This is a genomic window from Alishewanella sp. HL-SH06 (assembly GCF_052656265.1).
In genome coordinates this window covers 2,903,356-2,957,970 of the sequence record NZ_CP199752.1, presented here as the reverse complement: position 1 = coordinate 2,957,970, position 54,615 = coordinate 2,903,356, and the positions used below count along the sequence as shown (strand labels likewise).

At 46.2% G+C, this 54,615-nt stretch carries 67 protein-coding genes (2 of these 67 cut by a window edge); 39 read left to right on the top strand and 28 right to left on the bottom strand.

Annotated elements, in window-relative coordinates; translation table 11 throughout:
• Positions 1-410, top strand: partial view of an MBL fold metallo-hydrolase gene (locus tag ACUJFK_RS13720; RefSeq protein ID WP_445425233.1) — the final stretch only. Its footprint begins 466 nt before the window's first position; only the last 410 of its 876 coding nucleotides appear in the window; its start codon lies off the left edge, out of view; it ends in the stop codon at positions 408-410.
• 101 nt (positions 411-511) lie between these two features.
• On the opposite strand, the gene ACUJFK_RS13715 is transcribed toward ACUJFK_RS13720, so the two are convergent.
• From ACUJFK_RS13715 to tsaA, 3 genes are read right to left on the bottom strand one after another with little or no spacing between them, the layout of a single operon-like run.
• Positions 512-2,233, bottom strand: coding sequence for a proline--tRNA ligase (locus tag ACUJFK_RS13715; protein ID WP_306177971.1), 1,722 nt, complete (start codon positions 2,231-2,233; stop codon positions 512-514).
• A 53-nt stretch (positions 2,234-2,286) separates the two neighbouring features.
• Positions 2,287-3,342 carry a Kelch repeat-containing protein gene (locus ACUJFK_RS13710; RefSeq protein ID WP_445425232.1) on the bottom strand — a complete coding sequence of 352 codons (1,056 nt, stop codon included), beginning with the start codon at positions 3,340-3,342 and terminating at the stop codon, positions 2,287-2,289.
• Positions 3,314-4,021: a tRNA (N6-threonylcarbamoyladenosine(37)-N6)-methyltransferase TrmO gene (tsaA, locus tag ACUJFK_RS13705; protein ID WP_306177973.1), complete on the bottom strand. Its 708-nt coding sequence runs from the start codon at positions 4,019-4,021 to the stop codon at positions 3,314-3,316. The genes ACUJFK_RS13710 and tsaA overlap by 29 nt, the downstream gene beginning before the upstream one ends.
• Before the next feature lie 171 nt (positions 4,022-4,192).
• Between tsaA and purU the strand changes: the two genes are divergently transcribed.
• Positions 4,193-5,026, top strand: a complete 834-nt coding sequence (purU, locus tag ACUJFK_RS13700; protein ID WP_226752055.1) for a formyltetrahydrofolate deformylase — start codon at positions 4,193-4,195, stop codon at positions 5,024-5,026.
• A gap of 26 nt (positions 5,027-5,052) precedes the next feature.
• Here purU and can read toward each other — a convergent pair whose 3' ends face one another.
• The gene (can, locus tag ACUJFK_RS13695) at positions 5,053-5,709 is read right to left on the bottom strand and encodes a carbonate dehydratase (RefSeq protein WP_226752056.1); all 657 of its coding nucleotides are present in this window, start codon (positions 5,707-5,709) and stop codon (positions 5,053-5,055) included.
• A gap of 350 nt (positions 5,710-6,059) precedes the next feature.
• On the opposite strand from can, the gene ACUJFK_RS13690 reads away from it, so the two are divergent.
• Positions 6,060-6,587: an H-NS family histone-like protein gene (locus ACUJFK_RS13690; RefSeq protein WP_445425231.1), complete on the top strand. Its 528-nt coding sequence runs from the start codon at positions 6,060-6,062 to the stop codon at positions 6,585-6,587.
• Between the two features lie 54 nt (positions 6,588-6,641).
• Here the strand turns inward: ACUJFK_RS13690 and ACUJFK_RS13685 are convergent, their stop codons facing one another.
• The gene (locus ACUJFK_RS13685) at positions 6,642-7,394 is read right to left on the bottom strand and encodes a YciK family oxidoreductase (RefSeq protein ID WP_445425230.1); all 753 of its coding nucleotides are present in this window, start codon (positions 7,392-7,394) and stop codon (positions 6,642-6,644) included.
• 235 nt (positions 7,395-7,629) lie between these two features.
• Here ACUJFK_RS13685 and ACUJFK_RS13680 point away from each other — a divergent pair, with 235 nt between their 5' ends.
• The 3 genes from ACUJFK_RS13680 (at position 7,630) to ACUJFK_RS13670 (ending at position 11,769) form a co-directional block, all read left to right on the top strand.
• Positions 7,630-10,008 (top strand): VolA/Pla-1 family phospholipase, encoded by a 2,379-nt coding sequence (locus tag ACUJFK_RS13680; RefSeq protein WP_445425229.1) that lies wholly within the window; start codon positions 7,630-7,632, stop codon positions 10,006-10,008.
• A 99-nt stretch (positions 10,009-10,107) separates the two neighbouring features.
• Positions 10,108-11,097 (top strand): protease SohB, encoded by a 990-nt coding sequence (gene sohB, locus ACUJFK_RS13675; protein WP_445425228.1) that lies wholly within the window; start codon positions 10,108-10,110, stop codon positions 11,095-11,097.
• Positions 11,098-11,100: 3 nt separating this feature from the next.
• Positions 11,101-11,769: a thiopurine S-methyltransferase gene (locus ACUJFK_RS13670; protein WP_445425227.1), complete on the top strand. Its 669-nt coding sequence runs from the start codon at positions 11,101-11,103 to the stop codon at positions 11,767-11,769.
• Positions 11,770-11,816: 47 nt separating this feature from the next.
• Here the strand turns inward: ACUJFK_RS13670 and ACUJFK_RS13665 are convergent, their stop codons facing one another.
• A complete protein-coding gene (locus tag ACUJFK_RS13665; RefSeq protein WP_306177979.1) occupies positions 11,817-13,157 on the bottom strand; it encodes a dicarboxylate/amino acid:cation symporter in 1,341 nt (446 codons plus the stop codon).
• Between the two features lie 164 nt (positions 13,158-13,321).
• On the opposite strand from ACUJFK_RS13665, the gene ACUJFK_RS13660 reads away from it, so the two are divergent.
• Positions 13,322-15,544, top strand: a complete 2,223-nt coding sequence (locus ACUJFK_RS13660) for an Ig-like domain-containing protein (protein ID WP_445425226.1) — start codon at positions 13,322-13,324, stop codon at positions 15,542-15,544.
• A 155-nt stretch (positions 15,545-15,699) separates the two neighbouring features.
• Here ACUJFK_RS13660 and astB read toward each other — a convergent pair whose 3' ends face one another.
• On the bottom strand, positions 15,700-17,040 hold the full coding sequence (gene astB, locus ACUJFK_RS13655) for an N-succinylarginine dihydrolase (RefSeq protein WP_445425225.1): 1,341 nt from the start codon (positions 17,038-17,040) through the stop codon (positions 15,700-15,702).
• Positions 17,041-17,264: 224 nt separating this feature from the next.
• Here astB and topA point away from each other — a divergent pair, with 224 nt between their 5' ends.
• Positions 17,265-19,850 carry a type I DNA topoisomerase gene (gene topA, locus ACUJFK_RS13650; protein WP_445425224.1) on the top strand — a complete coding sequence of 862 codons (2,586 nt, stop codon included), beginning with the start codon at positions 17,265-17,267 and terminating at the stop codon, positions 19,848-19,850.
• A gap of 74 nt (positions 19,851-19,924) precedes the next feature.
• Here the strand turns inward: topA and ACUJFK_RS13645 are convergent, their stop codons facing one another.
• Positions 19,925-20,689, bottom strand: coding sequence for a hypothetical protein (locus tag ACUJFK_RS13645; RefSeq protein WP_445425223.1), 765 nt, complete (start codon positions 20,687-20,689; stop codon positions 19,925-19,927).
• A 260-nt stretch (positions 20,690-20,949) separates the two neighbouring features.
• On the opposite strand from ACUJFK_RS13645, the gene cysB reads away from it, so the two are divergent.
• Positions 20,950-21,927, top strand: coding sequence for an HTH-type transcriptional regulator CysB (gene cysB / locus ACUJFK_RS13640; RefSeq protein WP_445425222.1), 978 nt, complete (start codon positions 20,950-20,952; stop codon positions 21,925-21,927).
• On the opposite strand, the gene mutH is transcribed toward cysB, so the two are convergent.
• Positions 21,913-22,590 (bottom strand): DNA mismatch repair endonuclease MutH, encoded by a 678-nt coding sequence (gene mutH, locus ACUJFK_RS13635; protein WP_226752067.1) that lies wholly within the window; start codon positions 22,588-22,590, stop codon positions 21,913-21,915. The genes cysB and mutH overlap by 15 nt on opposite strands.
• Positions 22,591-22,970: 380 nt before the next feature.
• On the opposite strand from mutH, the gene rppH reads away from it, so the two are divergent.
• The 10 genes from rppH to tnpC all read left to right on the top strand — a co-directional run bounded on the left by rppH (position 22,971) and on the right by tnpC (position 32,333).
• Positions 22,971-23,477, top strand: a complete 507-nt coding sequence (gene rppH / locus ACUJFK_RS13630; RefSeq protein WP_226752078.1) for an RNA pyrophosphohydrolase — start codon at positions 22,971-22,973, stop codon at positions 23,475-23,477.
• Between the two features lie 30 nt (positions 23,478-23,507).
• A complete protein-coding gene (gene ptsP / locus ACUJFK_RS13625) occupies positions 23,508-25,766 on the top strand; it encodes a phosphoenolpyruvate--protein phosphotransferase (RefSeq protein WP_445425221.1) in 2,259 nt (752 codons plus the stop codon).
• 72 nt (positions 25,767-25,838) lie between these two features.
• The gene (gene lgt / locus ACUJFK_RS13620) at positions 25,839-26,651 is read left to right on the top strand and encodes a prolipoprotein diacylglyceryl transferase (RefSeq protein WP_306177984.1); all 813 of its coding nucleotides are present in this window, start codon (positions 25,839-25,841) and stop codon (positions 26,649-26,651) included.
• Entirely contained in the window at positions 26,648-27,496 is an 849-nt protein-coding gene (locus ACUJFK_RS13615; RefSeq protein ID WP_445425220.1) for a thymidylate synthase, read from the top strand. Before lgt ends, ACUJFK_RS13615 begins: the two co-directional genes overlap by 4 nt.
• Positions 27,497-27,835: 339 nt before the next feature.
• Complete coding sequence (locus ACUJFK_RS13610) at positions 27,836-28,456, top strand: FlgO family outer membrane protein (protein WP_445425219.1); 621 nt, start codon at positions 27,836-27,838, stop codon at positions 28,454-28,456.
• Complete coding sequence (locus tag ACUJFK_RS13605) at positions 28,453-29,115, top strand: FlgO family outer membrane protein (RefSeq protein WP_445425218.1); 663 nt, start codon at positions 28,453-28,455, stop codon at positions 29,113-29,115. Before ACUJFK_RS13610 ends, ACUJFK_RS13605 begins: the two co-directional genes overlap by 4 nt.
• Before the next feature lie 76 nt (positions 29,116-29,191).
• A complete protein-coding gene (locus ACUJFK_RS13600; protein ID WP_445425217.1) occupies positions 29,192-29,887 on the top strand; it encodes a FlgO family outer membrane protein in 696 nt (231 codons plus the stop codon).
• A gap of 148 nt (positions 29,888-30,035) precedes the next feature.
• Complete coding sequence (locus ACUJFK_RS13595; protein ID WP_445425216.1) at positions 30,036-30,410, top strand: transposase; 375 nt, start codon at positions 30,036-30,038, stop codon at positions 30,408-30,410.
• A complete protein-coding gene (gene tnpB / locus ACUJFK_RS13590; RefSeq protein WP_445425215.1) occupies positions 30,407-30,754 on the top strand; it encodes an IS66 family insertion sequence element accessory protein TnpB in 348 nt (115 codons plus the stop codon). The genes ACUJFK_RS13595 and tnpB overlap by 4 nt, the downstream gene beginning before the upstream one ends.
• 49 nt (positions 30,755-30,803) lie before the next feature.
• Positions 30,804-32,333: an IS66 family transposase gene (gene tnpC, locus ACUJFK_RS13585; RefSeq protein WP_445425214.1), complete on the top strand. Its 1,530-nt coding sequence runs from the start codon at positions 30,804-30,806 to the stop codon at positions 32,331-32,333.
• Between the two features lie 339 nt (positions 32,334-32,672).
• Here the strand turns inward: tnpC and ACUJFK_RS13580 are convergent, their stop codons facing one another.
• The 18 genes from ACUJFK_RS13580 to ACUJFK_RS13495 form a co-directional block, all read right to left on the bottom strand.
• Positions 32,673-33,020 (bottom strand): hypothetical protein, encoded by a 348-nt coding sequence (locus tag ACUJFK_RS13580; RefSeq protein ID WP_445425213.1) that lies wholly within the window; start codon positions 33,018-33,020, stop codon positions 32,673-32,675.
• 637 nt (positions 33,021-33,657) lie between these two features.
• Entirely contained in the window at positions 33,658-33,867 is a 210-nt protein-coding gene (locus ACUJFK_RS13575; protein WP_445425212.1) for a helix-turn-helix transcriptional regulator, read from the bottom strand.
• Positions 33,868-33,874: 7 nt separating this feature from the next.
• Entirely contained in the window at positions 33,875-34,378 is a 504-nt protein-coding gene (gene ssb / locus ACUJFK_RS13570) for a single-stranded DNA-binding protein (RefSeq protein WP_445425211.1), read from the bottom strand.
• 21 nt (positions 34,379-34,399) lie between these two features.
• Positions 34,400-34,657 carry a PapB/FocB family fimbrial expression transcriptional regulator gene (locus ACUJFK_RS13565; RefSeq protein ID WP_445425210.1) on the bottom strand — a complete coding sequence of 86 codons (258 nt, stop codon included), beginning with the start codon at positions 34,655-34,657 and terminating at the stop codon, positions 34,400-34,402.
• Between the two features lie 181 nt (positions 34,658-34,838).
• A complete protein-coding gene (locus tag ACUJFK_RS13560) occupies positions 34,839-35,147 on the bottom strand; it encodes a hypothetical protein (protein WP_445425209.1) in 309 nt (102 codons plus the stop codon).
• Positions 35,147-35,449 carry a hypothetical protein gene (locus tag ACUJFK_RS13555; RefSeq protein WP_445425208.1) on the bottom strand — a complete coding sequence of 101 codons (303 nt, stop codon included), beginning with the start codon at positions 35,447-35,449 and terminating at the stop codon, positions 35,147-35,149. The genes ACUJFK_RS13560 and ACUJFK_RS13555 overlap by 1 nt, the downstream gene beginning before the upstream one ends.
• 77 nt (positions 35,450-35,526) lie before the next feature.
• Positions 35,527-35,751 carry a hypothetical protein gene (locus ACUJFK_RS13550; protein ID WP_445425207.1) on the bottom strand — a complete coding sequence of 75 codons (225 nt, stop codon included), beginning with the start codon at positions 35,749-35,751 and terminating at the stop codon, positions 35,527-35,529.
• Positions 35,751-36,164 (bottom strand): hypothetical protein, encoded by a 414-nt coding sequence (locus ACUJFK_RS13545; protein WP_445425206.1) that lies wholly within the window; start codon positions 36,162-36,164, stop codon positions 35,751-35,753. Before ACUJFK_RS13545 ends, ACUJFK_RS13550 begins: the two co-directional genes overlap by 1 nt.
• 20 nt (positions 36,165-36,184) lie before the next feature.
• Positions 36,185-36,709 (bottom strand): hypothetical protein, encoded by a 525-nt coding sequence (locus ACUJFK_RS13540; protein WP_445425205.1) that lies wholly within the window; start codon positions 36,707-36,709, stop codon positions 36,185-36,187.
• Positions 36,706-38,313 carry a DNA cytosine methyltransferase gene (locus tag ACUJFK_RS13535; RefSeq protein WP_445425204.1) on the bottom strand — a complete coding sequence of 536 codons (1,608 nt, stop codon included), beginning with the start codon at positions 38,311-38,313 and terminating at the stop codon, positions 36,706-36,708. Before ACUJFK_RS13535 ends, ACUJFK_RS13540 begins: the two co-directional genes overlap by 4 nt.
• A complete protein-coding gene (locus ACUJFK_RS13530) occupies positions 38,301-39,368 on the bottom strand; it encodes an MT-A70 family methyltransferase (protein WP_445425203.1) in 1,068 nt (355 codons plus the stop codon). The genes ACUJFK_RS13535 and ACUJFK_RS13530 overlap by 13 nt, the downstream gene beginning before the upstream one ends.
• Positions 39,365-39,700 (bottom strand): hypothetical protein, encoded by a 336-nt coding sequence (locus tag ACUJFK_RS13525; protein ID WP_445425202.1) that lies wholly within the window; start codon positions 39,698-39,700, stop codon positions 39,365-39,367. The genes ACUJFK_RS13530 and ACUJFK_RS13525 overlap by 4 nt, the downstream gene beginning before the upstream one ends.
• The gene (locus tag ACUJFK_RS13520) at positions 39,693-40,280 is read right to left on the bottom strand and encodes a hypothetical protein (RefSeq protein WP_445425201.1); all 588 of its coding nucleotides are present in this window, start codon (positions 40,278-40,280) and stop codon (positions 39,693-39,695) included. Before ACUJFK_RS13520 ends, ACUJFK_RS13525 begins: the two co-directional genes overlap by 8 nt.
• 2 nt (positions 40,281-40,282) lie before the next feature.
• Positions 40,283-40,648 (bottom strand): hypothetical protein, encoded by a 366-nt coding sequence (locus tag ACUJFK_RS13515; RefSeq protein WP_226750317.1) that lies wholly within the window; start codon positions 40,646-40,648, stop codon positions 40,283-40,285.
• Positions 40,645-40,920: a hypothetical protein gene (locus ACUJFK_RS13510; protein ID WP_226750316.1), complete on the bottom strand. Its 276-nt coding sequence runs from the start codon at positions 40,918-40,920 to the stop codon at positions 40,645-40,647. Before ACUJFK_RS13510 ends, ACUJFK_RS13515 begins: the two co-directional genes overlap by 4 nt.
• The gene (locus ACUJFK_RS13505) at positions 40,917-41,060 is read right to left on the bottom strand and encodes a hypothetical protein (RefSeq protein WP_445425200.1); all 144 of its coding nucleotides are present in this window, start codon (positions 41,058-41,060) and stop codon (positions 40,917-40,919) included. The genes ACUJFK_RS13510 and ACUJFK_RS13505 overlap by 4 nt, the downstream gene beginning before the upstream one ends.
• Before the next feature lie 126 nt (positions 41,061-41,186).
• Positions 41,187-42,050, bottom strand: a complete 864-nt coding sequence (locus ACUJFK_RS13500; RefSeq protein ID WP_445425199.1) for a BRCT domain-containing protein — start codon at positions 42,048-42,050, stop codon at positions 41,187-41,189.
• A 14-nt stretch (positions 42,051-42,064) separates the two neighbouring features.
• On the bottom strand, positions 42,065-42,769 hold the full coding sequence (locus tag ACUJFK_RS13495) for an XRE family transcriptional regulator (RefSeq protein ID WP_445425198.1): 705 nt from the start codon (positions 42,767-42,769) through the stop codon (positions 42,065-42,067).
• A 111-nt stretch (positions 42,770-42,880) separates the two neighbouring features.
• Here ACUJFK_RS13495 and ACUJFK_RS13490 point away from each other — a divergent pair, with 111 nt between their 5' ends.
• From ACUJFK_RS13490 to ACUJFK_RS13445, 10 genes are all read left to right on the top strand, one after another.
• Positions 42,881-43,099, top strand: a complete 219-nt coding sequence (locus tag ACUJFK_RS13490) for a transcriptional regulator (protein ID WP_445425197.1) — start codon at positions 42,881-42,883, stop codon at positions 43,097-43,099.
• Between the two features lie 7 nt (positions 43,100-43,106).
• Positions 43,107-43,616, top strand: a complete 510-nt coding sequence (locus ACUJFK_RS13485; protein WP_445425196.1) for a phage regulatory CII family protein — start codon at positions 43,107-43,109, stop codon at positions 43,614-43,616.
• Entirely contained in the window at positions 43,617-43,805 is a 189-nt protein-coding gene (locus ACUJFK_RS13480) for a hypothetical protein (protein ID WP_445425195.1), read from the top strand. It begins immediately after the preceding gene.
• 625 nt (positions 43,806-44,430) lie between these two features.
• Complete coding sequence (locus ACUJFK_RS13475; protein WP_445425194.1) at positions 44,431-45,303, top strand: replication protein; 873 nt, start codon at positions 44,431-44,433, stop codon at positions 45,301-45,303.
• Positions 45,300-46,091 carry an ATP-binding protein gene (locus ACUJFK_RS13470; protein ID WP_445425193.1) on the top strand — a complete coding sequence of 264 codons (792 nt, stop codon included), beginning with the start codon at positions 45,300-45,302 and terminating at the stop codon, positions 46,089-46,091. The genes ACUJFK_RS13475 and ACUJFK_RS13470 overlap by 4 nt, the downstream gene beginning before the upstream one ends.
• Positions 46,091-46,309, top strand: a complete 219-nt coding sequence (locus ACUJFK_RS13465) for a hypothetical protein (RefSeq protein ID WP_445425192.1) — start codon at positions 46,091-46,093, stop codon at positions 46,307-46,309. The genes ACUJFK_RS13470 and ACUJFK_RS13465 overlap by 1 nt, the downstream gene beginning before the upstream one ends.
• The gene (locus ACUJFK_RS13460) at positions 46,309-47,496 is read left to right on the top strand and encodes a tyrosine-type recombinase/integrase (protein WP_445425191.1); all 1,188 of its coding nucleotides are present in this window, start codon (positions 46,309-46,311) and stop codon (positions 47,494-47,496) included. Before ACUJFK_RS13465 ends, ACUJFK_RS13460 begins: the two co-directional genes overlap by 1 nt.
• 228 nt (positions 47,497-47,724) lie before the next feature.
• Entirely contained in the window at positions 47,725-47,898 is a 174-nt protein-coding gene (locus ACUJFK_RS13455) for a hypothetical protein (protein WP_226750307.1), read from the top strand.
• A gap of 2 nt (positions 47,899-47,900) precedes the next feature.
• A complete protein-coding gene (locus ACUJFK_RS13450; protein ID WP_445425190.1) occupies positions 47,901-48,116 on the top strand; it encodes a hypothetical protein in 216 nt (71 codons plus the stop codon).
• Positions 48,092-48,565 carry a hypothetical protein gene (locus ACUJFK_RS13445; protein WP_445425189.1) on the top strand — a complete coding sequence of 158 codons (474 nt, stop codon included), beginning with the start codon at positions 48,092-48,094 and terminating at the stop codon, positions 48,563-48,565. The genes ACUJFK_RS13450 and ACUJFK_RS13445 overlap by 25 nt, the downstream gene beginning before the upstream one ends.
• A 48-nt stretch (positions 48,566-48,613) precedes the next feature.
• On the opposite strand, the gene ACUJFK_RS13440 is transcribed toward ACUJFK_RS13445, so the two are convergent.
• A complete protein-coding gene (locus tag ACUJFK_RS13440) occupies positions 48,614-48,811 on the bottom strand; it encodes a hypothetical protein (protein WP_445425188.1) in 198 nt (65 codons plus the stop codon).
• 41 nt (positions 48,812-48,852) lie between these two features.
• Between ACUJFK_RS13440 and ACUJFK_RS13435 the strand changes: the two genes are divergently transcribed.
• From ACUJFK_RS13435 to ACUJFK_RS13390, 10 genes are all read left to right on the top strand, one after another.
• On the top strand, positions 48,853-49,098 hold the full coding sequence (locus ACUJFK_RS13435; RefSeq protein ID WP_445425187.1) for a helix-turn-helix domain-containing protein: 246 nt from the start codon (positions 48,853-48,855) through the stop codon (positions 49,096-49,098).
• Positions 49,088-49,426: a hypothetical protein gene (locus ACUJFK_RS13430; protein WP_445425186.1), complete on the top strand. Its 339-nt coding sequence runs from the start codon at positions 49,088-49,090 to the stop codon at positions 49,424-49,426. Before ACUJFK_RS13435 ends, ACUJFK_RS13430 begins: the two co-directional genes overlap by 11 nt.
• Positions 49,427-49,613: 187 nt before the next feature.
• On the top strand, positions 49,614-50,102 hold the full coding sequence (locus ACUJFK_RS13425; protein WP_445425185.1) for a lysozyme: 489 nt from the start codon (positions 49,614-49,616) through the stop codon (positions 50,100-50,102).
• Positions 50,103-50,567 (top strand): hypothetical protein, encoded by a 465-nt coding sequence (locus ACUJFK_RS13420; protein WP_445426809.1) that lies wholly within the window; start codon positions 50,103-50,105, stop codon positions 50,565-50,567.
• The gene (gene lysC, locus ACUJFK_RS13415; protein WP_445426787.1) at positions 50,461-50,709 is read left to right on the top strand and encodes an Rz1-like lysis system protein LysC; all 249 of its coding nucleotides are present in this window, start codon (positions 50,461-50,463) and stop codon (positions 50,707-50,709) included. The genes ACUJFK_RS13420 and lysC overlap by 107 nt, the downstream gene beginning before the upstream one ends.
• A complete protein-coding gene (locus ACUJFK_RS13410; protein ID WP_445425184.1) occupies positions 50,696-51,037 on the top strand; it encodes an HP1 family phage holin in 342 nt (113 codons plus the stop codon). The genes lysC and ACUJFK_RS13410 overlap by 14 nt, the downstream gene beginning before the upstream one ends.
• Positions 51,038-51,168: 131 nt before the next feature.
• Positions 51,169-51,696: a DUF1441 family protein gene (locus ACUJFK_RS13405; RefSeq protein WP_306178027.1), complete on the top strand. Its 528-nt coding sequence runs from the start codon at positions 51,169-51,171 to the stop codon at positions 51,694-51,696.
• A complete protein-coding gene (locus ACUJFK_RS13400; RefSeq protein WP_445425183.1) occupies positions 51,686-53,788 on the top strand; it encodes a phage terminase large subunit family protein in 2,103 nt (700 codons plus the stop codon). Before ACUJFK_RS13405 ends, ACUJFK_RS13400 begins: the two co-directional genes overlap by 11 nt.
• Positions 53,789-53,992 (top strand): phage head-tail joining protein, encoded by a 204-nt coding sequence (locus tag ACUJFK_RS13395; protein ID WP_306178029.1) that lies wholly within the window; start codon positions 53,789-53,791, stop codon positions 53,990-53,992. It begins immediately after the preceding gene.
• Positions 53,992-54,615, top strand: partial view of a phage portal protein gene (locus ACUJFK_RS13390; protein ID WP_445425182.1) — the beginning only. The gene runs 831 nt beyond the window's last position; only the first 624 of its 1,455 coding nucleotides appear in the window; its start codon is at positions 53,992-53,994; its stop codon lies off the right edge, out of view. The genes ACUJFK_RS13395 and ACUJFK_RS13390 overlap by 1 nt, the downstream gene beginning before the upstream one ends.

Below are 54,615 nucleotides of genomic sequence, written 5' to 3'. Positions count from 1 at the left end.
GTTATTTAATTGCTGGCAATGTGTTTGTAGGTGATTCACTGTTTATGCCTGATGGCGGTACGGCACGTTGCGATTTTCCGGGTGGTGATGCCCATATCTTGTTCCGTTCTATCCAGCGTTTATATCAGTTGCCAGCAGAAACGGTTGTTTATGTTTGTCATGATTATCAACCGAATGGTCGTGAATTACGTTTTAAAACGACGGTGGCCGAACAAAAACAGCAAAATATTCATGTGAAAGCTGACACCGTTGAAGCAGATTTTGTGCAAAAACGTGAAACACGTGATAAAACCTTAGCTGTACCGCGACTGATTTATCCTTCGGTACAAGTGAATATTCGCGCTGGGCAACTGCCTCAAGCAGAAAGTAATGGTGTGAGTTACGTTAAAATACCTTTAAAACAAGTATAACAACCACGTGATGATGAGAGCTTAGAGTATTTTACACCCTAAGCTCGCCAAGCGATAATAAAACAGCAGCCCGCAATCAGTCGAAACTGCTGTTGTAGGTGCTATTTGAGCAAAGCCGTAAATTGACTTACTAATTGGTCTAAATCTAATAGCTGCTTTTCACCTGTGCGGCGATTTTTGTATTCAGCCTGACGGTTATCGAGGTTACGCTCGCCAATCACAATGCTGTGAGGCACACCAATCAATTCCATATCTGCGAACATCACACCCGGGCGCTCTTTACGATCATCAAAGAGTACGTCAATACCCGCAGCTTTAAGTTGTTGATACAACAGCTCAGTGGCTTCAGCTACACGCACTGACTTGTGCATATTCATTGGAATCAACACCACTTGGAAGGGCGCTATTGCGTCAGGCCAAATAATACCGTATTCGTCGTGGTTCTGTTCAATCGCGGCGGCAACAATGCGTGACACACCCACACCATAACAGCCCATGGTCATAATTTGGTGTTTACCTTCTTCATTCAATACACCGGCTTTAAGCGCTTGAGAGTATTTATCACCCAATTGGAAGATATGACCGACTTCAATACCACGCTTAATCACTAAGTGACCAAAACCACAAGGGCTGGGGTCGCCTTCAACGATATTACGAAGGTCGGCAACCTGGTAATCAGTGATATCGCGATCCCAATTGACGCCGGTTAAATGGTAACCGTCTTTATTGGCACCAACAATAAAATCAGCAAGGTGTGCGGCGCTGCGGTCAACAATCACCGGGATGGTTAAACCCACAGGTCCGACTGAGCCAGGTGCTGCGTTTACCAGTTGACGAATTTGCTGTTCGTTAGCAAATTGCAGTGGTACGGCAACTTGCGGTAATTTCTCCGCTTTAACTTCGTTAAGCTCATGGTCGCCGCGAACCACTAATGCAACTAGGGATGCTGGTGCATCATCTTTGGCAACGCCAACAACGAATAAGGTTTTCGCAATTTGCTGTTCGCTGATGTTTAATAATTCTGCTACAGCAGCAACAGTACCGACATTTGGCGTGGCAACTTCTTGCATGCTTTGCGTTGCTGCTGGGCGTTCGCCCGCCGGCGCTATTGCTTCGGCCATTTCGATATTCGCGGCATAATCGCTGGTATCAGAGAAGGCAATGGCATCTTCGCCGGAAGAGGCTAGCACATGAAACTCGTGCGAAACACTACCGCCAATCGCGCCGGTGTCGGCAAGCACAGGCCGATAATCTAAGCCAAGACGATTAAAGATATTGCAGTAAGCGCGATACATGGCATCGTAGGTTTGTTGTAATGAGTCTTGGCTTAAATGAAATGAATACGCATCTTTCATTAAAAACTCACGCGCGCGCATCACACCAAAACGAGGCCGACGCTCATCGCGGAATTTGTTTTGAATTTGATATAAGCTCAGTGGCAGCTGTTTATAGCTGGTGATTTCGCGACGTACCAGATCAGTAATCACTTCTTCATGTGTAGGGCCTAATACGAAATCGCGCAGATGACGGTCTTGAAAACGCAATAACTCGGCGTCCATTTTCTCCCAGCGCCCCGATTCCTGCCACAGTTCAGCCGGTTGTACCATGGGCATCAGTACTTCAATGGCACCGGCGTTGTTCATTTCTTCACGAACAATTTGCTCTACCTTACGCAACACTCTGACACCAGTAGGTAAATAAGTGTATAAACCAGAAGATAAACGGCGGATCATACCGGCGCGAAGCATTAATTTGTGACTAATAACTTCGGCATCTGCTGGCGTTTCTTTCATCGTAGATAATAAATACTGACTGGTGCGCATGAGGCTCTCTGTAAAAAAGACTTAAAAAAATTACCCTCATTCTAACAACGGATCTACTCTGGCAGAAGTTTAATCTGATGTTTAATGAGCTTATTTGTGACTTCTTGCTCTAAAAGCATGCCGCCAAGGCTGTATAAACCATCAGGTAACTCGATTAGACCTCTTAAATCCATTATCGCCGTTGTATTTTCAGCGGCTAACCAGCGTTGTTGTTTTGGAGAATATAACCAAACAGCAGCACTGGGGGTGGCAACGAGATTTTGATAATCACGACCATTCAGTTGATATGGCACATTACTACCGCCGATAAACACGGCCATTTCTTCGCCGTTGACGTTAACGGTGGCTGCGGCTAAACGGTAGCGAGCATGGCCAGTGGGGTGGGGAATGCTTTGCCAGGCGATGCTATTGGCATTGTTACCCAGCTTTCCAGCCCAACATTCAGCCACCGGTTGTTGCTGTGGGCTGCTGTGATGATAATCCAAGGTTACGCCATCACAGACAATTAATTGATCTGCGGCAACAGCCGCTGCTAAACCAAAGGCGGGTTTACCCGGAAATGGTGTTGCTTGCGACCAGCGCTGGGTGAAATTATCAAATAACTGCACCACATTAACGGCACCGTATTCACTAAAACCACTGATGAGATAAATGTAACGATTTTGATAAGCCACGGCGGCCGCATGATCGACCGGTACTGGCATATCATTTAAACGCGTATAGCGACGGGTGATGGGATCGAGCCGGTAGCTATCAGCTGCTGTCGTGGTTTTACCATCGCTTTGTACAAAAGCGCCGCCCAGAATGAAAAAATTATTGTTTAAGGCCACGGCACTGGCCCCAATGCGGCCTTGAAGCCGTTGTTGATTGGGTAAGATAGGTAGGGTTGTCCAGTTATATTCGCCAAGCGTATGTAACCACACTTTATCATGGATCTGTGCGCTGGTTTTTGCTGGGCCTATGCCGCTTGCAGAAAGCAGATAGGTTTTCCCTCGAACTGTGGTGGCTGCTACGGCATTATTACTGACAGGCTCAGGCAGCTCGGGCAGGGCGAAGCAAATAAAACTGGTGGCCAATAAGCTAAGGTAGCTGCATGATTTCAGTAACATGGTTGTGTTCTCCGTCGACGGTCCATTTAATATTAAATTCGTATAGGGTCATGCCATAATGTTGAATGTCAGCCCGTTGTTTTTTATAGGGTGGCCGTGGATCCTGTTTTAAAACCTTTTCAATAAAAGTGCGTAAATGCGGATAGTGCTTTTGTTGCTGGCAAAATTGTTCAGCATTTTCAGACATTGATACGGTCATCATGGTCTCTGGTGCGGCATCGGCAAAGCCACCATTTGCATCAGGTAGCGCATCAGAATAGGGCAGATAAGGTTTAATGTCCAAAATCGGCGTGCCATCTAATAAATCTAAGCCGCTGATCAAAATCTGTAATTTACCGTTTTTTCGAGTAACCCCATCTAGTTTTACGACCGATAAGCCAATTGGATTAGGTCGAAAGGTGGCGCGTGTGGCAAATACGCCTTTTCGGGTGTTGCCACCTAACCTTGGGGGACGGACTAACGGCGACCAACCCTTGTCTGCCGTTTCATGAAAAACAAAAACTAACCATAGGTGACTAAAGGCTTCGATACCTCGCACGATCCCTTCATCGGCATAGTCAGCTTCTAATTCAATACTGCCACAGGCTTCTGCGATTAAACCTGGTTGTCTTGGTATGGCAAACTTTTGTTTATAGGGTGATTTAATATAGCCGATGCTATTAAATTGATACTGAGCCATCTTCAGAAATATCTTGGTTAATAAGCAGAAAAACAATCAGCTATTATGCAAGCCCCCCGTTAAAACAACAAGTAAACTTGCCCTTTACTATCGGATGTCTAAATGGCTTTGACGCTAGACGTTTAAGTTGTCACAATACGTAGGTCTTTTTATTATTGAATTAGTGTCATTATGGAACAGCGTATTTTATTAACTGAGTGTCCCGATTCAAAAGGGCTGATCGCGCAGATCACCAATATTTGTTACAAGCACCAACTGAATATTATTCGTAATACTGAATTTGTTGATCCGGTAACCGGTCAATTTTTTATGCGTACCGAATTAGACGGCATTTTTAACGAGCACACCTTATTACAAGATTTGGATCGGGCTTTACCGCTAGGCAGTAGCCGCAGTTTGTTGTGCCGGCAGGCGAAAAAAGTCGTCGTGTTGGTCACAAAAGAAGCGCATTGTCTGGGTGATATTTTAATGAAAGTATATGATGGCTCGCTATCATTAAATATCGCGGCGGTTGTTGGTAATCATCCTGAATTAGCCGCATTGGCGCAGCGTTTTGATTTACCGTATCATTTTATTAGCCATCAAGGGCTGAGCCGAGCTGAGCATGAAGCCGCGTTGTTACAGGTGATCACACCTTATCAGCCTGACTATCTTATTCTCGCCAAGTTTATGCGGATTTTAACACCCCGCTTTGTCGCGCATTATCCGAATCGTATCGTGAATATCCATCATAGTTTTTTACCGGCTTTTATTGGCGCTAAGCCCTATCAACAAGCCTTTGAGCGTGGAGTGAAAATCATCGGAGCAACCGCGCATTTTGTGAATGAGCAACTCGACGAAGGGCCAATTATTCAGCAAAAAGTAGCTGCGGTAGATCACAGCTACAGCGCTTTGGATATGGAAAAAGCCGGCCGTGATGTGGAAAAGGCGGCATTAAGTGAGGCGCTACAATTTATTACAGAGGATAGGGTGTTTGTGCACGGTAATAAAACCGTGATTTTATAGGGCGCATGTCTGCGCCCCCACGGTGTTTAGTCTGCTAAACTGGGATCGTCATGTAAATCGAGCGCATAGATCTCATCAATTTGATCAATACTTGAGTGACTGACTCGTAAGTCTTTCACTCGACCGTTACGCAAACTATATACCCAACCATGCACGGTTAAAGCCTGATCGCGCTCCCATGCCTCTTGCACAAAGGTGGTGTGACACAGGTTACGCACCTGCTCCATCACATTAAGCTCAATCAGTCGATTGACACGTTGGTCTTCGTCCTCGATTAAATCTAGTTCGTTACGATGCATGGCATAGACATCTTTAACATTACGCAGCCAGTTATCGACGAAGCCAACACGCTGTTTCATCATGGCTGCCCGCACGCCGCCACACCCGTAATGGCCCACTACTAAAATATGTTTTACTTTTAATACTTCGATAGCGTATTGCAACACAGAAAGGCAATTCATATCCGAATGCACCACTAAGTTGGCAACATTGCGGTGTACAAACAATTCACCTGGCATCAAACCGACAATTTCATTCGCTGGTACACGACTATCCGAGCAACCAATCCACAAATATTCAGGGGCTTGTTGCTCTGATAATTGTTTAAAAAAGCCAGGTTGCTCGCGTTCAATCCGATCCGCCCATTGTCGATTGTTGATAAATAACTCTTTGAAATTTGACATTAAACAATCCAACTGAAGGCGTGATGCGCCACAATAACGATTTTTTTGCTGCTGACAAGCCCGACCAGCCGGCAATACGAGTGAGAACATGGTGATCCTACCTAACTGTTAGGGGCGTTGTCACGGAAATTAAAAAGGTTATTTATACGTTAAAGTAACAAAATGATAAGACTAACAGTTAAAACTTTTTTACTATTACATTATCTAGCTAGTTTTAATTATTTAAGATGACTTTTATTAACGCTAGCTGAATAATTATTTGGATTAATTTATTCAATACGCAAGAAATACTTTAATTATTTTACTTTATTCGATATTCTAGAGCTGTAATATTACTTGGGAGTATTAAAATGTCGTTATTACTTGATAAGCGTGAATTAAAGAAAGCCGCAAAAGAATTAACGCTGGCTAAATTAAATGATGTGCTAGACACATTAAATTTAGTATTGGTTGAACGCCAATCTGAAATTGACGCCATCAGTGAAATTGAACGTTTTGCCCGCGAAAAAGGATTTACGTTGGAACAGCTTGGCTATAAGCAAGTACAAGATGTGATGCCAGAAGAGAGCGTCAGTGTAGCCAAAGAATCAAAACGTCCGGTTAAACCAAAGTTTAAAACGTTAAACAAAGCCAGCCAGTATTTCTATGTTGAAGATGGCCAATTACAATTACTGCGTACTCACACCATGAAAAAAGGGTTACAAGCACGGGGTATTGAAGTTGTGCCGGTGAATAAAGTCGATAAAAAGTTCGCTAAAGATATTGAACGTTTATTAGATGAAGCGACAGAGCAAGCTACCGCCAACTTTAATAGCAAAGTGGTCGTTTGGAATGCTTGGGCTGCTGAAAACGGTGCTGAGATATTAGAGCCACGTTAATACGGCAACGATAAGATATAAAAAAACCGGCATTGCCGGTTTTTTTATATCTGTTTATTTAATCTGTGCATCTAACGATTGGCCATTAATACCGATACTATCGTCAGACATTAAATACAGATACAACCACATTAAATCTTCTGGTGTTTTTAACGTTGCCGCATCTTCACCCGGGTATGCACGCGCTCGCATACTGGTTCGGGTAGCACCAGGGTTAATACAATTACAACGTACGGTAGTGTCTTCATACTCGCTGGCAATAATTTGCATTAAACCTTCGGTAGCAAACTTTGATACCGCGTATGGCCCCCAAAACGCTCGACCTTGCCGACCCACCCCAGAAGAGGTAAACACGATAGACCCTTGCTGACTTAACTTTAAAACAGGCATTAACGCCTGTGTCATCAACATGGCGCCTGTGACATTGACTTGCATAATGTCTTGCCAGCTGGCTAAGTTAATATGCTCGAACGGCGACAACACGCCTAAAATTCCTGCATTGTGTAATACGCCATCGAGTTTACCGAACTCTGCTTTAATGGTAGCGGCCATGTCGTGATAATTTTTTGCGGTCGCGCCTTTTAAATCTAACGGGATGATGGCTGGCTCAGGATATCCCGCATTCACAATTTGATCGTATACGGCGGTTAGTTTATGGGTGGTTTTACCTAATAAAATAACTGTCGCCCCAAAACGGGCGTAAGTTAAAGCGGCAGTTTTGCCAATGCCATCACCGGCGCCAGTAACTAAAATAACTTTATTAAGCAGTGCGCCGGCGGGCGCAGAGTAGTGTTTTGGTGCTTGCATTAACGGAGCCCCTGACTGAAAAAAAACGGCAACAGGATACTTGGAAAAACCCGCTTTTGCACTCTTCTTGATGAAACTTCAGTTTATCTGTCTTTTTGCTCTAGCGATTTGCTAAAGTTTGAGTTAACTTTAACTGGTCGTAGCTGTTCGTTAGGGCAGTCACTCTAATTCAGAATAAGTGAAGCAAACTTATGCTTTGCAATAAAAAATACCAGTGATGGACAGGGGAGATAAAATGAAGAGATTGGCAATAAGCATTGCAGTAATCACCGCTTTAGGTTTAGTTGGCTGTGGTGATTCAATAGAAGATATCAAACAAGATGTAGCGGTTGAAGGTACGGTAACACCGAGTGCACGGGTTATATTTGACCCCACAGCAGGCAACGTTTCTGTACCAAACGATTTACTTTTTCAGGGTACTACTGATGGTACGCTCACGCTTGATAGCGGTGCTACCCCTGATTACACCAATCCACAAGTTGCATTGGGTGCTTTAGATGGTTGGTCTACGCAAAATCCGTTTACGATTGCCTTAAGCTTTCCTGCTGGTGTGACGTTAAATATGGACTCGGCGGCAGAACCTGGCTCTGTGCGTGTTTTTAAAGCCGTAATGGGTGATCCTGCGTCTCCTGAGACCGATTGTCGCGCTGTACCCCGTGGTGCCGCCTGTAAAATTGTTGCTGAATTACAATACGGTGTGGATTTCGTTTCTGCCGGCAGTGGCAACAGTGTTGCTGTAGTGCCATTAAAACCACTTGAATCTGCCACGACTTATCTTTTAGCGTTAACTAACGGTTTAAAAGACAGCACCGGTGCAGCCGTAAAACCTTCAACCACTTATGAATTAGTGAAACAAGACCTGAGCACTTTACCACTGGCCACCGATTCTCAGCGTGCCTTACAAGGTGTTATCAACAGCTTTGAAAACGTGATGGTGCGTGATCAAGGGCTACCCAAAACCAGCATTATTTATTCAGCGGCCATTACCACGCAATCTACAGGTGTTGTGTTAGCTAACTTAAAGCAGTTAATGGCATCGCCAACACCAACAGGTTATGCACCTACCGGTTTGGCTATGCAAAACACCGGTTTGACGGTATCGCAACTTAACCCTGCTTTTGCCAGTCAGCCGGCTTTTACTATTACCCGTTTGTATCAAGGTTCTTTAACGCTGCCGTACTTTTTAGGTAAACCTTCTGAAGCGAATATGACCGCGCCGTTAAATACGCGCTGGACTGCACGTTGTGACAGTGGTGCTATTATTGCAGCCTTACCTGCTAGTATGAAACCCGAAACGCCTGTTTCTGAAAATGACGGTTTTTGTCAGGCGGTAACTTCAGGTGCGCTACGCGATCTGGGTGTGGATAGTGCTCGTCATTTAACTAAGTTTAACGTGATACCTGCTATCCGCAGTTATGAAACCGTTGGTGTGCAGATGACCGTGCCTGATGGAAATGTTATTTCAATGCCTGAAGCCGGTTGGCCAGTGGTGATATTGCAACATGGTATTACTTCTAAAAAAGAAGATATGCTAGCTGTTACAGGTGCCTTAGCTTCGCAAGGTTTCGCCACTATTGCCATTGATCACCCGTTGCACGGCAGCCGTGGTTTTACTCAAGCAACTGAAACCGGCAACTTAACGTTTAATGCCTCCACTAACTCTGCAACCGATTATATGAATCTGAGCAATCTGTTGGTGACTCGGGATAATTTACGTCAAAGTATTGCGGATATGTTGGCGCTGCGTTTTGCTATAAATAACCTTACCGGTGTGACCATTGATAAAAGCCGCGTACAGTTTTTAGGGCATTCGTTAGGGGGCATTACAGGTACCAGCATGGTTGCGTTAGCGAATAGCACCACCGGCAATGCTGCTTTAGATGCCGCGTTTAAAGTTGAAAGCTCGGTATTAGCAATGCCAGGTGGTGGTATTGCTAACTTCTTATTAGACTCGCCACAATTTGGCCCACTGATTAAGGCCAGTGTGATGCTCGGTGCGGGTGGCCAATTAACCAGTGAGTTTGTCACTTATGTGGCTACCAATACTGATTGCGGTGCACCAACTGCGGCAACCGCAGCAACTTGGCCGACTTGTGCGGCGCCGGTGGTTAATCAGTATCTTGCTAGCTTAAGCGAAACAGGCAATACGGCACAGCAAGCGCGCATTACCGCGACCTTAAGCCAATTTGCCTTTGCTGCGCAAACCGTGACCGACAGTGGTGATCCAAACAACTACGCAAAAGCCTTAGTTAGCAGCGGTACACCCACTTTTATGATTGAGGTAGTGGGTAATGGTGCGGATAGATTGCCAGATCAAGTGATCCCGAATGGCTTCTTTAATCCATTAACGGCGTTAGCCAATGGCCGCATGGCATTAGCCGGTACAGAACCACTGGCACGCTTATTAAGTGCAGGCTCAGTGCCCGCTCAAGCGCCAGGTGTTGTGTTAACAGGCAATGCGATTACCCGTTTTAACGCGGGTGCGCACAGTTCAATTTTAAGCCCTGTAAGTAGTGCAGCTGCTACCGGTGAAATGCAATATCAAGCTGTGACGTTCTTTTTAAGTCGTGGTACACAGGTTGGTATTCAAGATACTTCGGTGATTGCAAACTAAGCTTTGCTTAGCGTTTAACCACAGCCCGGTTGCACTTGCACCGGGCTGTTGCTTTTAGGGTATGATGCACCTTTATTTTTCATTGTAAGGAGACAGGCTTTGGCATTTTTATATGAATACGGCATTTTTTTGGCGAAGGTTGCTACCTTGGTGGTGGCATTAGCGATTGTGGTGGCCATTATGGCAGGCGCTGCGATGAAAACGCGTCAACGTAAAGGTCAATTGTCTATTACGGATCTCAGTGAAGAGTATCAGCACAATCAGCAACTGTTACAACAGCAACTGATGGATAAAAAAGCCTTCAAGAAATGGCAAAAAGCCCAATCAGCTGTAAAGAAACAACAGCAGCCAACACTCTTTGTCATTGATTTTAATGGCAGTATGGATGCGAAAGAAACCGACGCGTTACGCGAAGAAATCAGCGCCATTTTGGCAGTAGCCACGTCAAAAGATGAAGTATTGTTAAAGCTCGAAAGTGGCGGTGGTGTAGTGCATGGTTATGGTTTAGCCGCCTCGCAGTTAGACAGGCTAAAACAACAAAAGATCCCACTCACAATAGCCGTGGATAAGGTAGCCGCCAGCGGTGGCTATATGATGGCCTGCGTTGCCGATAAACTATTGGCGGCACCTTTTGCGATTATTGGCTCTATTGGTGTTATTGCACAAATACCTAATTTCAATAAATTATTAAAGAAAAACGATGTTGATTTTGAACAGTTCACCGCGGGTGAATTCAAACGCACTGTAACCTTGTTTGGTGAAAACACCGCAAAAGGCCGTGAAAAATTTCAGCAAGAATTAGAAGAAACCCATGTGCTGTTTAAAGACTTTGTCAGCCAACAGCGGCCAGTGTTGGATATCGACAGAGTGGCTACGGGTGAACATTGGTTTGGCTATCAAGCCCTTGCTTTAGCATTGGTAGATCAATTGCAAACCAGTGATGATTACTTGTGTAGTATGTTTGCCGAGCGAAAAGTACTACAGGTGAAGTTTCAATTGAAAAAAGGCTTGGCAGATAAACTGGGTGCAGGTGGCGCAAGCTTTGCTAGTGGTATCTGGCAAAATCTGCAACAACGCCGTTGGTGGTAACACATGGACGCAGCATTTTGGCAGGCGTGTTGGCAACAAAATAAACTCGGCTTTCAATTAGCTCAACCGCATCCGCTGTTGCAGCGTTGGTTGCCGCAGATCTTGGCCGAGCAGCCAAGGCTGACTGAAATCGTGGTACCGTTGTGTGGTAAAAGCCCTGATTTGCTATTTTGTCAGGTTTTGCGGCCGGTTCTGGGTATTGAGTTATCGGACATCGCTTGTCATGCTTTTTTTGCTGAAAATCAGCTGGCGCATACTGTTACAACAGCACATCCATTAGCTGAGCAGGGCTTTATTCGTTTTCAAGCTGAGGCGTTACAACTGTTACAAGGTGATTTCTTTCAATTGCCTGATAGTCGCGTCAACGCCAATAACCTTATCTACGATCGCGCGGCATTGATTGCGCTGCCCTTGGAAATGCGACAACGTTATGTTGAAAAATTAGATAACTGGTTAGAGCAGGGCGCAGCATTGCTGCTGATCAGCCTAGAATACCCCGAGGATGAGAAAACGGGGCCACCTTTTAGTGTCACTAGCGCTGAGATAGAGCAGCATTTTGCAAAGCGACACATCCAATTGCTAGAACAAGTGGATATTACCGGGCAAGGCTTTGCACGGCGTCGTTTTGAAACATCACGTTTATGTGAAAAAGTGTATTTAGTTCAGGCATAAAGTAGGCTAAAAACGCTACCCGCAACATCGGCGGGTAGCCCTAAACGTTAATCTCTTAAATGATGGAAATCGATGGTTTCTTCTTTCTCACCGGCGTTTGGATTATTATAAATAGCCGCATTAAACTCTCCTTCGCTTTTAGCGACAATACAGGACACCATCGCATCACCAGTCACGTTTACTGCGGTGCGCGTCATATCCAGTAAGCGATCCACACCAATAATCAGCGCAATACCTTCAACCGGTAAGCCTACTTGCTGTAGCACCATCGCCAGCATGATTAATCCCACCCCCGGAACACCAGCCGTGCCGATTGAAGCCAAGGTTGCAGTTAAAATGACCATCAAGAAATCGCCAAGACTTAAATCGACGCCAAACACCTGAGCGATAAAGACAGTGGCAACACCCTGCATAATGGCAGTACCGTCCATATTAATTGTAGCGCCCAGTGGTACTGTGAATGAACTGATGCTGTTGTTGACACCGAGCTTTTTATTGACCGTTTCCATGGTCACTGGCAGCGTGGCATTACTGCTTGAAGTACTAAAGCCAAATAGCGCGGCATCGCGCATTTTCTTTAAAAAGATAATTGGGTTTAAACCCGTTAGTGACTTTAACAGCAAGGCGTAAACCACAAACCCATGAAACAGTAGAACAAAAAGCACTACGCCAAAGTATTTGACTAAACTGCCGATAGTTTCTAAACCCAGCGTGGTGAAAAGTTTCGCCATCAGGAAAAACACACCATAGGGGGCTAAGTTCATGAGTAAAGTGACCAGCTTCATAATCACTTCATTAAAATCATTAAACTGTGCGGCAATCCGCTCACCCGGCTTGCCTGACAAGGCCACGGCTAGGCCAAATAACACGGCAAAAACGATAATTTGCAGCATATTGCCTGAAGCCATTGACTCTATTGGGTTACTTGGGAAGATATTGATAAAGACCTGCGCTAACGTTGGGGCAGAGCTTACATCAAAGGTTTGATCACTTTGCATTTCTACACCCAAACCTGGGCCAGTTAACAAGGCTGCGCCGATCGCTAAGCTAATGGCGATAGCGGTGGTGATCATATATAAGCCGATGGCTTTACCACCTAAACGCCCAAGTTTAGAGGTGTCAGATAACGAGCAGGTCCCACAAACTAAAGACACAAATACCAAAGGCACCACCAGCATTTTTAAGCTGGCAATAAATATTTCGCCGCCAACATGAAAAATACCGTCAACAAAAAAAGCTTTTAAGGGTATATCTAGACCAAGCAAAGCCAAATTGCGCTCTTCGGCACCACCCAGTAAAAATTGAAAGAAGAAACCGACTGCAAGACCCGCTAACATACCAATCACAATACGTAAGGTAAGACTGAGTTTTTTATTATTTGACGTCATATATAGTGGTTTTTGTGTTGTAATAAAACACTAAGACTACCAGTTTGTGCCAGCTTTGGTCACTAGAGAGAGAAATTTTTTTAAATTAACCCTGCCAGCTGGATAATTAATGGTTTAAGATGCAAAATTAACAAAACTATAAAAGAAGTGCTAGGGAGAGTTTCATGTTAAACATCCGGCAATTGTGGGCGGTGTTCGTTATTTTCACGCTATCAGCTTGTGGCGGTGGTGGAACATTAGACGGTAGCAGTTCTGGCGGTACATCCGCAGTTCCTGTTTATAGTCTGAGCGTAACTTTAAAAAATAGCCAAGGCCAAAGTGCTAATCAGTTAGCCCTTGCGACTCCTTTGATTATTGAAGCAACTTTAACTGCAACCAATTCAGGCGTGGTATCAGGCCAATTGGTCAGTTTTGCTTTAGATAACTCGTCTTTAGCGACATTTGCTAATGGCACAGGTAGCGCGGTGACTAATGCAAATGGTGTTGCATCGCTCGGTGTTAATGTTGGCACCCTCTCTGGTGCGGGTAAAATAACTGCAACTTTTGGTGATATAAGTGCCGAGGTTGTGTTTAGTTCCGCGGGTGATGGTGATACGAATGTCGGTGAAACGATTGGTTCCGTATCATTAATTGCAGATAAATTACAATTAGGCTCAGCGAGTACGGACAAAGTAGAGTTGAGTGCTTTAATTCGTAACACTAACAACAATGTTGTTTCTGATATACCTGTAACCTTCAGTACAGATTCAGGTGAAATCCAAGTGGTTGACTCTGCATCCGCAGCAAACGGTATTGCGCGTGCCACACTAACAACGCTTTCTAACAAAAATAACCGTGATATCACAGTTACTGTTAGAGCACAGCAGCAAAGTTCACAACTGATTGTTAAGGTTGTGGGCACTGAAGTTAATATTACTGCACCGCAAGCTGTGGTTCTGAATGATAGCGCACAACTCGATATTTTTATTGTCGACTCTGAAGGTAATGGCCTTGAAAATGTGATGGTAAACATCGCATCGTCCTTAGGTAACACTTTAAGCGTGACTAATCCTGTAACCTCAGGTTCAACAGGTAAAGCGACCGTAACTTACACCGCTGTTAACAGTGGGATAGATACCATTCTAGTTACTGCGCTGGGAGCTCAACGCTCAGTGAGCTTAAATGTAAGCCCTGATTCATTTACATTTCTTCAAACTGTGACAAATGCGCCAGTTATTGAAGAAGTCAGTTTAAATAGCCCCAAAGAAATGCGAGTGCAATGGCTGGTAGATAATCTGCCTAATGCTGCTCAAAACATTAATTTTGCCACTAGTCGTGGTGTCATTGCGGCAGAATCTGCTGAGCTAATTCAAAAAAATGTTGCGGTAGCCAAAACAACAGATGCTAATGGCCAAGCAAATGTTTATGTTTCTTCTGAGTATGCAGGTTTAACGACCATTGCTGCTCAAGCAGGCTCTGGAAGCAGCACAGTGAACACGCAGAAAACGATTGAGTTTGTTGCAGTAACAGCATCAAAGCTAGAACTACAAGCATTCCCTGCTCAAGTTGGTCCAGGTGAGCAAAGTAATGTTCGCGCAATTTTGCGAGACGCTAAAAATAACCCTGTTAAAAACCGCAGTGTTATTTTTACTCTGGACAATTCTGCCGGTGGGCAATTAAGTACCGTAAGTGCAATAACTAATTCTGCAGGGGTAGCAACCACAATATTTACTGCTGATGTAAACACTGGAGCGGCAGTAGATGGTCTGAATTTGCAAGTTAAAGGTTCTTTAGTTAAAAACGCATCAGAAGCGAACGATATCTCTGGCATGACTGATATCGCAGTGGGCGAGAGAACATTGTTCTTCCGTTTCGGTACAGGTAATGTCATTTCTAAACCAAGCGATAGTCTGTATTCTAAAGAGTTTTCAGTCATTGTAACTGATAGCTCGGGTAATCCTGTTGCTAATCAACAGCTCAATGTGGCAGTTGTGCCAGTATCCTATGGTAAAGGTGTTTGGGTGAAATCAACGCCCGAAGAATTTAAGGTTTGGGTTTCTCAACGTAGTACAACGTGTCCTAATGAAGATGTTAATTTGGATGGTATTTTAGAAGTTTCTGAAGATACCAATAATGACAAACAAATTACACCTGGCAATGTTGCTACTGTGCCTCAAACTGTTACTGCAGATGAAAATGGTATTGCTGTGTTTAATGTTCGTTACCCACAGGATTATGCCACATGGTTAGATGTTAGGTTGCAAGTGTCAGGTTTTGCCGCCGGCACCGAGAACGTTGCCTTTAGAGAATATAATCTACCAGTAGCAGCTGATGATGTAACTACTGAGACATCAGCGCCACCACCTAATCCTTTAGGTAGCAGCGCGAACTGTACTGACATTTTATAGTTCTATTTGAAATAAAAAAGGAGCTTTTACGGCTCCTTTTTTATTTGTTATTTAAAATAGTTAAAAATTTAACTAAGCTAATCACAAATCACTAATCACTAATCACTAATCACTAATCACTAATCACTAATCACTAATCACTAATCACTAAACGCTTATCGCTGAAAACTATACACTGAGCCCAATTTAAGTAATTGCGTTAGTTCATCCAAGGCGGTACGAGACTCGATAACTAATTGTGGATCGGCTAGTTCAGCTTCTGATAACCGATCACGGTAATGTTTATCAACCCAGTTATTAAGGTTAGCAAATAAGGTATCGTTCATCATCACCGCAGGGTTAACCGCTTGACGCTCTTGCTCGTTCAATACCACTCTTAAACGCAAACAAGCCGGGCCACCGCCGTTTTGCATGCTTTGCTTTACATCAAAATAATGGACGTTTTTAATAGGAGTGTTTTGCTGACATAAGTCAGTAAGGTAACGATATACACCAGCATGCTCTTGGCATTCTGTTGGAGCGATAATCACCATTTCTCCTGACGGCAGATTAATCAATTGGGTGTTGAATAAATAAGTACGGATGGCATCTGCCACCGAGACGTGTTGATTTTTGACTTCGATAAAATGGAGCTGGGCGTCACCAGGAAACTTTTGTTTGATCTCTTGTAAGCTGGCGGCTGTATTCAAAAAAGCTTGCTCATGGAAAAAAAGCACGTTTCGGTTACCCACGGCGATAACATCATTATGAAATACGCCCTGATCAATCACCTCAGGGTTTTGTTGCATAAAGACGGTGTTAGCCTCGGTTAGCCCGTGTAAACGTGCTACAGCTTGACTGGCTTCGATTGTTTGCCTAGCTGGATAGCGCTGTGGTGCCGGTTTACTCTGATTAAAGGCATAACGGCCATATACAAAGAGTTCAAGACCGCTTTGCCCATAGTCACTGCACAGACGCGTATGATTAGCTGCGCCTTCATCGCCAAAGTGCTCATTATCAGGTAAATGCAGATGATGCGCGAAGTGCTTACTGTCACTGAACATCGCTTGCAGGATCCGACCGGTGGTCGTTGGTTCAAGTGAACGATGAAATTTGTTCGTCAGGTTTGCAGGAGTAAAGTGAATTTTTTTATCTGGCGTATCGCCGCTGGGTGAAACAGTTGCTGCGTTGGCGGTCCACATACTGGATGCAGAGCACACTGCGCGGTAAATTTCGGGTGCTTTTGCTGCGGCGTCTTGCATCACTTGTGCATCACTGCCACTAAAACCTAAGCGGCGTAGCATGCCCAAATCGGGACGTTCTTGCGGTGCAAGCACCCCTTGAACCATGCCAAGGTCATGTAATGCCTTCATTTTTTGTAAGCCCTGTTTAGCTGCTTGTTTCGGGCTAGAATGATTTTTGGCATTGTTTAAAGACGCCACATTACCGACTGATAAACCGGCATAATTGTGGGTAGGGCCCACGAGCCCATCGAAATTTGCTTCATAAGCTTGCATAGTTTTTCTTATCCTTTGTTAGTTGCGGTGCTGTTTTTGTTATTTTTACGACCGCGAGATGTTATGCTTCATTTTTTGCTGAGTGACAGGCCTTATCGCAGAATAATTGTGGCCTATTTGCATAATAATCAGTTTAGACACTTGTCACAACAGCGGTTTGCGGATATACGTTTAAAAAAGGGCACCACAAGATGGTGCTGTAATAGGGGATCTCTGGGTTTAAAATGGCGAAATCACTGGTAATAGTCGAATCACCGGCAAAAGCAAAAACCATTAATAAGTATCTGGGCAATGACTTTATCGTCAAGTCTAGCGTGGGTCATATTCGGGATCTACCTACGAGCAGTAGCAAAGATAAAGCTAAGGCTACCGATAAAACGCTTAGTAAAGACGAAAAGGCCTACCAAGCTCTGGTTGATCGAATGGGTATTGATCCCGAGCATGGCTGGAAAGCACGCTACGAAATTCTGCCTGGCAAAGAAAAAGTCGTGAAAGAGCTTAAAACGCTGGCTGATAAAGCCGATATCGTTTATCTCGCAACGGACTTAGACCGTGAGGGAGAGGCCATTGCATGGCATCTTCGTGAAATTATCGGTGGCGAAGAAAGTAAGTTTAAACGCGTGGTGTTTAATGAAATAACAAAAAATGCCATTACTCAAGCCTTTGAGCAGCCAGGTCGGCTTAATGTTGACCAAGTTGATGCCCAACAAGCTCGACGTTTTCTTGATCGCGTTGTTGGCTTTATGGTTTCACCGCTGTTATGGAAAAAGGTCGCCCGTGGTTTATCTGCTGGCCGTGTGCAGTCAGTGGCTGTGCGCTTGGTGGTTGAACGCGAGCGTGAAATCAAAGCCTTTGTTCCTGAAGAGTATTGGAGCATTGACGCTGACACCATGACGGCTTCTAAACATGCCTTACAATTAGCGGTCAGCAAATATCAGGGCAAAACGTTCTCGGCGGTAAACAAAGCGCAAGCTGATCAAGCCCTGTCGTTATTAAATAAAGCCCAGTATCAGGTTTTAGATCGAGAAGATAAGCCCAGTAGTAGCAAACCTCAAGCGCCGTTCATTACCTCTACATTGCAGCAGGCGGCCAGTACGCGGCTGGGTTATGGTGTGAAAAAAACCATGATGTTAGCGCAGCGGCTATACGAAGGCGGGCATATTACCTATATGCGTACCGATTCGACCAATTTAAGCACAGAAGCTGTGGCAAATTGTCGTGATTATATCGAGCAAAAATTTGGTAAAGCTTACCTACCTGCCGAACCTATCAGTTATGGCAGTAAAGCGAATGCTCAAGAAGCGCACGAAGCTGTTCGTCCTTCTGAAGTTACGGTGCTGGCGTCTGATCTTACTGATATGGAAGCCGATGCCAGAAAATTATATGAGCTGATCTGGCGGCAATTTGTTGCCTGCCAGATGCCTGCTGCACAATACGACGTAACCAACATTACCGTTGCAGCGGGAGATTTTGAATTAAAAGCCAAAGGTCGCGTGCTACGTTTTGATGGTTGGACTAAAGTTCAGCCAGCGATGAAACGCAAAGGCGATGAAGATAATGAGTTACCGGATGTGCGCACCGGTGAACAACTTACTTTAAAAGAGCTGCACGGTGCTCAGCACTTTACTAAGCCGCCAGCGCGTTTTAGCGAAGCCAGTTTAGTTAAAGAGTTAGAAAAACGCGGTATTGGCCGGCCATCGACGTATGCTGCGATTATTTCGACCATTCAAGATCGTGGCTATGTTCGGGTGGAGAATAAACGCTTTTATGCTGAAAAAATGGGGGAAATCGTTACCGATCGTTTAGTTGAAAACTTTGATGATCTGATGAATTACGATTTTACTGCCAACATGGAAGTGAAACTCGATGATATTGCCAAAGGGCAGTTAAGTTGGCGTAAAACGCTTGACCAGTTTTATCAGGGCTTTACCAGTAAACTGAAAACCGCTGAGCTTGACCCGGAAGAGGGCGGGATGCGGGTTAATCAGTTCGTGTTAACCGATATTGAATGCCCTACCTGTGGTCGTAAGATGGGTATTCGTACTGCATCTACAGGAGTGTTCTTAGGTTGCTCAGGCTATAATTTGCCACCAAAAGAGCGCTGCACCACCACGATGAATTTAGTCTCGGGTGAGGAAGCGGTTAATGTTACTGACGATGAACTTGAAACAGAAGTGCTTCGCCAGAAGAAACGTTGTAGCAAATGCGGCACAGCTATGGACAGCTACTTGATTGATGAGCAACGTAAATTGCATGTCTGTGGTAATAACCCTGAGTGTGATGGTTATCAGGTTGAGGCCGGGCAGTTTAAACTGAAAGGCTACGAAGGGCCTGAAATTGAATGTGATAAATGTGGCGCGCAAATGCAGCTGAAGTCGGGTCGTTTTGGTAAATATTTCGGTTGTACCAATGCAGACTGTAAAAACACCCGTAAATTGTTACGCAGCGGTGAAGCGGCGCCACCAAAAGAAGATCCTGTTCATTTAACTGAATTAAAGTGCGAAAAATCGGATACGTACTTTGTGTTGCGCGATGGTGCGGCCGGTTTATTTTTAGCCGCGGCAACCTTTCCAAAATCTCGCGAAACCCGAGCGCCGCTAGTGAGTGAGCTTAAAACATTCCGTGAGCGTATTTCACCGAAGTTTTATTATTTGGCTGATGCGCCTGCTAAAGATAAAGCTGGTAACCCTGCTATTGTTCGCTGGAGTCGAAAGACTAAACAACAATATGTAATGACAGAACATGAAGGCAAAGCCACAGGTTGGGCGGCATGGTATGAAAACGGTCGCTGGGTGGTCACAGAGAAATAAGCTTTAGATGCTTAGCGTGATAACATAGGCACTAAAACGTTCAATGGATAAGCACAAATGGTAAGGCCTTGGCCTTACCATTTCTTTTTGGGAGCAAAGAGCTCATCGAGATCTTTGTTATCTTTATCATTACGATCTGCGACGTCTTTGGCATTACCGGTTTTTAATGCTGCGGTTATTTCAGCTAACTGCTGCTGAACTTCGGCTTGACGCTGGCTAATATAGTCATTTTGTTGATTGGATGCTGCGAGTAGTTTTAATGCTTTTTCATAGTATTGCCGAGAAGAGCCAATCATATTATTGGTGAGAGCACTCTTACCGCGCTTAATTTGTGTTTCGACAGTGATACGTAATTGAAACAGATCAAGACGTGCATCCTCGTCTACCACCAGTTGAGTTTCCACTTTACCTCGAGCGTGCTCTGCTCTGAGCATGGTTCTTAGCTTTTTAATAGCTTTGAACATCGCGATACATTGCTGATCATCATCAGGTAGGCTGATATTGTCTGCAACAGCGCCCGTATTATTTTTCAATTCTTCGATACGGTTTTCAGTATCTTCTAAGCGCTGGCGTAATTCCCGCTGCTCGGGTTCGAGCTGTTTCATGGCTTTTAACAAATAGCTGACTCTGCGCATCAGCATTAAGGAAATACCGTTAGACATCGGCACATTCGTAGAATTAAACAAAATTTCTTCTGTTTCTTCTAGTGCGTGACGCAATTTAGTGAATTCAGCACGTTTTAATTTTTGAATTTTTTCTTTATGCTGCTGCACCACATTCACTGTAATGGCGATAATCACCAGTGCTAAGATTAGCGTGATGATTAGGGAAAATACCATCGATACCTCTGCCTTATAGTTTTCGGTGTATTAAGCCGCTGTTTTGCTTGCGTAGCCATAAGTCTACGCGTCATTATTCCGTTCGGCTTGACAAAATCTAGCTTAGACTAGCAAAAATCGCACCATAAGCCAGCTATTTTTAGCCAGCAAACGCAGCTATTTGCTAAAACAAAATGTTATAGATAGTGCTATTATACAAAATTATTGGAATATTTGGGCTATCCAGATTGTTGACCGTTACCGGGTAAGGAAGTCAATTAATGAAATTGCAGCAACTGCGTTATATTGTCGAAGTGATGAATCATAACCTTAATGTTTCTTCTACGGCAGAAAGTTTATTTACCTCACAGCCCGGTATCAGCAAACAAGTACGGATGCTAGAAGATGAGTTAGGCATTCAAGTATTTGGACGTAGTGGTAAACACTTGACGCACGTTACACCTGCGGGTCGCGAAGTGATCGAAATAGCCCAGCAAATATTGGCAAAAGTCGACAATATTAAAGCCATCGCCAAAGAGCACACCTTACCTGATCAAGGTAAACTCAATATTGCGACGACACATACACAAGCCCGCTATGCGTTGCCACCGGTAATTGGTAATTTTATGCAGAAGTTCCCTAGGGTTTCGTTGCATATGCACCAAGGAACACCCCAACAAATTTCGGAAGCCGCTTCACGCGGTGATGCCGACTTTGCCATTGCCACTGAAGCGCTGCACTTATACCACGATCTGGTTATGCTGCCTTGTTATCACTGGAATCGCAGTATTATTGTGGGAAAAGAGCATCCCCTTGCGCAACTGGACCACAAAGTACAAATCGAAGATGTAGCCCGTTTTCCTATCGTCACTTATGTTTTTGGTTTTACCGGGCGCTCAGAGCTCGATCGCGCTTTTGCTGCGAAAAATTTAGAGCCGCATATTGTTTTTACTGCTACCGATGCCGATGTCATTAAAACATACGTGCGTTTGGGTCTGGGCGTTGGCGTGATCGCTTCAATGGCGATTGATCCGAACTTAGACAAAGATTTAGTCGTGATCGAAGCAGGGCATTTATTTGAAGCGTCTACTACCAAAATTGGTTTTCGAAAAGGCGCATTTTTACGCACCTATATGTATGAATTTATTGAGCGCTTTGCGCCACACTTAACCCGTGATGTCGTGGAAAAAGCCAGTGCTTTGCGTACTCAAGAAGACATTGACCGGATGTTTAATAAGTTTGTGCTACCGATCCGCTAGTTGAAATTCTTGCTGCAAGATGGCCTGAGTAAAGTGACTCTTCAGATAAAAACCCCGCGGTAAAGTTTGGATCGGTTCGCCATGCGCACCGATCGCTTTTGTTAGCGCTTTGCTATCGGCTGCCTTAGGCCTTAATTGCAAAGCCTTACCGTGAGCCCCTCGAATATTAGCGATACCGCCTAGGCTAATTAATTCCATTAACTCTTCCCAATCCTGTTGCAAAATAGCAGCCTGTTCAGCATTGGGTTGCCATAAAAAACCTTGGCCTATAATTCGCTGATGCAGGGGAAGTTGTCGCTCAGCCAGGATGGGCAACCATAATACTCGCTGTAATTTCTGACAAACCCAAGAGTCCGCCCAATGTTGGCCAATGTTACCCGTTAATGGCGCCACACAAACATAGGTACTCTCCAGTGGTTTGCCGCTGTGATCAATGGGCAGTGTTTTTAATTCAATGCCTAACTCTGGAAAATCAGGTAAAGCCTGTGAACCTGCGCTCGCCCCTAAGGCTAATTCCATGAGTTGACCGACCCAGCCTTTATCTTTACGGAGATCTTTGGGGACCGGTTGCGATAATTCTGCTGCTAATTGCCCCAGCGTTAAACCGGCGATACGTTGGCAGTTAGTCAGTAGTTCGGCAGTAGATTGTGGTTTTGCAGACATGTTGCGCTATTTTGAACATTACTGCTTTTACCCTAGCATTATTTGAGGCTTTTGGCTGTTTAAAAAGGCAGCAAACCGACTTATGCACAAAAGCATTTGGTATTTCAAAAGCGCCAAATATAATTAATTGCATGAAATATAAAGAGAAAATAACAAGGTTTTGTTTGAAGTTATTTGCGTGTTTCGAGTTATTAAGTGGCTAACTGGGGCTTAGTCACAGCTTTATGCACAGCATCTGTGAAAAAGCTCACATTCGCGCACTGCTTGTTGCGTTATCTGTGGATAACTTATGGGGTGTGATTGAAAAATACCGTTTGCCGCCAAGACGACTTTGTGAAAGAATCCTCTACATAGCAGATTTAACATCGCTTGAGGTTTGTGTGATCGATGCCGAGGGTTTCCGGCCCAATGTCGGCATAGTGATTTGTAACACCCATGGACAGGTGTTTTGGGCGAAAAGATATGGTCAACATTCCTGGCAATATCCACAGGGTGGCATTGATGACGGTGAAACACCGGAAGAAGCCATGTTTCGCGAATTGCATGAAGAAGTTGGGCTTCGGCCTGAAGATGTGGAAATTATTGCGACAACCAAACACTGGTTACGCTATAAGTTGCCGAAACGGCTGATCCGCAAAGACAGCAATCCTGTGTGTATTGGACAGAAACAAAAGTGGTTTTTACTGCGTTTGATCTGTCGGGAAGAGGATGTCAATCTGGCGAAAACCAGTCATCCGGAGTTTGATAGTTGGCGATGGGTCAGTTATTGGTATCCGGTGCGGCAGGTGGTTTCCTTTAAACGGGAAGTGTATCGCAAGGTTATGAAAGAATTCGCTCCGGTCGCTTTGCCGTTTGTTCGCCGGGACAGTATAAAACGAAAAACTTGAAATAAAACCTGCACGTGAAATGAGGTTACTATGCTAGGCCAGCTGCGGCGAATTGTTCAGGATGTGGCACAAGAGCCGATACTAAACAAAGCTATGGCTGGCTTGGTTAGTAGCGTTAAGCATGCCATGGAAACCGAGTGTTGCTCGGTTTATTTGGCAGATTATAAGCAACAACATTTTATGTTGATGGCCACTGACGGCTTAAATCAAGATGCTGTGGGTAAAGTGGCTATTGGTTTTTCCGAAGGTCTGATTGGCTGGGTGGGGCAGCGTGAAGAGCCCATTAACCTGGCACAAGCCCATTTACACCCTCGCTTTAAAGTCACCCCTGAAGTCAGTGAAGATAGCTTCTCGGCCTTTTTAGGTTGCCCCATTATCCATCATCGCAAAGTGCTGGGTGTATTAACCATTCAGCAAGCGGCTGAACGGGTATTTAGCGAAGATGAAGAATCCTTTCTGGTAACACTGGGCGTGCAACTTGCTTCGGTGTTAGCTAATGCTGAAATGCGTGATGCGGCGACACGAATTACCCCTTTTAGCCAGCAAGGCTCACAGTTTCATGGTTTACCTGGTTCCCCTGGGATGGCCATTGGTGAAGCCTATGTTGCGCAGCCGGCCAGTGACTTTGCTGCTATTTCGTTAAAGCGCGCCGAAGATCCAGAAAAAGAATTAGCCTTGTTTTATCGGGCCGTTAAAATCACCAAAGCCGAATTTAATCGTTTAGCAGAGCGCATGTCGAGCCATTTACCGGCCGATGCATTAGCTATTTTTGATGTCTATCATCAGCTTCTTGACGCTGCCAGCTTGGGACGCGAAATCGAAATTCAAATTACCGATGGTTGGTGTGCCAAAAGTGCTTTAAAACGCGTGGTAGAGCGTTTTGCCCGGCAGTTTGATGACATGGATGACCCTTACCTGAGAGAGCGCGGTTTAGATATTCGTGATCTGGGGCAACGGGTGCTCAATAATTTATTGGATACCGAACAACGCCGCGCTAAATTACCCGATAAAGTGGTATTGGTGGCTGATGAAGTTACGGCGACTATGCTGGCCGAAATTCCACGTGAGCAATTAGTTGCTGTGGTTTCACTGCGAGGCTCCGTAAACTCGCATGCCGCTATTATGGCTCGCGCTTTAGGGATCCCAGCCGTGATGGGGGTGAGTGAGTTACCGTTGTTGCACTGGCATGCGCAGCGCGTGATTGTAGATGGCTACCAAGGTCATATTTTGTTATCACCCTCTGAAGCACTCTGCCATGAATATCAGCGGCTTATCACTGAAGACGTTGCGCTAAATGCACGTTATATGGAAGAAATTAGTTTACCATCGGCTTCAAAATGTGGTGAGCAATTTAAGTTTATGGTGAACTCGGGGTTAGCCGTTGAGTTAGAAAATGTCCACGCCCAATACACGGATGGCGTAGGGCTTTATCGCACAGAATTTCCGTTTATCATTCGTGACCAATTTCCGACAGAACAAGACCAAGTCGATTTATATGCGCAAGTGCTAGGCAGTTATCCCGGTAAAACCGTCGTTATGCGCACGCTCGATGTCGGTGGGGATAAAGCACTGCCTTATTTTAGTATTATTGAAGAGAACCCCTTTTTGGGGTGGCGCGGTATCCGATTAACCCTAGACCATCCAGAGATTTTCTTGGTGCAAATTCGCGCCATGATCCGCGCTAATATCGACCATGATAATTTGCATATTTTACTACCGATGATTTGCGATTTGCACGAGGTGGATGAAGCCATTCGTTTGGTGAAGCAAGCTTGTTTTGAGTTAAGTGATGAGTTAGAAATCACTTTACCGCTGCCAAAAATTGGCGTGATGATTGAAGTACCCTCAACCTTGTACTTGCTGCCAGAACTTGCGGCAAAAGTTGATTTTTGCTCGGTGGGTACTAACGATTTAACCCAATATTTGTTAGCTGTTGATCGCAACAATGCACGAGTAGCGAATTTGTATGATGCTTTGCATCCGTCGGTACTTCGTGCGTTATACCGTTTAGGGCAAGATGCTCAGGCGCTCCACTTTCCTATTAGTATTTGTGGTGAGTTGGGTGGCGAGCCCGCCGGGGTGTTGTTACTGGCTGCGATGGGCTTTCGGCGCTTTAGTATGAACAGCAGTAATTTAGCGCGCATAAAATGGTTGTTACGGCGGGTTGAGTTGGCCGAATTACAGCAATTACTCACAGAGGTGTTGCAGTGCCATTCACCCAAACAAATACGAGCAGAAGTGCAACGCTTTTTAGAGCATAAACAGTTGTTAACGCAGCTTAGAGCCTAAATATCCCAGCCTGATAATCTAATTTCATTGTAAAGTCACTGCCACTGCAGTCGTCAGTAATTAAGGAAGTTTATGACAAGTTCGGCAATACCCTTTCCTAATCTCGATCCGGTTTTACTCGATCTGGGGCTGGTTAAAATTCATTGGTACGGCATGATGTATTTGTTAGCCTTTGGTTTAGCCTATTGGCTAGCGAATCGTGCTGCAGCTAAACCGGGTTCAGGTTGGAACAGCGAACAGGTTAGTGATCTGTTGTTTTACGGTTTTGTGGGGGTGCTGTTAGGCGGTCGTGTTGGCTATATTTTATTTTATAATTTTGCCACTGTGCTCAACGATCCCTTGTATTTATTTCGGATCTGGGAAGGCGGCATGTCATTCCATGGCGGTTTAATCGGTGTACTCACTGCGATGGCCTTGTTTGCACGTAAGTATCAAAAAGCTTACCTAGCGCTGGGCGATTTTGTGGCGCCTTTGGTACCACTGGGCTTAGCGGCTGGGCGAATTGGTAACTTTATCAATGGCGAATTGTGGGGCCGTACTACTGATGTGCCTTGGGCGATGGTTTTTCCGGGCGCTGGTGCGTTGGGCCGACACCCATCGCAGCTTTACCAAGTGGCGTTAGAGGGCCTATTACTATTTATTGTTATTCTAATTGTGCGACGCTTGCGTCCACCGGTTGGTGTGGTCGGTGGAGTCTTTTTGTTAGGTTATGGTTTGGCACGTTTTACCGTTGAATTCTTCCGTGAGCCTGATGCACATCTGGGCTTATTATCACTTGGCATGACCATGGGGCAATGGCTTTGCTTACCCATGATGTTAGCCGGCATCGGGATTATGGTGTTTTCGTTCAAGCAAGGCAGAGCGTCAGGAGTGAGTAGCCAATGAAGCAGTATTTAAAACTTTGTCAGCGCATTATTGATGAAGGGGTTTGGGTTGATAACCAACGCACGGGTACTCGCTGCTTAACGGTGATCAATGCTGATCTTGAATACAATGTCGCTGCGAATGAGTTTCCGTTATTAACCACGCGTAAAAGTTACTATAAAGCCGCCATCGCCGAATTATTAGGTTATCTTCGTGGTTATGACAATGCTGCGCAGTTTCGCGAACTGGGCTGTAACACCTGGAATGCGAATGCCAACGAAAATGCAGCGTGGTTAAATAATCCCGCCCGCAAAGGGGTTGATGATTTAGGCCGTGTTTATGGCGTGCAAGGGCGTGGCTGGCAGAAGCCTGATGGCTCGCGCTTAGATCAGTTACAAAAACTCGTTCACAACTTATCGCAAGGGATTGATGATCGTGGCGAAATTTTGACTTTTTATAACCCAGGTGAGTTTGAATTAGGCTGCTTACGGCCATGTATGCACACGCATACCTTCAGTTTACTTGGTGATACTTTATCACTGACTTCTTACCAGCGCAGCTGTGATGTGCCTCTGGGTCTGAACTTTAATCAAGTACAATGCTTTGTGTTATTGGCTTTAATCGCGCAAATTGCCGGGCATAAGCCTGGCAAGGTTTATCATAAAATCGTTAATGCGCATATTTACGAAAATCAGTTACCATTATTAAAACAGCAGCTACTCCGTGAGCCGTTCCCGCTGCCGAAATTACACCTTAACCCCAATATCAAAACACTCGCCGATATTGAGCAATGGGTCACTCCTGATGACTTTACCTTAGAAGGTTATCAATCGCATCCAGCCATTAAATACCCGTTCAGTGTTTAATTGCTAAACCTTGCTGCGGCTTTGGCGATAGTAGGCAAACAGCATAACGCTGTGCATTGGCAGCGTTATGCATAATGCCGAGCAGTTGAGTATTTAGCATAACGCGATTTGCTTAACTAACTTAACTTGGCGTAATGCTGAGTTATTTTTTAGTCAAAGTCTGTAGGGTGCGGCAATAACATCTCGTCGTCTTAAATCACACCTAGCGATAGTCGCAATTTCACACTTATTGTCAACAAGCTCTGGTATTTCGCTTAATACACCTTAGCGTCAAGAACCCAACTTAATTTCTGGCGTGGTTTTTGCTTTAAAACAGTAATCGACCAGGATGAGGTGATCATGAAATATCTTCTTGCCAGCGCATTATTGCTGCTGCTTTGTGGCTGCGCGCAAAAAGCAGAGCCTGAACCCACTGTCAAAATGCCATTACGGCAAGTTTCTGCCGTTGGTTTGAGTGCACGGCCACTAGATTTTTACACGCATCGTTTAGCACAAACACTGTTTGCGTCGATCAGTAGTGAGCACTTTCGCAGCCCGTTGGCGGTCAGCAGTTTTCTACCGACACGACAACTGAGCCTGGCGCAATTAAGTGAGCAAGAAATTGATTTAGCGAATCAACTTGCTGAAAGTATGCTTAGCGAAGCGGTGCAACGAGGTTTTGTCGCTGTAGATCTGCGCTTACGCCAAGAATTGTTATTGCAAACCGATCATGAGCAAGCGCTATCTCGGCAGATATCGGCGTTACGCCAACAGCATGGTGCCAGAGCATTATTAACCGGCACCTATACCGTGCAAGAAGATGGTTTAGTGGTTAATGTACGTTTGATTGAGCTGGATAATCAACAAGTGATCGCCGCTGCCACCGATTTTGTGCCACACAATGTGATGTGGAGCCCAGATAAAATACAAAAACGCGGTAATTATTTATTCCGTAGTGATCGGATCGGAGAGAAACCATGAGAGCTTTTGTTATCAGTGCTGTTGTTGCTTTTAGCTTAACCGCTTGCGTACAACAGGCAACTAAACAGCCGAAAATTGTGCCAGAGAATGCGGTGACGATGCGGGGAGAGCTGGCTCGAGAGCAGCGCATTGCCAACCAACAAGCCTTTGAACCGCAATCGGTCACACAACACTATCGGCAAACCCCCGTGGTAACGCTGGATAATTATGCGCGTAATTTAGTACAAGAGTTGATGACCAATCACCATAATGCCGATGAGAATGCGATGGTGGCGGTAACCGATTTGGCGTTTATTGATACCGATTTACAGCAAGGTTCAGTGTTTACCAATCATTTAAGCGAGGCGATTATTTACGATTTGCATTTGTTTGGTGTGCCAGTATTAGATTATAAAGTCACGGATTATATTCGTGTCACCCCACAAGGTGATTTCGTACTCAGCCGTGATTTTAATGAGCTTTCTGCAGAGTTACCGATTAAGTATGTTGTGACCGGCACCGCCACGCTGCATCAAGCTGGCATTATGCTCAATGCGCGTTTAATTCAAATTGATAGCAAAAGAGTGATCTCTGCGGCGCGAACCTTTGTGCCTGCAGCAGTCTATAATGCGATTTTGCAGCAGCATGGCGATGCCACATTAAAATTAAAGCAGGGTTAACCCCTTTGGCGCTAAAGAAAGACTTGCATGGGTCGATAAAGAACTGACATGCTATGTCAGTTTTTAGGAGAACGCCATGATAAAGAAGAACCTGCTGCTGCTCAGTTGGGCAGCGCTGTTGCTGGGCTGCCAAACGCATCATCAAAGTCAGCAAGCTTACATACCTTGCGATACCAGTGGTCATTGTAATTCTGAGGTGCGTGCGCCATCTCATGGTGCAGAGCAAAGCAATACGATTCGACCTGAGCCGTCAGCTAAAGCAATGAATACTGATCGGCAGCAAGGCTGGTCAGTACCTTATCAATATGTCACCAGTTTACAATCGAATAAGCAGCTCAACGATTATGTGGCGCAAATGGCGATGCAGCTGGTCGAGAACTTTCATTATTTCCCAACAGAATCTCGCATCGCGGTTGCCTCTTTTGTCGATTTAGATGGTGAGTTAAATCGAACTAACATCGTTGGCAATCAGTTAGCAGAAGGCTTTATTCACCAACTGCAGCAATTTGGTTTACAAGTAGTCGATTTTAAAACCACGCGCGATATCCAAATTACCCGAAATGGCGATTTTGTATTTAGCCGTGATCACGCAAAACTCGATATGATGCAGCAAATTGATTTTGTCTTATCGGGTACGATGATCTTCACGCCACGCGGTATCATGGTGAACGCCCGCATCATCAATTTTCACAGCAAGGTCGTGGCCGCCAGTTCGCAATTGCTCATTCCACACTTTGTCATCAGCTCGCTTTATCCGGGCATTACCCGTTAAACACTGCCAGCCTCGAGGGCTGGCGTTGTTATCACTCTGTTTTCTCTATCGACAAACTGGCATCTGTAAGCGTCCGGCCATCACATCTTTTATTTGCTGACTGATCACGCATCATATCTTTCTGTGTTGCCAACAATGAGAGTTATGTATGCCTGCTTTAAAACAACCCGATATACGTCGGTTCTTTTCCCCCGAATTAAAATGGCAGATCGTCCAGGAATCGAAAGAACAAACCCTTTCAGTATCTCAATTAGCGCGCAAATATGATGTCAATACCAACCAAGTGTTTCGCTGGATCCGAGACGTTAACCTCGGTAATGCATTGTGGGTCAGGCGCGCTAAAGGTGAAGTGGATACGTCAGCGGCTCCCATGCCATTCCTTCCTGTCAGTGTCAGTGCGATTGAAGCTGTGCCGGTGCTCCATAAACCAGCCATAACGGTGTCGTTTCGCAGTGGTCATCAACTGGTATTGCATGAGGCAACACCGGGTATGTTGCAGCAATTGGTGGCGGCGTTGTCATGATTACCTTATCCCATGAACTGCGTGTATGGCTGTGTGCCGGTTACACCGATATGCGCAAGGGCTTCGATGGTCTGGCGGCTATGGCGCAGCATGTGCTTCAAAAAGACCCTTTTGGTGGGCATGTGTTTGTGTTTCGAGGGCGGCGTGGGGACCGGATTAAACTGCTATGGTGGGATGGTCAGGGGTTGTGTTTGTTTTACAAGCGCCTGGAGCAAGGGCGGTTCGTGTGGCCCACCGCAAAAACCGGTGTAGTGCACTTAACGCAGGCCGAATTGGCGTTGTTGCTGGAAGGCTTAGACTGGCGCCCGCCTGCCAGAAAAAACACACCAAAAAATGCTGCATAAATGCATTTAATCAATGAGTTAGCTGGCATTTTGTGTTATTATGCGGCGCATGAAAACGATGGCATTTTCCTTACCCAATGACCCAAAACAGTTGCAGGAAATTATCCTTCAACTGCAGTCAACGCTTGCCCAGCAGGATACCGTTATTGCCTCGTTACGCCACCAGTTATCCGTATTAAAACGTGCTCGCTTCGGACGTTCGTCCGAGCATATCGATAAGCAAATTCATCAGTTGGAATTACAGCTTGAAGAGCTTGAGATGCAAACTGCAGCCTTACCAAAGCTAGCCGCACCAGCAAAAGAGAACAAAGCCACGCCCCGTCGGCGCGCCTCTCTGCCTGCACAATTGCCGCGAGAAGAGCTTCGTGTTGAAACGGCTTGCCAGTGTCCGGCATGTCAGGGCGAATTAACCCATATCGGTGATGATGTTTCTGAAATGCTGGATGTGGTGCCGGCCTCTTATCGGGTTATCCGTATTGTACGCCCTAAATTCAGCTGCCAGCACTGCGACACACTGGTTCAAGGCCAAGCGCCTGAGCGTGTGATTAAAAAAGGACTGGCCAGTGCAGCGTTGCTCACACAGGTTATTGTCGATAAATACCTCGACCATCAACCGCTGTACCGCCAGGCTGAGCAGATGGAACGTGAAGGGATTGATGTTGAACGCTCTACTCTGGCAAACTGGGTAGGACAAACTGGCGCCTTACTCACGCCACTGGCTGATGCCATCGGACGCCATGTGAAAGCTGCCAACCACGTGCATGCCGATGACACCACCGCACCGACGCTATCACCCGGTAAAGGCCGCACCCAAACCGGACGTTACTGGACTTATGTGCGTGATGGTCGCCCCTGGGGAGATACCACAGCGCCAGCGGTTTGGCTGCAATACAGTGAAGACCGTAAAAGCATCCATCCCACGGCGCATTTAAAAGGCTACAAAGGCTCACTACAGGCCGATGCTTATGCCGGTTACAACGAATTATACCAACGGCAAATAACCCAGCACGGTTGTTGGGCACACGTGCGGCGGAAGTTCTATGACATCACCCAAACAGGCCCTTCGCCGTTAGCTGATGAAGCGATAACCGCTATCCAATCCCTCTATGTGATTGAGAAACAGGCGCGCGGCCAACCACCGGATGAACGACAACACATCCGGGGCATACATGCCAAGCCTATCCTTGAGCGCTTCCATATCTGGTTACAGACAACATTGCGCACCTTATCGAAAGGCTCGCCGCTGTCCAAGGCAATCCACTATGCCCTGAAGCAGTGGGAGGCGTTGGTTGCCTATGTGGATAACGGTTATGCTGAGATTGATAACAACAGTGCAGAGCGCTCATTGCGGCCCATCGCCCTGGGCAGGAAAAATTACTTGTTTGCTGGTTCAGCTGCCGGAGGGGAGCGGGCTGCCGTGTTGTACTCAATACTCGGCACCGCCAAACTCAATGACATCAATCCAAATGTCTACCTGACCACGGTACTCAAGCGCATCTGCAATCACCCCATCAATCGTGTCGATGAGTTGTTACCCTGGAATATCGATTTAACCACACAGCCAGGTGACGCAATTTAAGATAATAAGTGTCCACTAAAATTAAGTGGACACTTAAATTAGCGCATTACTCTGTGTTCGCCGAACACTTAAAATCAGAACATCCAGATGCACATACGTCGTCGGACACGGACTCACGTAAGGTATAGCGAAAAATATGCTACCGTTATAACGGTAATATATAGCAGGGCCAAAAAAATGGCATTCTACAATTATGCTACCGTTACAACGTTAATATAAAGTAGCGCCCCAAAATAGCATTCTACGGTTTCACTGCTGAAACAAAATAGTGCGCTGAGAGCACCTCAAATAACCAGTGCATTAATCGGCATTAAACATCAACCTGTAACGACCAGACGCTTACTTTGTTAAGGTTGTTGGGTTTGAATTGAGAATCAAATCCCAGTTTGAACTACCTTGGTTGCTGTGAGACATTTGAAATGGATAGGTCGTATTTGTAGCTAAATCAAAGATAATAAATTTTTGGGGCGAGCTATAACAAGCATGTTCATCAATGCTTATCACATCATTGTTGCCAGTTGGCACACAATTAACCAATGGAGCACCGCGTGTTCGAGCAATATTTTCAGCTTGCTGTAATGAGCAATTGTCGCAGGCATAACCTTTTATAAATGTTGTTGCAGATGCTGTGCTAAGTTGGGCAAATACAAGTATGCAAAATGCCGAAATAAAGCTTATTTTTTTCATTATAAATCCTTTTAAGTATAAAAATTAAACCTACATAAAAATGTGAGATGTGTAAAGTATTACCATTAATTATTAATTATTTGGTTTTTTTCTGGTTTATGTATAGAATTATTTTGTGAAAATAAGTAGCGTTTTGAGTGGTTGAAATGGACGTTCAGAAGGGGTGAAACCATTTTTGATGCAGATATCGTGACTAAAGTAGCTTAATGTTTAAAAGCTTACTGTATGTTCTTATGATGTTATGAAAACTAAAACTAAAACTAAAACTAAAACTAAAGCTAAAACTAAAGCTAAAACCATCATATAGCAAAAAAAGCTTATCTTTTGGCTTCGCTGAACGTGTTTCGGTGTAGCTCAAAGGCTTTGTTTTTATTGCGATTTTACCCAAAAATGATACTACAAAATTTTTGCTAAATTTAGCTGTAGTATCAAAACTGTTTGCTCTTACCGATTTACAATGAACTAAAACGAGCGCTAAGTTCAAGTGAAAACCTTATTTTATTGGGGTTTAGCGAGCTTTGATGAGTCTCGGCTATCTTCTATTAACGCTGAAATGGCTGCCCCAGCAGGAATCGAACAGCCGCATTTTTAGCGGCTTTCGGCTTTGTGGTTTATTTCTGTAGTATCATCTGTAGTATCATTGTTTTGTGCTGGATCTATCGCGCTGATCGTTATTACCGGCCTTTTTGGCGCGGATCCAGCTTTCAATTTCTTCTCGATCCCACGCTACAGCACGAGCCCCCAAACTAATTGGCGCGGGTGCTTCATTGCGGTTTACCATGCTGTACCATGTTGTTTTGCCAACAGGTACCATTTTTAACACTTCGGGTAATCTGATTAACTGCATAATTGCCTCACTTGCGTGTGTACTGTGGACGTTGACCGGTGTTTGAACGTGGCCCCGGTGCGGCCGGTGGTGGCTGGTATGCCTGGTGCTGATGCTGGTAAGCATTGTTCGGCGGCACTTGGTAACCCTGCTGTGGCTGTTGGTAGCCTTGGTTTTGCGCAGGCGCTTGCTGTGGTGCGCCGTCTAGCATCTGCAGTTCGTCACACACTATTTCTGTGGTGTAACGATCAATGCCGTCTTTATCCTGCCATTTGCGCGTTTTAAGTTTGCCCTCGATATACACTTTTGAGCCTTTGCGCAGATACTCGCCCGCGATTTCTGCCAAACGCTGGTATATAACAACTTTATGCCATTCAGTTGCCTCTTTGCGTTCGTTGGTAGCTTTGTCTGTCCAGCTTTCGCTAGTGGCTATGCTTAGGTTGCAAACAGCATTACCGTTTTGCGCGTAACGCACTTCTGGATCCTGACCTAAGTTACCGATCAAAATTGCCTTGTTAATTCCTTTGCTCATTTATCTGCCTTAATAAACTTATCACTTAACTGATTTAAGCCGCGCCCAGTCGAGTTCTTTTATTTGCTCTACTGTGCTGGCCACGGTGTTTAATGTGTTTAACGCCCGGGTGAAGTTGCTTAGCTGTACGCCGTTAATGGCCGCCGCTGTTGCATCGGCTAAGCCAATCACCAGGTAATCTTTTAATGCTGCTTTTACATCTTCGCTGCTGATGCGTGTAAGGCTAATCAGCAGTTCATAGCGTTCTTTGCTTTCGCCGCCTTGGGTGATGTATTTCATAGCCCGTGCTTTTCCAGCCACTTGATTAAATTTGCGCTTTTGATGCTCACCACGTTACTGTTTGGCTGTTCACAAAGCAGTTCACCTCGTGGAAAATCTTTTGGCCTGCCTTTCCATGGTCTTGGTAACACCAGCGATACACGGTCAGATTCAGCGGCCATTTGTCTTAGCTGTTGTGGGTTCATTCTTTTGCTCCCATTAGTTTTAATATCTTCGACTTTAAACCCAGTAGTTCTTGCGTTTGCTCGGTATCAACCGCAGTATTGCGCTTCATGCTTTCAACAATAACCACAGCTTTTTCTATTGCTGCGAGCAGTGCGGATTTGATAGACGTATGCTGAAAACCGCTGCACGCTTCAAGCTCAACATGGTCAATGGTGTTAAAGCGTATGGTTAAGCTGAACCGTTTATCGTCTTTGCACTGATGTAGGCTTACCCGGCCATACTTCATCGCTTCGTCAAACAGCTGTTCGAGTGATAGGTTATCCATTATTCACCCTTAGCCAATAAACTGCGCGCTGACTGTTGGATCCAACCCGGTATTTGTGGGTGGTCGTCTGCTATTGCGGCAATCCACTGCTCTAATTCGTCTATTCTTTGTTGGCGCTGATGTGATTCCTGGGCAAGGCCTAAGTTGTAGTGCTCAAGCTCGGCAATGCGCTCTTTTGCATCTATGATGGCTTGTAAATCTGAAAGCAAATGGATGCCAGCATAAATAGGGTAGGCCTCCCACTTGTTGCCGAGGCTGACATAAAAACCGCCTAAGTGAACAACTTTTGCGTACAAGTTCATGCTTGGCACTGTGTCTGTGCAGTGAGTAGCCCCATCAGGTACTTTCGCCAATATTTTTTTGATTTTTTCTAGTTCCATCACTCACCTGCCTTGCCGAATCTTGCCCACGGCTTTACCGGAGCATCTTCGATATACCGATACTTCTCCATCGCTGACTTACCGCTAAGTGGCGATCCGTCAGCTCTAAACCAGCCTCGTGCCAGTGAACGATATGCTTGATACCGCTTACCGTTTTTCATGACGACTTCGCAAAGCCTGTTCACTTCAGCTAAATCTTGCTTTGGGTTAAGCCATTCATCCATCACTCACCTGCCTTAGCTTGTTGGCGTAGCGCTTCCAATTGTTCAGCTTTTTCTTGAAGATCGAAAAGCACATCTTCTGAAATAATTCTTAGTGGAATTATTTCATCATCTGACCAATTGCCAGTATCATGATCAAATCTTTCTACTACCAACTCTCTTTCGTGCCATTGTTCATTTGCATCACCTTGCATATAAGGAATTGTGTAGCTATCAAATGGGCCTCCGTATGTAGCATTACCATCAATGATCATAAAAAGGTCACGCCTTGTTATTGGGCACTTTTGCAAAGGCCCAACACATCCATTACAAAGACGAGTTAACTTATCAACCTTTGCTTTTAGCTCGTCAATTTCTTTCTCTAGCGCTATATTTTTCATGTACAGCGCACCCGCTTGTTTTGGTGTAAGTTTCATCGATACTGATACTGTGCCCATCACTCACCTGCCTTAGCTTGTTGACGAAACTTTTTAAAATTTCCGTACCAGTCCTTAATCTTAAATGCTTCAGCTGGCGACACTGGAGAGCTTGGTGCGTAAATAAGAGCTTTAAGCAGTGCTTTATCGTCAGAGTTTTCAAGCTCATGAATCCTGCTTTTTAACTGTGAAATATCAATTTCCATTTTATGGTTTCTTTCAATAACAGATACTTTTTGCCGCATCCGAATATGCGCCCTTTCGCACAACTGGTGGATTTCGGTGTTATTGGTTAAATGCTTAACTCTGATAAACTCATCAAGTAACAAATCGTTTTGGTCAGTTGATAAAGTAAGCTCATGCTTTAACTGCTCAACCTGCGCCAAGGCGGCTAAATAAATATCCTCCCGCACATACCGAGTGGCATCTTCTTCGCGCTGGCCTTCGCCTGGTGCGGGGGTATCGCTCCAAACGTGGGTGTAATCTTCACCATCGAAAACTTCTATTAAAAATATTTCATCGGGGTTTTCTGTTTTGTCGATCATGCTGCTGCTCCTTCTTTCGCTGCGCATAGATCTGGCAGGTTGGCGCGTACCAGTGCTTCGGCGAAAGGTGGTGGTACTGCGTTGCCGCAGCGGGCTACTTGTTTTGCTTTAGGGATTGGCTTGCCGTTTTGGTCTACGCTGATCACGTAGTCAGATGGGAAGCCTTGGGCTGCAAAAAGTTCGTGTGGCTCCAGCATGCGCATGCCGATATCAACGATTTCGTAGGGTTCACCGCGCACCATTACCAACCCGAAGCGATCGCGGCCTGTTACTGTGTGCATAGGTTCATTCAGTTGCGCACCATCTTTTTCATTGCCGTAGTATTTCAGTAGAAATGCGCGAACCTCACCAAGATGAAGACCGCCAGCTGTAATGGTGTGAACAGGTTCATTTACCGCATGCCCGATATTCGTGCCGCGAAGCTTTACTAGGTTGCTGGTTACAAGTGCATGGTGATCCACTGTAGTAACGGTATGGGCTGGCTCAGACAAGCTGGCACCTGGGCCGGTATAGTTACCGCCATAGTGCTTAACCAAATTCGCTGATATCAAGCCGAATCTGTTTTCTGTTGTAACGGTATGGACAGGATCGCCTAACTCAACGCCCCTTACTTCGTCAGGGTTTTTCATGCCGTAATACTTTTGCAGAAACGCTGCGCATAAGTAATGATGATTACCTGTTGTCTGCGTTGGTAATTGTCCATTAATTGAGGTCGGCGCATGCCCAGTTGTGTTTGTAACAATAAACGGCTGCGCAGCATCGATTACAAAACGCTGAATGCCTTTGGCGATCCGGCGCAGGGTGTTTTCTGCCAGCGGCCGCTTGCGCTCGAATATGCTGGGGCAGGGAATAGACCAATCGATACATTCTGCTGCCGTGCGATACGGCTGCAGCTGGCCAGAGATTACTGCTGCGCTATCTGGTGCGCCGTGTGTTGGCTTAGGCCAAACGATAGGCTGGCCGTCACAACGGGCTACCAAAAACAGGCGTTTGCGAATAGTAGGGGCGCCGTAGTCACAGGCCCGAAGTTCACGCCACTCTACTTTGTAGCCAAGGCCGCGGATAAGTTTTGCGGTATCTACCAAGCCAAGAACCTCTGCGCATTCTTGCAGTGCTGGGTGGTCAACATCTACGCCAGTGCTAAGCATGGCAACAAAGGCGTTGAAGGTTTCACCTTTACGATCTTTGCACGGTTGTGCTGTGCCAGTGATAGGACATTCAACAACTGGGCCCCACGTTTTAAATTCCTCTACGTTCTCTAACATGATCACCTGAGGACGTACACGCATAGCCCAGCGCATTACTACCCAAGCTAAACCACGAATTTCACGGCTAACCGGCTTGCCGCCTTTGGCTTTGCTGAAATGTTTGCAGTCTGGCGAGAACCACGCCAGATCCACCGGCCGGCCAGCTGTGGCTTTTACCGGATCTACATCAAACACGCTTTCGCAGTAGTGCAGGGTGCCCGGGTGGTTAATGGTGTGCATGGCAATGGCGTCTTTGTCGTGGTTGATAGCGATATCAACAGAGCGGCCGATAGCCATTTCAATACCGGTGGATGCGCCGCCACCGCCGGCAAAGTTGTCAACGATTAAGCCGCGCATGATTTTTCATCCCGTTTTTTGTCGCTTATCAGCGTTTTAATATGATTGGAGGTGCGTAGCTTTTCTGTTGGGCATAGCAGTAAAAGCTTGTTGCATGATGTGCATAAGCGTTCGTAAAAGGCTTCATCAGCCTTGTAGTCCATAAAGGCTAAAGAGTTATCGACAATTTCGCGTACTTCATACGGCCATTTATGTTTTGGTTCTGGCTGATTATCTGCTGTAACTGCAGCAACCACTTCACCGCCTTTGGTTATCATGCCGGGTTCATCTAGCGCTAAAATAGCAGTGCGGATCTGGCTGGTGGTGTAAGTGTCGCGCTTGCCGAACATGCCATCGAGCTGCAGCATTAACGCTAAGTGATCACCGTCAAATGGCAGTGAGCCGCTGGCCAGTTGTTCGGCCAGTTGTTCGCTGGTGAACTCTACTGTGGGCAGTGTTAGTGCTTTGCGTTCAGCAATAATGGTTTCTGCTGGTGCGTCGCAAGTTGTCGCGGTGGGTTCGTTGCCATCGATGTGCACAGAGCCATCAACTTCATTACCGAAAACGTCCCAGCCAGCGGGTGCGGTGCGAGCGAACATTTCCAGCCTGGGCAAATCACCACACAGCTTTACAATTTCATCGCGGAATATGGCTGGCTTTTCTGAGTGTTCGCCTACCATTTCATCACGTACTTGCCGAATGCTACGGCATTCTGCTTTAGGTTTACCACGCACCGCAATTAGCGCACATTCAGCACCGGCCCGTGTCCAGTAACCCATGCCAAAGTGTGGGATCAAGTTGGTTGATAGCTTGCGCCAAATGAAAGCGTTCATATTTTTAAGGGTGAAGCCCCAAGCCTTAACCAGATCTAACGCTTCTTGCGGTTGGCTGCTTACGTACCACATGATCAGCACACAATCTTTCTCGCACAGCGCGGGTACATCGAGCGCTTTCATTTGATCAAGTGTCATGGTTTGATACTTTGCCGCAGCACCAGATTTCATGCTGCCGCCAGATTTAACGCTGTTAAATGACCACGGCGGATCGGCGTAGATGATGTTGTATTTTTTGCTCATGCTGCAATTTCCTTTTTATCTAACCAGCCTTTTGGCAGGCCACCCGCGGCAACGATGTATTGATCAATGCGGCGGGCGATGTCCATTACTACGCCGTTGTTGTTGGTCCAATGGCCACCGGGTAAGATCCAGCCCATAGGGTTGTTGAACGGCTGCTCTGATTCTTTGAACTTGCGCGATTTTTTAATGATGGCAAAGCCGTAAACGTAATCTTGGCTATAGCGTGGCGCTGCCGTGCGATTGTTCATGCTGGGCTTTGGCGGTTTAGCATCGCGAGCGATAGGGGCGGCCATGCGGCAGCCCTGGTTGTTTGAACGGTATTCTTTAAACATGGCGCATACCCTGATTTAACCGAATTACCGCCAGATCCATTTGCAGTTCGTCTAAGCAGCGGCGCAGCTCAGTGCTGGTGGGTGATAACAGCATGCTGCAATAGTTTAAGGCGCGTTGTTTGGCATCTATGTTATCAACCACATGCTGATCGGCCTTGGCTTGTTCGCTATCAAACTCTGCTGCCATGGCATCCATGTCGAATGCTTTGCTGGCAAATTCGTTAGCCTGGGCAAAGTTGGCTGGCTCTGGTAAATCCAGTTCGATCACTTCTTCGGCCTGTTCTGGTGTTGGTTCAACTGGCGCGGTGGCCAGTGCTAATAAGTCACCTGTGCTATTGGCGGCATACTCTTCAATTAAGTGCAGTTTGTTCTGCGTGGTTTTGTACATGCCGTTGCTTTGCCGCCAAATTAGTTTTTGCTCTAACATTCCGGCCAGCAGCTGCTGCATAAACGTGTCGGTAACACCGATAAAGCGTTTCATGGCTTTAATGCTTTTGCCCTCGGTTTGACAAAACGCCATTAGCTTTTTGGTGTGGGTGCATAGTTCGCCTGGTGAGGCCATTTTAAAGGCTGCAGTCATGGTTAGTGCTCCGCTGCTGGTTGGTTGATAGATTCGATCATGTTGATGGCCGAAACGGTTAAGCTAAATTTGCCCTCGTAGCATTTCAGCAGGTTAAGCTGCTTTAGCTTGCTGGCCAGTGCGGCGCCTTTGCGGTTGTCGGTACAAAACTGATCAAAGAACTTGGCTGGCTCTGAGTGATAAGCGCGCAAGTTGCCGTGCTGCTCAATGGCTTTAAACGACAGCGTTAAAATGGCTCTGCGTTCTTCAAAACTTAACGACTGATAACGGCTAACCAGTTGCCAGCCTTGCGCATGGTTTTTAATGTCCATGGGGATGGCTGATGCGGCTTTTAACTGCTGCGCTTGGGTGTAGGTGGTGGCGATCATGGCAGGGTTACTCCCATTGTTTGGCGTTCTAGCTTTAACAGGCGATTATTGTTAATGCGGCGAATGGTGCGCAGCTTAGTGGGCGATTGCTCTGCCAGGCTAAACGCAAACTGCAGGGTACTGGCGGCATCGCTTAAATATTCGCGGGCTATTTCAGTGGCGCAGGTAGCACCAATGGCGTGTTTGCTGGCCAGCGCTTTGCTGATGTAGTTGGCACTGGCGGCCATTTCACGGGCATGTTGCTGCATGCTAACGATTAACATGGTTTTCATGCGCGCCCCCAAACCATAGCGGCAACGAACATGATCGTTACAATGATGGCTAAAAAGGCAATAAAGCCGTTGCTGGTTTCTGCAGCGATGGTGTTTAACTTGCCGGTTAAACTGTTTAGATAGTGGGTAAGTGTTTTCATGCTGGTTTACCTACGTTCAATTCATAGGTAGAATATAGGCAATCCGATAATTAATATCAATAGGTATTCCGATATTTTTTATCAGATAATAAAAAAACCCGCCGAAGCGGGTTTGCTGAATAAAATTTAGATATCTGCTATTGCGTCGTAAAAATCGTTTTCATGCAGAATAACTAAGGGTATGCCTGTTTGCCTGAGCTTTATTGCATGTTCTACTTTACGACCGTAGCATGAATAAGCCCAGCAAGGATTGCCGTTTGAGCCTATCACAAGGTAATTTGTTTTTTGGGTTATCTTATTTGCGAATATCCCACCCACACTTGAAACTATTTTAGCTAGCTCTGATCGCTTAAATCTTGATGATTCACCAGTAAAACAAAAAATCTTATTATCGAACAATATATCAGGACAAATTGCACAAACGCCTATCAGGTTTTTACCTTCAAGACTTGGTGTAGTAATTGTTTTATCGTCTGCTATTACTGAAAACTCCATAAAGAAGTTTAGTAACGATCTCTGTTCATCTGCAGATACTGAACCATCAGCCAAAACATGAGTTATTAGTGCGTCAACTTCATCATAAGGCCAAATAGTTTTAAGGTGTGAATGATCATTAAGCCAACCTCGCAAGCCTCTTAGCTCTGCCTCTGTTATTTTATTATCGCAAGCTATAGCGCCTAAAATTCCATGCAGTCTTTGAATGCCTGCTGTTATTAGATCAAAATATTCGGTTGATGTGAGCTTGTCGCAAAGCCAAAGGATATCTTCTTTTTCTTCACTGGTTAAAACGCTGTCAGCCAGTGCATTTTCAATTACGGGGATAAGCTCATTAAACGGATGTTGATTTAAATAGTTAACATTTTCTGCTAGCCATAAATTTAAGAATGCTATTTCTTGATCATTTATCAGCTGATCAACAGCGATACCCTCAACTATACCTATTAATGTGTTAACAGATTTGTTTATGTGTGCTTTAGTATTTTTCATCATCCATGATCCTATTTTTATCTAAGAACCGAATACCAAAACACCCGCCCCAGCACTTTTACTTCACTGGCCTGTTCGGTACTGCAATCTTCATCGGGGTATTCGTCGCGGTTAAAGCTTCGTAAACGTATGCCGCCACCAGGTAAACGGTAAAGCACCTTTACCCGCAGCATGCCGCTGTGATCAATGGCGTACATGTCACCGTCTTTTATTTTGGTGTTTGCTGTGTCAATGCCTACTGTGGCTTGATCTGGCAATACCGGTTCCATGCTGTTGCCGGATACCACAACACAGGCGGCCATATCGGGCTGTATGTTGTAGCGTCGTAATGTTGATTTGGCAAAGCGCAGCTTAAAGCCGCTGCTTTCGCGCTGCACAATAGATCCGTTTCCTGCTGACAATTCCACTTCCTTGTAAAACGGTATTTCAACTTCATCTTCTGATAACGGGGTTTTGCTATCCCACGTGTCAAAGCTGCCTAGTGTGTAACTGGATTTAATATCAGTAATTTCTGAGTAGCTGCTGCTTGCTTTACCTGTTTGCAACCAGTCTGGTGACACCCCTAAGACTTTAGCAATAGTTATAAGATGTGTGCTTGATGAAGATATACCGCGCTCAAGCTCAGATAGCGTAGGCTGCTTAACGCCTATCTTGTCAGCAAGATCTTGCTGCGAGAATCCCGCTTGTTTTCTGGCCTCTCTAACTCGTTTACCTACGCTCATTGCCAATCCTATAAAAAAACAACCTTTTAATTATATAGGTTAACCAATAAAGCTTGCAAAAAGGTTTGCCTATGGTAAATTTATCGGAATACCGATATTAAAGGGCGTGACATGACCTCAACATTTAAAAATCTTATCGACCATTTTGGCGATCAGAGCATAGCCGCAGAGATGCTGGGTGTTAAGCAGCCTACTGTAAGTGGCTGGTTAAACGGTAAGCATGGCATGTCTGCTAAAACCGCTTTAAAGGCCGAAAGGCTTACTGGCGGTAAGTTTAAAGCCTCTGATTTATGCCCTGAACTTGCTGAAGTTCTACTTAATGCAGGATAACAGACCTATGAACAATAACACGTTAAAGCCTTCTGGCATTCCACACTGCCCACAAGATGCTGCTTACTTACTTGGTAAACGCCATAACGCCAGCGACTTAGCCCGCAAGATGGGCATGAGCGTTAACGTGCTTGGCAACAAGCTAAACCCCGATCAAGAGTTTCACAAACTTACCCTGGGCGAAGCAGTGGCCATTACCGAACTGGCTAATGACGACGCCATTTTAGAAAGCTGGGCAAATGGCCGCGGTTATGTACTGGTTAAAGTGCCAGGCCAAGTGAGCTGCGATGAAGAGTTAAGTGATCAGCTAATGAAGCTGAGTGAAGAAATGGGCGCGGCATTGGGTGAAATTCGCCATGCGCGTGAGGATGGCATTATTGACCCGGCAGAGTACGAGCATATCAAAGCCAAGATTATGGCAACAGTTACCGAAGCCTTGGCCCTGAAAGAAGTGGTGAAAGGCCAAGTGCGTGATTTACCGCGCCACCCAACTACGCCAATTCGTAAGGGGGCTTAAATGGGCAGCTTTCAACTCGCATCAATTATTTATGTTTGGGTGTTGTTCTTGTCGCTTTTATGGGCGCGTAAGAACGAACCCAAAATTAACCCAATTGTTTTGTTGATCATTGCTGCGGTTCTTGCGGTGATTTTTTACGTGCCGTTAATCGCCATTTGGGCGCTGCAGCTTTTTAATTTACTGACTTGATGCAAGGCCACCCCAGCCGGCGGTGGGGGTAATAACACCGGCAGTTAATACACTGGATACCAACCTCCGCCAGTGTGCATTAACAGACAGCCAGGAAAGACTGGCGCAGTTATGCAGTAAAGCAGTAGCAGTTTAAACCCTGACCCAAGGATGGGCGGTTTAATCAGTTTATTGGGTTGGTGTTAGGCATCTGGCGGGAAAATAAACCGTTGCAGTCGAAGTGGCCAAACACCAACGCCAATGAGCTGAGATAACGGGTTGGGAGTTCCTAGCCGGCCAGCTCATTACTCTGAATGAAACTTAGCGCGGAGTAGGCCATTGGCAGTGCGTAGTTACCCTTGGCGAAGGTTTAATTCATAAGTTAGCCGTGGATATACAGGAAAGCAGCGCAGGAAAGTTACGAACCCGGTTAAGGCCTGCGCCCTTGGGTTCAGCGTCAACTGCAGGACGGTAAAACCGCAGTGGTGATCACGGAATTATGAGGCGGCCCCGTGATTGTCGATCCCGCCTAGTGCCCAAACGCTGTTTACAGCACTAAAAGCACCACGCCAGCTGAAAGGTTGGCACAAATAAAAAAGCCCACTGTGAAGAGTGGGCCAGTCACTAACTTAAGGATACTAAGCCAATGACAGCAACAAATGTAATAGATTTTAACGCCAAACGCAATGAGGCACCGCCCGTGATAGCAGATATTGAAAACGGTTACTGCAAACTGGCTAACGAACTGCTGGAAGAGATATGCCAGCAAGACATTAGCGGCAGTCAGTTTCAGCTGTTACTGGCCATTGTGCGTTGTACGTATGGCTATAACAAAAAGGTGGATCGTGTAACGAACACGTATTTAGCTGAGCTTACTGGCCTTGGCTTAAGTGCGGTTAAATCGGGCCTACAAAAGTTAGAAGCCAGGCACATTATTAGTGTGCAAAAAGCGGGTATTATGAAGCTGGTGGCCATTAATAAAACCATTAGCGAATGGCAAGATTCTGGTACGAAAAAAACCGCTTACACTCGCCAAAAGGCCGCAATTGCACCCACTGAAAGAAGCCGCAATTGCGACCACAAGAAGCCGCAATTGCATCAGCAAGAAGCCGCAATTGTGGCCACTAAAAGCCGCAATTGCGGCCACACCAAAGACAACTTAAATACAACTTACCAAAGACAACTAACAAAAGACACTGGCGCAGTGGCGCCTAAACATTTGGATTACAGCAGCTGGCCTGCTAAGCCGAATGATCAAACGTTGAAAGATTGGTTGGCTTACCGTAAATCGCTAAAAGCTCCCGTTAACCAAACGATTATTAACCGCCTTGCCAAACAGCTTAGCTTGGCAGTAAGCGCAGGCATGAGCGTGGACGATTGTTTGTCTGAAAGCATGACACGAGGCTGGAAAGGCTTTGAATACGCTTGGTTGCAAAACTCGCGTTCAGCACAAAGCACCACACGCCAAAGCAAGCCACACAGTTTTGAAAATCAGCACTACGAGCCGGGGGTTTTATGAGTTTTATTAACGCGATGCCAGCCACACCAGAATTAAACAAGTGCGATAAGCACGGTGAGTACCAAACCCGTTACATTCAGCTGGGTGAGCGTTTTATGGTGAACGCCATGTGCCCAGCTTGTGCTGCTGAAAATAACGCTGCAAACGAAGCCGCAGAGCAAGCCGAGCAAAAGCGCCAAGCTGCTGAGTACCTGCGCCGCCAAAGGCTTGATGCTGGCGTGTCGTTGCGTAACTGTGCGGTTAAGTTTGAAGATTATTTCCCTGCCGACAAAGAACAGGCTGCAAACCTAAAGGCTGTGCAAGATTTTACAAAAAACATTGCTAACGGTGGCCGTGGCAACGTGGTGATGTGTGGCGGGGTGGGTACGGGTAAAACCATGCTGGCCTGCGCTTCGGTAAACACGTTACTGGCCAAAGGTAAGCGCTGCAAAATAATTAAATTAATTGACCTGATCCGCGAGCTTAAAGACACGTGGCGCAAAGGTTCTGAAACCAACGAGATCAAACTGATCAAGTTTTATTCGAACATCGATTTGCTGGTGTTGGACGAAGTGGGCCTGCAATTTGATAGCGACACCGAAAAGCTGTTTATTTTTGATGTGATCGACGGCCGTTATCAAAACATGCTGCCTACGATGCTGATCAGCAACTTAGACATTACCGGCGTTAAGCAAGCCATTGGCGAACGTGTGGTTGATCGCCTGCGTGAAGATGGTGGCACGGTGTTGGCGTTTCGTGGTGCCAGCCAGCGCAAGCCTTTCGATAGTAACGGTGTGATGGTGTCGTAATGGCGAATAAAGATTTTTACATGGCAAAAATGAATGCTGCACTAAACGAATTGGCTTGGGCTAAAAAAGGGCTGCATTCAGTTCCTGCAGATGGCGACAAAGCCTCGTTTACGGTGGCAGATCAACTGCTAGATGAATTGTTAGACGTTGAATGTGCAATGCGAAGAAGTATTAGCTTTGCTGAATTGAATGATTTGAATAGGGATATAGGTATTTAATGCGTTCGCTGGCCGTTGCTATTAACGATACTGCTATTAAAAACCACGCTGCTGATGTAACCGTGGGCGAGTTAGCGGATCTGCGCAGTAGTTTGCAGTTACGCTTTCATAAAAGCCGCACCAAAGGCACTTGGTGTTTAGTGCGGTATGAGCAAGGCAGTAAGAAACGTTACCGCATTGGCTACTGGCCAGCACTGAAAACCAAGGATGCACAAGCTATGGTGCCCGATTTGCTGCAGCGAATTGGCAAGGGTGAGCAGCTGCAAAGCACCGAATTTAGCACCGTTGGTGAGCTTTTAACGTGGTATTTGCAGCGCATTGAACAAGAAACCATTAAAAGCAAAAGCCGCCGCAAAGGCGTGGTGAGTGCGATTAAGCAGCACTTATTACCCAGGCTGCAAACTATCTTACTGTGCGAAGTAAAAAAAATTACTATCGACGAGCGGCTAATGCTGCCGCTGCAAAACGCCAGTTTGAAACCCTCAACCATTCGCCAATACTTTGCCGTGCTTAAGCGCGTGTTTGCCAGTGCTGCTGAATTGGGGTTGATTACTGTTAACCCGATGGCCAGCATGAAGTTTAGCGACCATGTGCAAAAGCGGATCCTACCTAAGTTTGGCAAGCTGCAAGTGCAAGACATTGGCCGCATTAGCACCATGATTATGGGCTTGCCAGAACACATTAAACACCTGCTGCTGTTTATGCTGCTATTTGCCACCCGCATTGGTGAAACTCGACAGTTACGCTGGAACCACATTTGCTTTGATAGCGAGCAAATTGTTATCCCGGATAGCATCACCAAAACAGGTGTGGTGCATGTATTGCCATTAACGGCATTGGCCAGTGCGTTATTACGTGATTATGAGCAGCATTCAACTGGCCCTTACTTGTTTGGCGGTAAAGAACCTATCAGTGCCAGTGAAGCTGATAAGCAAATACGCTCGGTAGCAAGACGCCAATTCAGCGCCCACGACTTACGCAAAGCCGCCCGTTCAGCATGGGCAGAGCTGGGCATAGATTACTGGGTGGCAGAGCGTTTACTTAACCATAAGCCCAAGGGTTTAGATTTGGTTTATATCGGTGGTGCAGATTCATTGAAAGTAAAGCGCGAGGCGTTAGAGCGTTATCACCAGTGGCTATTTGAGCAGTTAGAAACAGGCCATAAGCAGGCCATGAAAGCGGCCTGAAAATAGTAGCCGCTTTATGTGGTGAGGCATAGAGCGAGATTTGGCGTTTTTCAATATGGAACACGCCAAAGGTGTAAAAGAGGGGCAAAACTGAGCATGGCAACACAAAAAAGAGTGGCACAGTTACGAACACGGCGTAAAGAACAGGCAGCATTAATCCAGGGCATTTGTTGTTGCTTAGTGGGTATAGCCTCCATTTTGATGATTGTTTTTATAGCGAGCTAAACCATGAGCAATGAACAGCAGAACCAAACCAACGAACAAAAACCAGCTAGTTGTTTAGATTGGGAGCTTACCCAAGCGCTGATCCATTTAAACAACGCCAAGGGCCTGACTGATAGCCGCCGTGCTCACCTGTTGTTATCGGCTGCGCAGATCGTTAAAGGCGTTAGGGAGTCTTGATCATGGGTGTGCATGTAAATATCAGTTTGGATAAATTCCCGATGCAAGGTGCTTACCTGGGCAAGTCAGTGTCGGTGTGTTTTGGTTATGACTGTATGCACACCATTGCGGGTGTATGTGTGCGCGATGATGCCGAAGCGCCACATTTAACCATCTTTAAATTAGCAGACGGGCGCCATGTATTGGCTACTGAATGCCAGTACAGGGTTATCAGCTGATGATAACGGTAGGTATTGATCCAGATTTAACGGCCAGCGGCTTTGCGGTTATAGCTGGCCGAACAATCCAAAAGCTAGAACGCGTGCCGTTCTCTGGTGTGTTGGCATGGCTCGATGCTAACGGTGGACCAGCTGCGCTGCAAATTAAGATTGAAGATCCTAACTTAATTGCGCCAACGTTCCCGCGCTCGCTACCCAAGGCGATGAATAAGCAGGCAGTGAATAATCGCATCAGCCAAAACGTGGGGCAGGTTAAAGCGGTGGCCACGTTATTAATTGAAACCATGACTGCAGCCGGTTACCAGGTGAAACCTTGCCGGCCATTAGCGGGTGGGCATAAGTCGCGCTGTAAAAAAGATGCCACCTACTTTAACCAGTTAACGGGTTGGACTGGCCGAAGTAATGAAGATTGCCGCGATGCGGCGTTAATTGCGTTGTTTGGGGGCTGAATGGAATTGTTATGGCTTTTTATTGCAACGTTCTCAAACATTTTCTTACTAGGGCTGCAAAGCCAATTTGTAAGGGATCAACGAATAGCCATGTGCTTTGCTGTTAGCTGGGGTATTAGTGCTGCGCAGTTTACGTTTACCAGGGTAATTGCTGGAACCGATAACCCGACAACGGCTTTTATGGTAAGTGGCTGGGCTGGGGCGATTGGTATTTGCAGCAGCATTTACTTTTATAAGTGGTTTCACCCGCGATACCAAAGCTGGCAAGCTGGCAAAGGTTGGTGCAAATGATAAGACGCGATCCCGAGTGGATGCACGGCGGCCACATACTAAAGGCCAACCGCAAGCGGATCGGCTTAACGCAAGAACAAGTGGTTGCGATGATGGACATTAACTTGCGTACTTACCAGAACTGGGAAAACCAAAAGTCAGAACCTGCTTTCGGTATGGTAATGGCGTTATGCGAATGTGTTTTTAAAATTGAACTGCTAGATGCCATCACGGTGGCCCAGGAGATACAAATTGACTGTTAAAGAACTTCATAAACTCATGATCGACTGGGGCAAGTTTTGGGCATCTAAAGAGGGGCTACAAGGCTATGCCAGGGCATCAGTAACGGAACGGTGCTGCCAAGTGTTACGAACGGGCATTTGGGCCAGCTCAGATAAACACTTGTTTAGCCATCATGCTGATCAGATGTTCGTGCCAGCATGGATTGCCAAGCTAGATAGCTGCATGGCCGAGTTACCACCCGCCCAGCGCCGAGTGATTAACCGCCGCTATATAAAAGCAGTGCGTTTAAACAGTACCGAGCGCATCGCGTTGTGGCATGCGCAAACGGCTATATTGTCGGTGTACTAACTTAATAAACCAATAAAAAGCCAATTAATTGCATTATTTATTAAAATAAATTGAAAATACGCAAATTTCTTCGTGTTTTATTAGTTTGAAACAGGCTATTTTTAACTAAGCTTGCAAGAGCTCTAAGTACACAGCGCATACAAAACCTCGGACCTCACCGGGGTTTTTCTTTTTCTGGAAACCCAAAATGAAATCCATATCAGCACGCTTAAGCGCGCTGGGGTTGGCTGCAGTGTTAGCTGTCTCTGGCGGTTACATTGCACTACACGAGGGTGAGGTGCTGGGTTCTTACATTGATCCTGCCGGCATTATGACTGCCTGCTATGGCAGCACAGGCAAGCATGTAACTGCAGGCCAAACATTTTCAGAAGATGAATGCTTATATATGTTGGCAGCTGATCTGCTAGAGCATAACAAGCAGCTTATGGCGGCCGTTAAGGTACCGCTTACTGATGGCGAGCATGTTGCTTACTTGTCATTCCATTACAACGTGGGGGCGGGTTCGTTTCGTTCCTCTACATTGTTAAAGCTTTTAAATGCCAATCATCGTGTTGATGCTTGCCACCAGCTTACGCGCTGGGTGTATGCCAATGGCAAACGCTTAAAGGGTTTAGTTAATAGGCGAGAGCATGAACTGCAGATGTGCTTACGTGATCTGAATGCAGTGGGTAGTTGAATGTTCAATAACGTTAAAAACTATTTGATTTTGATTTTGCTTTTAGTTTCGGTTGGCTTTGGTTTCGCTAACAAATCGAATAAGACTAATGCCGAATCTAAAATCAAATCGCTTTCAATTGAACTGGATGCTCAAACGGATTTGAATTCAAGATTGCTTTCAAACATAAATCAATTGCAATCGGAAACGGATCGGCTTTTAAAAGAAAGACAAACCATTTCTGAATTGAATTCCAATTACAAAGCGAATCTAGATCGGATCCAAAAGCAATTGGTATCTGATATGGATTCAATCCAAACACTGAGGCAAACCGAAAATGAAACTGTTCGGAACTGGATTGATACTGCTGTGCCTGCTGATGTTATCGGCATGCTCAAGTATGCCAGAACCGAAAGTGATCACAGTGACGGTAACCAAGCCGCTGCTGCCGCCTCAGGATTATCTGCAGCGCTGCCAGTTAAGTGAACGTTATGCCATCAACACTAATCTGGACCTGCTTAACTATATTAAGCGGCTCGAAGCAGCTATTGATAGTTGCGATGCCAGCAGCATCCGGTTGATAGACTGGGCAGAGCGCATGAGCACTTACCGCAATGATGACCAATAACATGAGCTATACAATGGACAGAACAGTAACAGGCATAAGCTACGGAGTTAGTGGCACTACTGCACTCGGTGGCATGCTGTCACTTAATGACATCGCACTGCTTATTGGTATTGCATTTACTCTGCTTACATTCTTTATCTCGTGGTTCTTCCATCGCCGCCGGCATCGGTTGGAGTTGGAGCAGCACGAGTGGCGACGCCAGCAGCACCTGTTGAAGATGGAACTGCTTAAACAAAGCGAGCTCGCTACCTCTGGCAAGCTGGTCAACCAGTTGGCAGGGGACCCTGACGATTCAGACCCGCACCGAGGGGGCGAAGAGGCGCGGTAAAACAATTTTTTTCGGCGTTTTAATGTGATCCACCACAGCATTAAGGATCCTCAATATCCATACGGGTTAGCGGGTTGCGCGACCTGCGCATTTGCTAGCATCAAACCAACTAACAAGATGATCGCCATGGCATGGGTACATTACACAGTATTGATGATGCCTACGCCTGGTCAATTAGTAGAATAGCCGAGGCGTTTGGCCTAGACCGACGCACCGTTTCTGCGCGAATAAAAGATTCACGCGCCGAGCCAGCTGGCCTGCGCAAAGGGCACCCCACGTATTTATTGCGTGACATTGGCCCCGCACTCTTTGGCGAAACGCGAACAGCGGTACCGGGTGACGAACTCGACCCCGCGAACATGCTGCCCAAAGATCGCAAAGACTGGTATCAGTCAGAACGCGAACGGCTCAAGCTCGAAACCGAATTAAAAGAATTAGTGCCCGCTGCAGAAGTTGCCCGCGGCTATGCCGACCTGGTGAAAGCCGTGGTGAACCCACTCGACAGCCTTATTGATGAACTCGAATCAAAAGTGGGTTTATCCGGTGACGCGCTCGAACGAGTGCAACGCATCATTGATGGCCTACGCGAAGAAATGTATTTAAACGCAATTCGTGGCGGGGCTGATATCGAGCCGGACGACAGCGACGATGATGAATAGCGGCGATGCTCAGCGTATTAAGCGCGACATAGCGAGTTTATTAAAACCGCCAATTCGCATGTCAGTTACCGAAGCAGTGCAAGAGCATGTGCGTGTTAAGTTGCCCTCTGGCAACTGGGGCCAGTGGGATATCGAAACCACGCCGTATATGCGCGAACCGCTAGATATGCTTAGCAGTCGCAAGCATCGCGGCTTAATATTCGTTGGCCCAGCACGAACCGGCAAAAGCCAAGCTTTGATCGATGGCTTTATTGGCTACGATGTGAAATGCGACCCCAGCGACATGCTGGTGGTGCAAATCACCAAAGAAAAAGCGGCAGAGTTTAGCAAGAAGCGGATCGGGCCTATGCTCGAAAACTCGCCAGGCTTACAACCGCTGCTTAGCCCACGCGGCCACGATAACAACTTACACGACAAAGTATTTCGGGCGGGCAACTATCTCAAGATAGCTTGGCCTGCCAAATCAATATTTGCTAGCAGTGAATGGCGGCGTGTTGCCATCACCGATTACGACCGCACCGCCACCATGCTCGATGTTGAGGGCGAGGGCAGCGGCTTCGACTTAGCACTTAAGCGCACCCAGTCATACCGCAGCCGCGGCATGGCACTGGCTGAAAGTAGCCCAGGTTACGAAGTGCTGGATCCTGATTGGCTACCCAGCCCAGGTGAACCGCATGCGTTCCCGCCTACGATGGGTATCGGCGCATTGTATAACTTGGGTGATCGGCGTGTGCTGTATTGGCCATGCCCAAGTTGCGGTGAGTTTTTCCCGGCTAACTGGTCACAACTGCGCTGGGATACCAGCGAACCCGACATTCGCAAAGCCAGCCGAACGGTAACATGCGTGTGCCCACATTGCGGCGATAGCGAAATAACACAGCTATCGAAACACAGCATGATGATGCAAAGCCGCTGGGTACCCGAACGCTGCAGCATATCGGCCGCCGGCATTATCACCGGCACGCCCATCGACACCGATTTTGTCAGCTACTGGATGCAAGGCCCCGCGGCCAGCTTCCAAAGCTGGGAGCAGTTAGTTTACAACTACCTGTCAGCCGTGCGCGACTTTGAAACCACTGGCAGCCAAGAAAAGCTAAAAGCCACAGTTAACACTGACCAAGGCCGCGCATACAGCTACCAAAAGTCAGATCGCAAACGCAACGCCGACAGACTAGCCGAGCGCGCCGAAGTCAGCACCAAGCGGCATGTGCCAGAAGGTGTGTTGTTTTTGGTGGCCTGTGTCGATGTGCAAGCCGGTAAAGACCGCCGCTTTGTTGTTCAGGTGCACGGCAACAGCGAACACGAACGCTGGCTAATTGACCGGTACAACGTGCGGCTATCTGCCAGGGTAAAAGATGAAAACGCCACCGAATCCAACGAGCGTTATCATCAAATCGACCCAGCGGGTTACCCCGAGGACTGGCAGCAGCTCAGTAAACTAATACTGGATCGCGGTTATCCGCTAGACGATAACAGCGGCCGTGAAATGCACGTTCACCTAATGGTCTGCGATCACGGTGGTGAAGATGGCGTATCAGATAACGCCTATGGCTATTACCGCAAACTGCGCACCGAAGGCCGCCACCACAAACTGATGCTGGTTAAGGGCGGCAGCAAAGCGCAGCCTGAAATGGTTAAGATCAGCTACCCCGACAACACCAAACGGGCTGATCGCAAAGCCAACGCTAAAGGCGATGTGCCGCTGCACATATTGGCCACCAACAAGCTAAAAGACAATGTAAGCAACAAGCTAGAGCGCGAAAGCGCGGGGGCGGGTTATATCCATTTCCCTGACTGGCTCGGTAACTGGTTTTATGAAGAACTGACAGCCGAAGGCCGCGACAATCAGGGCAACTGGGAGCGCGCCAACAAAAAGCGGCCAAACGAAGCATGGGATCTGCTCTGCTATAACGAGGCCGCGCAGTATCAGCTACAAACGCACAAACCCAAATTCTGGTTATCCCCGCCGCGCTGGGCGCAGCAGTGGGAAACAAACACAAACGTCTATCATCCCGACGCGCAAAACCGTGCCCCAGCAGCCAAACTGGCCGCTGCAGCACCGCGACAGCGCAGGGTAAGGTTTAGGTCATAAATGTACAGCGATCAGCAGCTGCAAGAATTAAAAAAAGCCTACGCCAGCGGATTAACCAAGATCCGTTTGTCTAGTGGTGACGAGCTCAGCTACCGCTCACTGGAAGAAATGGAGCGCGTGATCCGCAACATAGAGCAGCAATTAAACCCAGCCCCAAAGCCACGGCGCATGGGCTATGTGATGCGCGTTAACAAGGGGCTGTAATGAGCTATCGTAAATCTGTAATTGTCGGGTTAAATGGCCAGCCGCTTATGATGGGCAATAGCGCCTATCAAGGGGCCAGTTATGGCCGCCGCATGGGTGGCGTTTACGCACCAGGCACCGGCATTAACACCTTGCTCAATTACGCATTAAGCACATTACGCAATCGCAGCCGCGCCGGCCATCGCAACATGCCATTACTGCGCAGCGGCATTGAAAAGAAAGTAACCAACGAAATCGGCATCGGCATTACGCCCCGCGCTAAATGTGCCGATCTGGAATTACGCAAAGCCATAAACAAGCTATGGGATGACAGCTGCTTTCAGTTTGACCCAGAGGGCAACCTTGATGTGTACGGTATGCAGGCACAAATTAGCCGTGCCCGCCGTTTATCCGGCGAATGCTTTATTCGTGCCCGTTACCGCAGTGCTAACAGTAACCTGTTAGTTCCGATCCAGTTTCAAGTGCTCGAAGCCGATTTTGTGCCACTGGAATACAACGACACACTGGGCAATGGCAACCGCATCATAGCGGGTATCGAGTTTAACCGCAGCGGCCAGCGTGTGGCCTACCACATGTACCGCGAACACCCAGGCGAAATGTACAATTATCAGGCCTCACTGGCT

Excerpts from the sequence above, each read along its gene's own strand:
- ACUJFK_RS13715 (WP_306177971.1), bottom strand. The coding sequence starts at position 2,233 with ATGCGCACCAGTCAGTATTTATTATCTACGATGAAAGAAACGCCAGCA.
- ACUJFK_RS13710 (WP_445425232.1), bottom strand. The coding sequence starts at position 3,342 with ATGTTACTGAAATCATGCAGCTACCTTAGCTTATTGGCCACCAGTTTT.
- tsaA (WP_306177973.1), bottom strand. The coding sequence starts at position 4,021 with ATGGCTCAGTATCAATTTAATAGCATCGGCTATATTAAATCACCCTAT.
- purU (WP_226752055.1), top strand. The coding sequence starts at position 4,193 with ATGGAACAGCGTATTTTATTAACTGAGTGTCCCGATTCAAAAGGGCTG.
- can (WP_226752056.1), bottom strand. The coding sequence starts at position 5,709 with ATGTCAAATTTCAAAGAGTTATTTATCAACAATCGACAATGGGCGGAT.
- ACUJFK_RS13690 (WP_445425231.1), top strand. The coding sequence starts at position 6,060 with ATGTCGTTATTACTTGATAAGCGTGAATTAAAGAAAGCCGCAAAAGAA.
- ACUJFK_RS13685 (WP_445425230.1), bottom strand. The coding sequence starts at position 7,394 with ATGCAAGCACCAAAACACTACTCTGCGCCCGCCGGCGCACTGCTTAAT.
- ACUJFK_RS13680 (WP_445425229.1), top strand. The coding sequence starts at position 7,630 with ATGAAGAGATTGGCAATAAGCATTGCAGTAATCACCGCTTTAGGTTTA.
- ACUJFK_RS13670 (WP_445425227.1), top strand. The coding sequence starts at position 11,101 with ATGGACGCAGCATTTTGGCAGGCGTGTTGGCAACAAAATAAACTCGGC.
- ACUJFK_RS13665 (WP_306177979.1), bottom strand. The coding sequence starts at position 13,157 with ATGACGTCAAATAATAAAAAACTCAGTCTTACCTTACGTATTGTGATT.
- ACUJFK_RS13660 (WP_445425226.1), top strand. The coding sequence starts at position 13,322 with ATGTTAAACATCCGGCAATTGTGGGCGGTGTTCGTTATTTTCACGCTA.
- astB (WP_445425225.1), bottom strand. The coding sequence starts at position 17,040 with ATGCAAGCTTATGAAGCAAATTTCGATGGGCTCGTGGGCCCTACCCAC.
- topA (WP_445425224.1), top strand. The coding sequence starts at position 17,265 with ATGGCGAAATCACTGGTAATAGTCGAATCACCGGCAAAAGCAAAAACC.
- ACUJFK_RS13645 (WP_445425223.1), bottom strand. The coding sequence starts at position 20,689 with ATGGTATTTTCCCTAATCATCACGCTAATCTTAGCACTGGTGATTATC.
- cysB (WP_445425222.1), top strand. The coding sequence starts at position 20,950 with ATGAAATTGCAGCAACTGCGTTATATTGTCGAAGTGATGAATCATAAC.
- mutH (WP_226752067.1), bottom strand. The coding sequence starts at position 22,590 with ATGTCTGCAAAACCACAATCTACTGCCGAACTACTGACTAACTGCCAA.
- ptsP (WP_445425221.1), top strand. The coding sequence starts at position 23,508 with ATGCTAGGCCAGCTGCGGCGAATTGTTCAGGATGTGGCACAAGAGCCG.
- lgt (WP_306177984.1), top strand. The coding sequence starts at position 25,839 with ATGACAAGTTCGGCAATACCCTTTCCTAATCTCGATCCGGTTTTACTC.
- ACUJFK_RS13615 (WP_445425220.1), top strand. The coding sequence starts at position 26,648 with ATGAAGCAGTATTTAAAACTTTGTCAGCGCATTATTGATGAAGGGGTT.
- ACUJFK_RS13610 (WP_445425219.1), top strand. The coding sequence starts at position 27,836 with ATGAAATATCTTCTTGCCAGCGCATTATTGCTGCTGCTTTGTGGCTGC.
- ACUJFK_RS13605 (WP_445425218.1), top strand. The coding sequence starts at position 28,453 with ATGAGAGCTTTTGTTATCAGTGCTGTTGTTGCTTTTAGCTTAACCGCT.
- ACUJFK_RS13600 (WP_445425217.1), top strand. The coding sequence starts at position 29,192 with ATGATAAAGAAGAACCTGCTGCTGCTCAGTTGGGCAGCGCTGTTGCTG.
- ACUJFK_RS13595 (WP_445425216.1), top strand. The coding sequence starts at position 30,036 with ATGCCTGCTTTAAAACAACCCGATATACGTCGGTTCTTTTCCCCCGAA.
- tnpB (WP_445425215.1), top strand. The coding sequence starts at position 30,407 with ATGATTACCTTATCCCATGAACTGCGTGTATGGCTGTGTGCCGGTTAC.
- tnpC (WP_445425214.1), top strand. The coding sequence starts at position 30,804 with ATGAAAACGATGGCATTTTCCTTACCCAATGACCCAAAACAGTTGCAG.
- ACUJFK_RS13580 (WP_445425213.1), bottom strand. The coding sequence starts at position 33,020 with ATGAAAAAAATAAGCTTTATTTCGGCATTTTGCATACTTGTATTTGCC.
- ACUJFK_RS13575 (WP_445425212.1), bottom strand. The coding sequence starts at position 33,867 with ATGCAGTTAATCAGATTACCCGAAGTGTTAAAAATGGTACCTGTTGGC.
- ssb (WP_445425211.1), bottom strand. The coding sequence starts at position 34,378 with ATGAGCAAAGGAATTAACAAGGCAATTTTGATCGGTAACTTAGGTCAG.
- ACUJFK_RS13565 (WP_445425210.1), bottom strand. The coding sequence starts at position 34,657 with ATGAAATACATCACCCAAGGCGGCGAAAGCAAAGAACGCTATGAACTG.
- ACUJFK_RS13560 (WP_445425209.1), bottom strand. The coding sequence starts at position 35,147 with ATGGATAACCTATCACTCGAACAGCTGTTTGACGAAGCGATGAAGTAT.
- ACUJFK_RS13555 (WP_445425208.1), bottom strand. The coding sequence starts at position 35,449 with ATGAACTTGTACGCAAAAGTTGTTCACTTAGGCGGTTTTTATGTCAGC.
- ACUJFK_RS13550 (WP_445425207.1), bottom strand. The coding sequence starts at position 35,751 with ATGGATGAATGGCTTAACCCAAAGCAAGATTTAGCTGAAGTGAACAGG.
- ACUJFK_RS13545 (WP_445425206.1), bottom strand. The coding sequence starts at position 36,164 with ATGAAACTTACACCAAAACAAGCGGGTGCGCTGTACATGAAAAATATA.
- ACUJFK_RS13540 (WP_445425205.1), bottom strand. The coding sequence starts at position 36,709 with ATGATCGACAAAACAGAAAACCCCGATGAAATATTTTTAATAGAAGTT.
- ACUJFK_RS13535 (WP_445425204.1), bottom strand. The coding sequence starts at position 38,313 with ATGCGCGGCTTAATCGTTGACAACTTTGCCGGCGGTGGCGGCGCATCC.
- ACUJFK_RS13530 (WP_445425203.1), bottom strand. The coding sequence starts at position 39,368 with ATGAGCAAAAAATACAACATCATCTACGCCGATCCGCCGTGGTCATTT.
- ACUJFK_RS13525 (WP_445425202.1), bottom strand. The coding sequence starts at position 39,700 with ATGTTTAAAGAATACCGTTCAAACAACCAGGGCTGCCGCATGGCCGCC.
- ACUJFK_RS13520 (WP_445425201.1), bottom strand. The coding sequence starts at position 40,280 with ATGACTGCAGCCTTTAAAATGGCCTCACCAGGCGAACTATGCACCCAC.
- ACUJFK_RS13515 (WP_226750317.1), bottom strand. The coding sequence starts at position 40,648 with ATGATCGCCACCACCTACACCCAAGCGCAGCAGTTAAAAGCCGCATCA.
- ACUJFK_RS13510 (WP_226750316.1), bottom strand. The coding sequence starts at position 40,920 with ATGAAAACCATGTTAATCGTTAGCATGCAGCAACATGCCCGTGAAATG.
- ACUJFK_RS13505 (WP_445425200.1), bottom strand. The coding sequence starts at position 41,060 with ATGAAAACACTTACCCACTATCTAAACAGTTTAACCGGCAAGTTAAAC.
- ACUJFK_RS13500 (WP_445425199.1), bottom strand. The coding sequence starts at position 42,050 with ATGATGAAAAATACTAAAGCACACATAAACAAATCTGTTAACACATTA.
- ACUJFK_RS13495 (WP_445425198.1), bottom strand. The coding sequence starts at position 42,769 with ATGAGCGTAGGTAAACGAGTTAGAGAGGCCAGAAAACAAGCGGGATTC.
- ACUJFK_RS13490 (WP_445425197.1), top strand. The coding sequence starts at position 42,881 with ATGACCTCAACATTTAAAAATCTTATCGACCATTTTGGCGATCAGAGC.
- ACUJFK_RS13485 (WP_445425196.1), top strand. The coding sequence starts at position 43,107 with ATGAACAATAACACGTTAAAGCCTTCTGGCATTCCACACTGCCCACAA.
- ACUJFK_RS13480 (WP_445425195.1), top strand. The coding sequence starts at position 43,617 with ATGGGCAGCTTTCAACTCGCATCAATTATTTATGTTTGGGTGTTGTTC.
- ACUJFK_RS13475 (WP_445425194.1), top strand. The coding sequence starts at position 44,431 with ATGACAGCAACAAATGTAATAGATTTTAACGCCAAACGCAATGAGGCA.
- ACUJFK_RS13470 (WP_445425193.1), top strand. The coding sequence starts at position 45,300 with ATGAGTTTTATTAACGCGATGCCAGCCACACCAGAATTAAACAAGTGC.
- ACUJFK_RS13465 (WP_445425192.1), top strand. The coding sequence starts at position 46,091 with ATGGCGAATAAAGATTTTTACATGGCAAAAATGAATGCTGCACTAAAC.
- ACUJFK_RS13460 (WP_445425191.1), top strand. The coding sequence starts at position 46,309 with ATGCGTTCGCTGGCCGTTGCTATTAACGATACTGCTATTAAAAACCAC.
- ACUJFK_RS13455 (WP_226750307.1), top strand. The coding sequence starts at position 47,725 with ATGAGCAATGAACAGCAGAACCAAACCAACGAACAAAAACCAGCTAGT.
- ACUJFK_RS13450 (WP_445425190.1), top strand. The coding sequence starts at position 47,901 with ATGGGTGTGCATGTAAATATCAGTTTGGATAAATTCCCGATGCAAGGT.
- ACUJFK_RS13445 (WP_445425189.1), top strand. The coding sequence starts at position 48,092 with ATGCCAGTACAGGGTTATCAGCTGATGATAACGGTAGGTATTGATCCA.
- ACUJFK_RS13435 (WP_445425187.1), top strand. The coding sequence starts at position 48,853 with ATGATAAGACGCGATCCCGAGTGGATGCACGGCGGCCACATACTAAAG.
- ACUJFK_RS13425 (WP_445425185.1), top strand. The coding sequence starts at position 49,614 with ATGAAATCCATATCAGCACGCTTAAGCGCGCTGGGGTTGGCTGCAGTG.
- ACUJFK_RS13420 (WP_445426809.1), top strand. The coding sequence starts at position 50,103 with ATGTTCAATAACGTTAAAAACTATTTGATTTTGATTTTGCTTTTAGTT.
- lysC (WP_445426787.1), top strand. The coding sequence starts at position 50,461 with ATGTTATCGGCATGCTCAAGTATGCCAGAACCGAAAGTGATCACAGTG.
- ACUJFK_RS13410 (WP_445425184.1), top strand. The coding sequence starts at position 50,696 with ATGATGACCAATAACATGAGCTATACAATGGACAGAACAGTAACAGGC.
- ACUJFK_RS13405 (WP_306178027.1), top strand. The coding sequence starts at position 51,169 with ATGGGTACATTACACAGTATTGATGATGCCTACGCCTGGTCAATTAGT.
- ACUJFK_RS13400 (WP_445425183.1), top strand. The coding sequence starts at position 51,686 with ATGATGAATAGCGGCGATGCTCAGCGTATTAAGCGCGACATAGCGAGT.
- ACUJFK_RS13395 (WP_306178029.1), top strand. The coding sequence starts at position 53,789 with ATGTACAGCGATCAGCAGCTGCAAGAATTAAAAAAAGCCTACGCCAGC.